At 70.3% G+C, this 56108-nt stretch carries 52 protein-coding genes, 2 tRNA genes and 1 riboswitch (2 of these 55 running past the window's edge); of the genes, 26 read left to right on the plus strand and 28 right to left on the minus strand.

Annotation, left to right across the window (positions count from 1 at the left end; translation table 11 throughout):
- On the minus strand, positions 1-1198 hold the 5' portion of the coding sequence (locus QFZ58_RS12575; protein ID WP_307125010.1) for a family 2B encapsulin nanocompartment shell protein. Its footprint begins 206 nt before the window's first position; 1198 of the gene's 1404 nt are visible here — the first part of the coding sequence; its start codon is at positions 1196-1198; its stop codon lies off the left edge, out of view.
- Positions 1199-1374: 176 nt separating this feature from the next.
- Between QFZ58_RS12575 and QFZ58_RS12580 the strand changes: the two genes are divergently transcribed.
- From QFZ58_RS12580 to QFZ58_RS12595, 4 genes are all read left to right on the plus strand, one after another.
- Positions 1375-1827, plus strand: coding sequence for an Rrf2 family transcriptional regulator (locus tag QFZ58_RS12580; RefSeq protein WP_307125011.1), 453 nt, complete (start codon positions 1375-1377; stop codon positions 1825-1827).
- A gap of 241 nt (positions 1828-2068) precedes the next feature.
- Positions 2069-3265: a globin domain-containing protein gene (locus tag QFZ58_RS12585; protein ID WP_307125012.1), complete on the plus strand. Its 1197-nt coding sequence runs from the start codon at positions 2069-2071 to the stop codon at positions 3263-3265.
- A gap of 229 nt (positions 3266-3494) precedes the next feature.
- The gene (locus QFZ58_RS12590) at positions 3495-4085 is read left to right on the plus strand and encodes an N-acetylmuramoyl-L-alanine amidase (RefSeq protein ID WP_307125013.1); all 591 of its coding nucleotides are present in this window, start codon (positions 3495-3497) and stop codon (positions 4083-4085) included.
- A gap of 46 nt (positions 4086-4131) precedes the next feature.
- Positions 4132-5025 (plus strand): 1-aminocyclopropane-1-carboxylate deaminase/D-cysteine desulfhydrase, encoded by an 894-nt coding sequence (locus QFZ58_RS12595; RefSeq protein WP_307125014.1) that lies wholly within the window; start codon positions 4132-4134, stop codon positions 5023-5025.
- Positions 5026-5044: 19 nt separating this feature from the next.
- On the opposite strand, the gene QFZ58_RS12600 is transcribed toward QFZ58_RS12595, so the two are convergent.
- On the minus strand, positions 5045-6646 hold the full coding sequence (locus QFZ58_RS12600; RefSeq protein WP_307125015.1) for a Na+/H+ antiporter: 1602 nt from the start codon (positions 6644-6646) through the stop codon (positions 5045-5047).
- Positions 6647-6681: 35 nt separating this feature from the next.
- Between QFZ58_RS12600 and QFZ58_RS12605 the strand changes: the two genes are divergently transcribed.
- From QFZ58_RS12605 to QFZ58_RS12615, 3 genes are all read left to right on the plus strand, one after another.
- Entirely contained in the window at positions 6682-6942 is a 261-nt protein-coding gene (locus tag QFZ58_RS12605) for a UBP-type zinc finger domain-containing protein (protein WP_307125016.1), read from the plus strand.
- A 231-nt stretch (positions 6943-7173) separates the two neighbouring features.
- The gene (locus QFZ58_RS12610; protein ID WP_307125017.1) at positions 7174-7587 is read left to right on the plus strand and encodes an anti-sigma regulatory factor; all 414 of its coding nucleotides are present in this window, start codon (positions 7174-7176) and stop codon (positions 7585-7587) included.
- Positions 7588-7610: 23 nt separating this feature from the next.
- Positions 7611-8537 (plus strand): RNA polymerase sigma factor SigF, encoded by a 927-nt coding sequence (locus tag QFZ58_RS12615; protein ID WP_307128840.1) that lies wholly within the window; start codon positions 7611-7613, stop codon positions 8535-8537.
- Positions 8538-8562: 25 nt separating this feature from the next.
- On the opposite strand, the gene QFZ58_RS12620 is transcribed toward QFZ58_RS12615, so the two are convergent.
- Positions 8563-8940 carry a hypothetical protein gene (locus QFZ58_RS12620; protein WP_373428657.1) on the minus strand — a complete coding sequence of 126 codons (378 nt, stop codon included), beginning with the start codon at positions 8938-8940 and terminating at the stop codon, positions 8563-8565.
- A gap of 222 nt (positions 8941-9162) precedes the next feature.
- On the opposite strand from QFZ58_RS12620, the gene QFZ58_RS12625 reads away from it, so the two are divergent.
- The gene (locus tag QFZ58_RS12625; RefSeq protein WP_307125019.1) at positions 9163-10131 is read left to right on the plus strand and encodes a diacylglycerol kinase family protein; all 969 of its coding nucleotides are present in this window, start codon (positions 9163-9165) and stop codon (positions 10129-10131) included.
- A 323-nt stretch (positions 10132-10454) separates the two neighbouring features.
- Positions 10455-10712: a WhiB family transcriptional regulator gene (locus tag QFZ58_RS12630; protein WP_003953983.1), complete on the plus strand. Its 258-nt coding sequence runs from the start codon at positions 10455-10457 to the stop codon at positions 10710-10712.
- Between the two features lie 171 nt (positions 10713-10883).
- Here QFZ58_RS12630 and QFZ58_RS12635 read toward each other — a convergent pair whose 3' ends face one another.
- On the minus strand, positions 10884-12353 hold the full coding sequence (locus QFZ58_RS12635; protein ID WP_307128841.1) for a sensor histidine kinase: 1470 nt from the start codon (positions 12351-12353) through the stop codon (positions 10884-10886).
- 656 nt (positions 12354-13009) lie between these two features.
- Here QFZ58_RS12635 and nagB point away from each other — a divergent pair.
- Positions 13010-13795, plus strand: a complete 786-nt coding sequence (gene nagB / locus QFZ58_RS12640) for a glucosamine-6-phosphate deaminase (protein ID WP_307125020.1) — start codon at positions 13010-13012, stop codon at positions 13793-13795.
- 156 nt (positions 13796-13951) lie between these two features.
- Here nagB and QFZ58_RS12645 read toward each other — a convergent pair whose 3' ends face one another.
- The 4 genes from QFZ58_RS12645 to QFZ58_RS12660 all read right to left on the minus strand — a co-directional run bounded on the left by QFZ58_RS12645 (position 13952) and on the right by QFZ58_RS12660 (position 18806).
- Positions 13952-15475: a glycoside hydrolase family 3 protein gene (locus QFZ58_RS12645; RefSeq protein ID WP_307125021.1), complete on the minus strand. Its 1524-nt coding sequence runs from the start codon at positions 15473-15475 to the stop codon at positions 13952-13954.
- Between the two features lie 8 nt (positions 15476-15483).
- Positions 15484-16356, minus strand: coding sequence for a carbohydrate ABC transporter permease (locus tag QFZ58_RS12650; RefSeq protein WP_307125022.1), 873 nt, complete (start codon positions 16354-16356; stop codon positions 15484-15486).
- Positions 16353-17381 carry a carbohydrate ABC transporter permease gene (locus tag QFZ58_RS12655; protein ID WP_307125023.1) on the minus strand — a complete coding sequence of 343 codons (1029 nt, stop codon included), beginning with the start codon at positions 17379-17381 and terminating at the stop codon, positions 16353-16355. The genes QFZ58_RS12650 and QFZ58_RS12655 overlap by 4 nt, the downstream gene beginning before the upstream one ends.
- A 126-nt stretch (positions 17382-17507) precedes the next feature.
- The gene (locus tag QFZ58_RS12660) at positions 17508-18806 is read right to left on the minus strand and encodes a sugar ABC transporter substrate-binding protein (RefSeq protein ID WP_307125024.1); all 1299 of its coding nucleotides are present in this window, start codon (positions 18804-18806) and stop codon (positions 17508-17510) included.
- A gap of 285 nt (positions 18807-19091) precedes the next feature.
- On the opposite strand from QFZ58_RS12660, the gene QFZ58_RS12665 reads away from it, so the two are divergent.
- From QFZ58_RS12665 to QFZ58_RS12685, 5 genes are all read left to right on the plus strand, one after another.
- A complete protein-coding gene (locus QFZ58_RS12665; RefSeq protein ID WP_307128842.1) occupies positions 19092-19862 on the plus strand; it encodes a GntR family transcriptional regulator in 771 nt (256 codons plus the stop codon).
- Between the two features lie 175 nt (positions 19863-20037).
- Positions 20038-20292, plus strand: coding sequence for a DUF3311 domain-containing protein (locus QFZ58_RS12670; RefSeq protein WP_307125025.1), 255 nt, complete (start codon positions 20038-20040; stop codon positions 20290-20292).
- Entirely contained in the window at positions 20289-21923 is a 1635-nt protein-coding gene (mctP, locus tag QFZ58_RS12675; RefSeq protein WP_307125026.1) for a monocarboxylate uptake permease MctP, read from the plus strand. The genes QFZ58_RS12670 and mctP overlap by 4 nt, the downstream gene beginning before the upstream one ends.
- Before the next feature lie 295 nt (positions 21924-22218).
- Positions 22219-22350, plus strand: a riboswitch (cobalamin riboswitch).
- Between the two features lie 137 nt (positions 22351-22487).
- Entirely contained in the window at positions 22488-24887 is a 2400-nt protein-coding gene (locus QFZ58_RS12680) for a ribonucleoside-diphosphate reductase subunit alpha (protein ID WP_307125027.1), read from the plus strand.
- A 74-nt stretch (positions 24888-24961) separates the two neighbouring features.
- A complete protein-coding gene (locus tag QFZ58_RS12685) occupies positions 24962-25918 on the plus strand; it encodes a ribonucleotide-diphosphate reductase subunit beta (protein ID WP_307128843.1) in 957 nt (318 codons plus the stop codon).
- Here the strand turns inward: QFZ58_RS12685 and QFZ58_RS12690 are convergent.
- Positions 25915-26127 carry a hypothetical protein gene (locus QFZ58_RS12690; protein ID WP_307125028.1) on the minus strand — a complete coding sequence of 71 codons (213 nt, stop codon included), beginning with the start codon at positions 26125-26127 and terminating at the stop codon, positions 25915-25917. The two genes, QFZ58_RS12685 and QFZ58_RS12690, sit on opposite strands and share 4 nt — an antisense overlap.
- 81 nt (positions 26128-26208) lie before the next feature.
- Here QFZ58_RS12690 and QFZ58_RS12695 point away from each other — a divergent pair, with 81 nt between their 5' ends.
- Positions 26209-27183 carry a GlxA family transcriptional regulator gene (locus QFZ58_RS12695; protein WP_307125029.1) on the plus strand — a complete coding sequence of 325 codons (975 nt, stop codon included), beginning with the start codon at positions 26209-26211 and terminating at the stop codon, positions 27181-27183.
- A 75-nt stretch (positions 27184-27258) separates the two neighbouring features.
- Here QFZ58_RS12695 and QFZ58_RS12700 read toward each other — a convergent pair whose 3' ends face one another.
- The 9 genes from QFZ58_RS12700 to QFZ58_RS12740 form a co-directional block, all read right to left on the minus strand.
- Positions 27259-27996, minus strand: a complete 738-nt coding sequence (locus QFZ58_RS12700; RefSeq protein ID WP_307125030.1) for a D-Ala-D-Ala carboxypeptidase family metallohydrolase — start codon at positions 27994-27996, stop codon at positions 27259-27261.
- Between the two features lie 163 nt (positions 27997-28159).
- The gene (gene def / locus QFZ58_RS12705; protein ID WP_307125031.1) at positions 28160-28798 is read right to left on the minus strand and encodes a peptide deformylase; all 639 of its coding nucleotides are present in this window, start codon (positions 28796-28798) and stop codon (positions 28160-28162) included.
- Between the two features lie 81 nt (positions 28799-28879).
- A complete protein-coding gene (locus QFZ58_RS12710) occupies positions 28880-29872 on the minus strand; it encodes a hypothetical protein (protein ID WP_307125032.1) in 993 nt (330 codons plus the stop codon).
- 91 nt (positions 29873-29963) lie between these two features.
- Positions 29964-31211 carry an HD-GYP domain-containing protein gene (locus tag QFZ58_RS12715; protein WP_307125033.1) on the minus strand — a complete coding sequence of 416 codons (1248 nt, stop codon included), beginning with the start codon at positions 31209-31211 and terminating at the stop codon, positions 29964-29966.
- A complete protein-coding gene (locus QFZ58_RS12720; RefSeq protein WP_307125034.1) occupies positions 31208-32611 on the minus strand; it encodes an HD-GYP domain-containing protein in 1404 nt (467 codons plus the stop codon). The genes QFZ58_RS12715 and QFZ58_RS12720 overlap by 4 nt, the downstream gene beginning before the upstream one ends.
- Positions 32612-32751: 140 nt before the next feature.
- A complete protein-coding gene (gene rsrA, locus QFZ58_RS12725) occupies positions 32752-33069 on the minus strand; it encodes a mycothiol system anti-sigma-R factor (protein ID WP_069170811.1) in 318 nt (105 codons plus the stop codon).
- Entirely contained in the window at positions 33066-33722 is a 657-nt protein-coding gene (locus tag QFZ58_RS12730; protein WP_069170812.1) for a sigma-70 family RNA polymerase sigma factor, read from the minus strand. The genes rsrA and QFZ58_RS12730 overlap by 4 nt, the downstream gene beginning before the upstream one ends.
- Positions 33723-34028: 306 nt before the next feature.
- The gene (locus tag QFZ58_RS12735; protein WP_373428544.1) at positions 34029-34679 is read right to left on the minus strand and encodes an alpha/beta family hydrolase; all 651 of its coding nucleotides are present in this window, start codon (positions 34677-34679) and stop codon (positions 34029-34031) included.
- A gap of 28 nt (positions 34680-34707) precedes the next feature.
- The gene (locus QFZ58_RS12740) at positions 34708-35523 is read right to left on the minus strand and encodes an SOS response-associated peptidase (protein WP_307125036.1); all 816 of its coding nucleotides are present in this window, start codon (positions 35521-35523) and stop codon (positions 34708-34710) included.
- A gap of 74 nt (positions 35524-35597) precedes the next feature.
- Here QFZ58_RS12740 and QFZ58_RS12745 point away from each other — a divergent pair, with 74 nt between their 5' ends.
- From QFZ58_RS12745 to QFZ58_RS12770, 6 genes are all read left to right on the plus strand, one after another.
- A complete protein-coding gene (locus QFZ58_RS12745) occupies positions 35598-36311 on the plus strand; it encodes a M50 family metallopeptidase (protein WP_307125037.1) in 714 nt (237 codons plus the stop codon).
- Positions 36312-36415: 104 nt separating this feature from the next.
- The gene (gene aroA / locus QFZ58_RS12750; RefSeq protein ID WP_307125038.1) at positions 36416-37795 is read left to right on the plus strand and encodes a 3-phosphoshikimate 1-carboxyvinyltransferase; all 1380 of its coding nucleotides are present in this window, start codon (positions 36416-36418) and stop codon (positions 37793-37795) included.
- A 4-nt stretch (positions 37796-37799) separates the two neighbouring features.
- Complete coding sequence (gene rsgA / locus QFZ58_RS12755) at positions 37800-38816, plus strand: ribosome small subunit-dependent GTPase A (protein WP_307128844.1); 1017 nt, start codon at positions 37800-37802, stop codon at positions 38814-38816.
- 143 nt (positions 38817-38959) lie between these two features.
- On the plus strand, positions 38960-39283 hold the full coding sequence (locus QFZ58_RS12760) for a multidrug efflux SMR transporter (RefSeq protein ID WP_307125039.1): 324 nt from the start codon (positions 38960-38962) through the stop codon (positions 39281-39283).
- A 416-nt stretch (positions 39284-39699) separates the two neighbouring features.
- Positions 39700-40500, plus strand: coding sequence for a histidinol-phosphatase (gene hisN / locus QFZ58_RS12765; protein ID WP_307125040.1), 801 nt, complete (start codon positions 39700-39702; stop codon positions 40498-40500).
- A gap of 167 nt (positions 40501-40667) precedes the next feature.
- Positions 40668-41069, plus strand: a complete 402-nt coding sequence (locus tag QFZ58_RS12770) for a cyclic nucleotide-binding/CBS domain-containing protein (protein ID WP_307125041.1) — start codon at positions 40668-40670, stop codon at positions 41067-41069.
- 162 nt (positions 41070-41231) lie between these two features.
- Here QFZ58_RS12770 and QFZ58_RS12775 read toward each other — a convergent pair whose 3' ends face one another.
- The gene (locus QFZ58_RS12775) at positions 41232-42701 is read right to left on the minus strand and encodes a catalase (RefSeq protein WP_307128845.1); all 1470 of its coding nucleotides are present in this window, start codon (positions 42699-42701) and stop codon (positions 41232-41234) included.
- A gap of 144 nt (positions 42702-42845) precedes the next feature.
- Between QFZ58_RS12775 and QFZ58_RS12780 the strand changes: the two genes are divergently transcribed.
- Positions 42846-43265 (plus strand): Fur family transcriptional regulator, encoded by a 420-nt coding sequence (locus tag QFZ58_RS12780; protein WP_307125042.1) that lies wholly within the window; start codon positions 42846-42848, stop codon positions 43263-43265.
- 262 nt (positions 43266-43527) lie between these two features.
- On the opposite strand, the gene QFZ58_RS12785 is transcribed toward QFZ58_RS12780, so the two are convergent.
- From QFZ58_RS12785 to QFZ58_RS12800, 4 genes are all read right to left on the minus strand, one after another.
- A tRNA-Met gene (locus QFZ58_RS12785) sits at positions 43528-43601 on the minus strand.
- An 83-nt stretch (positions 43602-43684) separates the two neighbouring features.
- A complete protein-coding gene (locus QFZ58_RS12790; protein WP_307125043.1) occupies positions 43685-45763 on the minus strand; it encodes a tetratricopeptide repeat protein in 2079 nt (692 codons plus the stop codon).
- Between the two features lie 213 nt (positions 45764-45976).
- A tRNA-Met gene (locus QFZ58_RS12795) sits at positions 45977-46050 on the minus strand.
- 42 nt (positions 46051-46092) lie between these two features.
- The gene (locus QFZ58_RS12800) at positions 46093-49044 is read right to left on the minus strand and encodes a UPF0182 family protein (RefSeq protein ID WP_307128846.1); all 2952 of its coding nucleotides are present in this window, start codon (positions 49042-49044) and stop codon (positions 46093-46095) included.
- 127 nt (positions 49045-49171) lie between these two features.
- Between QFZ58_RS12800 and QFZ58_RS12805 the strand changes: the two genes are divergently transcribed.
- Positions 49172-49741, plus strand: a complete 570-nt coding sequence (locus QFZ58_RS12805; RefSeq protein ID WP_307125044.1) for a PPA1309 family protein — start codon at positions 49172-49174, stop codon at positions 49739-49741.
- 42 nt (positions 49742-49783) lie between these two features.
- Here the strand turns inward: QFZ58_RS12805 and QFZ58_RS12810 are convergent, their stop codons facing one another.
- The 4 genes from QFZ58_RS12810 to QFZ58_RS12825 form a co-directional block, all read right to left on the minus strand.
- A complete protein-coding gene (locus tag QFZ58_RS12810) occupies positions 49784-50872 on the minus strand; it encodes a PDZ domain-containing protein (protein ID WP_307125045.1) in 1089 nt (362 codons plus the stop codon).
- Positions 50873-51078: 206 nt separating this feature from the next.
- Entirely contained in the window at positions 51079-51249 is a 171-nt protein-coding gene (locus QFZ58_RS12815; protein WP_307125046.1) for a hypothetical protein, read from the minus strand.
- 128 nt (positions 51250-51377) lie between these two features.
- Positions 51378-51839: a molybdenum cofactor biosynthesis protein MoaE gene (locus QFZ58_RS12820; protein ID WP_307125047.1), complete on the minus strand. Its 462-nt coding sequence runs from the start codon at positions 51837-51839 to the stop codon at positions 51378-51380.
- Positions 51840-51953: 114 nt separating this feature from the next.
- A complete protein-coding gene (locus tag QFZ58_RS12825) occupies positions 51954-53096 on the minus strand; it encodes an SDR family oxidoreductase (RefSeq protein WP_307125048.1) in 1143 nt (380 codons plus the stop codon).
- Between the two features lie 191 nt (positions 53097-53287).
- Between QFZ58_RS12825 and QFZ58_RS12830 the strand changes: the two genes are divergently transcribed.
- Together QFZ58_RS12830 and QFZ58_RS12835 are read left to right on the plus strand one after the other, a co-directional pair.
- On the plus strand, positions 53288-54751 hold the full coding sequence (locus QFZ58_RS12830) for a zinc-dependent metalloprotease (protein ID WP_307125049.1): 1464 nt from the start codon (positions 53288-53290) through the stop codon (positions 54749-54751).
- The gene (locus tag QFZ58_RS12835; RefSeq protein ID WP_307125050.1) at positions 54748-55308 is read left to right on the plus strand and encodes an NUDIX hydrolase; all 561 of its coding nucleotides are present in this window, start codon (positions 54748-54750) and stop codon (positions 55306-55308) included. The genes QFZ58_RS12830 and QFZ58_RS12835 overlap by 4 nt, the downstream gene beginning before the upstream one ends.
- A 59-nt stretch (positions 55309-55367) precedes the next feature.
- Here QFZ58_RS12835 and QFZ58_RS12840 read toward each other — a convergent pair whose 3' ends face one another.
- A protein-coding gene (locus QFZ58_RS12840) for an AIM24 family protein (protein WP_307125051.1) crosses the window boundary here: on the minus strand, positions 55368-56108 show its 3' portion. The gene runs 15 nt beyond the window's last position; only the last 741 of its 756 coding nucleotides appear in the window; the start codon falls outside the window, past its right edge; its stop codon occupies positions 55368-55370.

Raw genomic sequence — 56108 nt, forward strand, 5'->3', positions numbered from 1 at the left:
TCATGCAGATGATCGAGGTGGTGCGGGCATCGGTGACCGGGATCTTGTTGCTGGGGAAGATCGGGACGCCTCGCCAGGCCGGCACATGGTGCCCGCCCACCTCCACGCTCTCCGGGACCAGGCCGCGCTTGTTGCACTCGCGGCCGAACGCGGCGATGGCACGGGGATGGGCGAGGAACAGCTTCGACCCCCGCCTGCGCGAAAGGAGTTCGTCCATGTCGTCGGGTCCCGGTGCCCCGTCGTGCGGCTGCAGTCGCTGCCCGTAGTCGCAGTTGTTGAGCAGCCCGAACTCCCGGTTGTTGATGAGCTCGTACTCCTGGCGCTCGCGGAGCGCCTCGACCGTGAGCCTCAACTGCTGCTCGGTCTGGTTCATCGGCTGGTTGTAGAGGTCGGCGACCCTGCTGTGGACCTTCAGCACGGTCTGCGCGACGCTCAGTTCGTACTCGCGAGGGGCTGCCTCGTAGTCGACGAAGGTGTGCGGGACGACGGTCTCGCCCACATGCCCCGCCGAGAGATCGATCGCCGCCTCGCCGTAGTTGTTGGTCCGCTGGTGCGGAATGGCGAGCAGCGCGGCGAGATGGTCGCGGAGGGAGTCCGCACGGGCCGCGAGGTTGAGCACGTCGGAATGGCGCAGCGTCAGCAGGGTGCAGGCGGTGACGGCACGGGTCGTGTACTCCCAGGACGCGTCCCCGTCGATCAGTGCGTGGTCGCCGAAGTAGGAGCCGTCGGCGAGGACGCCGAGGACCGTCTCGTCGCCGTACGGACCTGAGCCGACCTTCTCCACCTTGCCGTGCGCCAGCAGGTGGACTCGGTCCGCCGCGTCACCCGCCGAGGCGATCACCTCGCCGGCCGCCACATCCCGCTGTTCACACCTGCGTGCCAGTTCGGCCAGGACCTCCTCGTCCTCGAAGTCGCGCAGGGCGGGCAGTTCACCGAGCTCCGCGGGGATGACCGTGACGCGGTCGCCCGTCTGGACGAACGTCACCCGGCCGTCACCGACCGAGTAGCTCAGTCGGCGGTTCACCCGGTACGTACCGCCCTGCACCTGCACCCACGGCAGCATGCGCAGCAGCCACCGCGAGGTGATCTCCTGCATCTGCGGCGCGGATTTGGTCGTCGTCGCGAGGTTCCGCGCAGCCGCCGTGCCGAGACTCTGCTGCGGCGGCTGCGTGTCACGAACCTCTTCACCAACGGACATCCGACATCCTCTCGATCATGGGCTGACCTGCGAGAAGAAGCCTTTCAGCTGATGGACACCATGCGCTATTACACAAAAGAGTGTGACTATTCAGGCTCCGACGGGGCATGTCGCCCAGCGTCGCCGTTCACAGTTCTTAAGTTGCATCACATATGCAACTTACATACTCTCGGCCCATGCGGCTGACGAGATTCACCGACGTGGCGCTCCGCGTGCTCATGCGCCTGGCCGTCGCGAGGGACGAGGACGACCCGCCGACCACCAGGGAGGTGGCGGCGACCATGCAGGTGCCGTACACCCACGCCGCCAAGGTCGTCGCCCGGCTCCAGCACCTCGGCCTCGTCGACGCCCGCCGAGGTCGCGGCGGAGGGCTCACGCTCACACCGGCCGGCCGGTGCGCGTCGATCGGCGGGCTCGTGCGGCAACTGGAGGGTCCCGGCGAGGTGGTCGACTGCGAGGGCAGCGCTCCGTGCCCCCTGCGTTCGGCCTGCCGGCTGCGCACCGCACTTCGCCGGGCCGAAGAGGCCTTCTACTCCTCCCTCGACCCGGTCACGGTCGCCGATCTCGTCTCCTCACCCACCGGACCGCTGCTGCTCGGCATCAGCGCCGCACGGCCCGTCCCCGGCTGATCCGCCGATCCGGCGCGCACGCGACCGCGCGCCGATTCCGCGTCGCCGATTCCGTGCTCCGATGCCGTGCTCCGATGCCCGTGCGCCCGATAATTGGTATTCAATATGCACATTCACGGCCGACCCGTGGGACCGGCCGCATCAGCCGGAACCGCGGCGTCAACCGCCCGCACCGGCCCCGTTCAGGTCCCTCCCGCGGGCCACCTCCACCCATCCCTCCTCCACCCCCAGGAGTCAGCCGATGCTCTCCGAGACGTCGACAGCCACTGTCCGAGCCACCCTCCCCGCCGTGGGGGCCGCCATCGCGGAGATCGCGGACCTCTTCTACCGGAAGCTGTTCGCGGCCCACCCGGAGCTGCACCGTGACCTGTTCAACCGTGGCAACCAGGCTTCCGGCGCCCAACGTCAGGCTCTCGCGGGCTCGATCGCCGCCTTCGCCACCCGGCTCGTCGACCACCCGGACACCCGGCCCGACGTGATGCTCGGCCGCATAGCCGGCAAGCACGCCTCGCTCGGCATCACCGCCCCGCAGTACGAGGTCGTGCACACCCACCTCTTCGCGGCCATCGCGGAGGTACTCGCAGACGCGGTCACCCCCGAGGTCGCCGCGGCATGGGACGAGGTCTACTGGCTGATGGCCAACTCCCTGATCACCATCGAGAACCGGCTGTACGCCCAGCAGGGTGTCGTCGCAGGCGACGTGTGGCGGGAGTGGACGGTGACCTCACGGATCGACGAGACCGCGGACGTGGTCACCTTCCAGATCGAACCCACCGACGACGCACCGGCTCCCGGCTTCCGCCCTGGCCAGTACGTCTCCGTACAGGTCGAACTCCCCGACGGGGCGCGTCAGATCCGTCAGTACAGCCTCTCCTGCGCACCGGGGTCCGCCCTCCGCTCCCTCACCGTGAAGAGGGTGCGGGGCGAGGGGACACCCGAGGGGGAGGTCTCCCGGCACCTGCACGCGCACGTCCGGGAAGGCAGCCGGCTGCGCGTCTCGGCCCCGTACGGCGATCTTGTGCTCGACGACGGCGACGCACCCCTGCTCCTCGCGTCGGCCGGTATCGGATGCACCCCGGTCCTGTCGATGCTGCACCACCTGGCAGCCGTGGAGCACCGTTCGCCCGTCACCGTCGTGCACGGCGACCGCTCGCCCGCCGACCACGCCCTGCGCGCCGACCACGCCCTGCTCACGGGCAAGCTGCACGACGCCACCGCGCACTTCTGGTACGAGAACCCCGGGCCCGGCCACCCCCCGGAGCGGACCGGCCTGGTCGACCTGGCCGGTCTTCCCGTCGCGCCGGGGACCCACGCCTACCTCTGCGGTCCCCTGCCGTTCATGCGTGCTGTCCGCTCCCAGCTGCTGGCCGGGGGAGTCGCTCCGGCCGACATCCACTACGAGGTGTTCGGACCCGACCTGTGGCTCGCCCAGGACTGAGACCCGGTGGACCGAGACCGGTGGACAGAGTTCGGTGTGTCGAGGCAGGCGGACCGAGGCCCGCGGACCGAAGCCCGTAGCCCGAGGCCCCAAGGGCCTCACAACGCTCGCGAGATGTCCGGATCGGGTCACACATGTCCCGAACATGTCCGAACCGGTAGCCCGGAGCGCCGCGTTCCGGTACAAGCGCTGTAAGGACACACTCCCCCACGCGCAGAAGGAGTCGGCCATGTCCTCTCCCATGTCCGCGAGCAACTTCCTCAAGGCCCTGAAGGACGAAGGACTCACCGTCGTCCAGGTGGGCGACTGGCGTACCCACAACCGCAACCACAAGGGCCCCTGGGGGCCGGTGCACGGCGTGATGCTCCATCACACCGTCACCAAGGGAGCCGCACGCACCGTCGACATCTGCCGTGCCGGTTACGCAGGCCTCCCCGGCCCGCTGTGCCACGGCGTGATCACCAAGGACGGCAGGGTCCACCTGGTCGGCTACGGCCGCGCCAACCACGCCGGACTCGGCGACGACGACGTCCTGCGGGCCGTCATCGGCGAGAAGCGCCTTCCGTCGGACAACGAGGCCAACACCGACGGGAACAGGCACTTCTACGGGTTCGAGTGCGAGAACCTCGGCGACGGGGACGATCCCTGGCCCGCCGTCCAGCTCGAAGCCATCGAGAAGGCCGCGGCCGCGGTCTGCCGGTTCCACCACTGGGACGCCCCCTCTGTCATCGGGCACCGGGAGTGGCAGCCCGGCAAGGTCGATCCGCGGGGCTTCTCGATGAACGGCATGCGCACCCGGATCCACGACCGCCTCAAGTAGTCCCTCGGAGGTCCACCGGCATCCCCGGCGGACCACAATGGAACACATGCACCACGAAGCGCCCGACCTCTCCCGGCTGCAGCCGGTCCTGCCGTCGCCCCTGCAGCCGGCCGAGGACGAGCGTTTCGCGCGCCACGGCGTGACCCTGCTGCTCAAGCGCGACGACCTGATCCACCAGGACCTGCCGGGAAACAAGTGGCGCAAGCTCGCCCCCAACCTGCGGGCCGCCTCCGGCCGGACCGTGCTGACCTTCGGCGGGGCCTACTCCAACCATCTGCGTGCCACGGCCGCCGCCGGACGCCTGCTCGGCTTCCCCACCGTGGGCGTCGTGCGCGGCGACGAGCTGGCCCACCGACCGCTGAACCCCTCACTCGCCCGCTGCGCGGCCGACGGCATGCGCCTGCACTTCATCGACCGCGCCACGTACCGCTCGAAGACATCTCCCGGGGTCCTGGACGGCCTGCTGCGCCTCTTCGGGGACTGTCTGGTCGTCCCGGAGGGCGGCAGCAACGCCCTCGCCGCACAGGGCTGCACAGCGCTCGGCCACGAGTTGCGCGAGCAGGGGGGCACCGTCGCCGTCGCCGTCGGCACGGGCGGCACCCTGGCGGGGCTGGCGGCCGGCCTCGCACCGGGCCAGCGCGCCCTCGGGGTTCCGGTCCTGCGTGGCGGCTTCCTGGCGGACGCGGTGCGCGACCTGCAGCGCGAGGCGTTCGGGGCGCCCGCCGGACGGTGGACCCTGGACGAACGCTTCCACTTCGGCGGCTACGCGCGTACGACACCGGAGCTGCACGCCTTCGCCGACGACTTCGAGGACCGCCACGGCCTGGCCGTCGAACGGCTCTACGTCGCGAAACTGCTGTACGCGCTGGTGAGCCTCCTCGACGAGGGGTTCTTCGCCCCGGGATCCACCGTGACCGCGGTCGTCACCGGACGGCCCTGAGCACGGCGGCGGGAGTCTTCTACTCCCCGTCCGACTCCCGGTAGGCCGCGGCCTCTTCCAGGTCCAGCCTGCGCAGCAGGGCACGCAGCATCTCGTCGTCGATGCGCCGCTCGTCCCGGAGGCGGACGAAGACCTCGCGTTCGGCGTCGATCATCTCCCGGGCCAGCCGCCGGTAGGTGTCGTCCGCCGACTCCCCCGTGAGCGGGTCGGCCGCGCCGAGCCGTTCCCAGACGGCGTTGCGCCGTCGTTCCATCACCGTGCGCAACCGGTCCGCGAGCGGTCCGGGCAGCGTGTTGCCCGGTGCGGCCAGCAGCTGGTCCAGCCGCGCCTCCGCGGCCGCGGACGCCTCGCTCTGCGCCTGCGCCTCGGCCAGCGTCTCGGCCTGCGCGTCGCGCCCCGGGAGCTTCAGGACGCGCACCAGCAGGGGGAGCGTGAGTCCTTGGACGACCAGCGTCCCGATCACCGTCGTGAAGGTCAGGAACAGCACCAGGTTGCGGGCGGGGAATCCCTCCCCGTCATGCGTGACCATGGGGATGGAGAAGGCGATGGCGAGCGAGACGACGCCCCGCATGCCGGCCCACCCCACGATCAGGGGCGAGCTCCACGGCATCGCGGGCTCGCGTTCCCTGATGCGGCGCGAGAGCCACAGAGGCAGGTAGGTCGCCGGGTAGACCCAGACGAAGCGCACCACGACGACGGCGACGAAGACGGCGACCGCGTACCCGAACGCCTGGGTGACACCGTAGGTACCGAGCCCTCTGAGCACGAAGGGCAGCTGCAGTCCGATGAGGGCGAACACCGCGGACTCCAGGATGAACGCGACCATCTTCCAGACGGCCGCCTCCTGGAGCCGGGTCGCGAAGTCGACCTGCCACGAGCGGTGTCCCAGGTAGAGCGCGACGACGACCACGGCGAGCACCCCGGAGGCATGCACCCGCTCCGCCGCCGCGTAGGCGACGAAGGGGATCAGCAGGGACAGGGTGTTCTGGAGCAGCGCTTCCCTGAGGTGCGTACGCAGCCAGTGCAGGGGCACCATCAGCACCAGGCCGACGCCGACGCCGCCGACCGCGGCCAGCAGGAACTCCCCGATTCCGGCGCCCCAGCTCATCCCCTCCCCGACGGCTGCCGCGAGCGCCACCTTGAAGGCGGTGATCGCGGTGGCGTCGTTCACGAGGGACTCGCCCTGGAGGATGGTGGTGACCCGTGCGGGCAGCCCGACCCGGCGGGCGATCGCCGCGGCCGTGACGGCGTCCGGCGGGGCGATCACCGCCCCGAGCACCAGCGCGGCGGTCAGCGGCAGGTCCGGCACGACCAGGTAGGCCAGCCAGCCGACGGCGAAGGTCGCGAACAGCACGTACCCCACCGAGAGCAGCGCGACCGGCCGCAGATTGGCCCGCAGGTCGAGGTAGGAGCTGTCGACCGCGGCGGTGTGGAGCAGCGGCGGCAGCAGCAGGGGCAGCACGATGTGCGCGTCCAGCGTGTACGTGGGCACGCCCGGCAGGTACGAGGCCAGCAGGCCGACGGCGACCAGCAGCAGCGGCGCGGGCACCGGCGTGCGCCGCGCGGCACCGGCGACCGCGGCGCTGGCCGCGACCAGGGCCACCAGCGGCAATGCGTCCATCTCACCGTCCTCGCATCCGACGTAACGTGGCCATCATGAGTGAGTGCCTGCATGTTCTCGAAATGCCGCGCCCCGAACCCGCCCCGCTCAGCGAGACCTGCCTGGAGTGCCTGGCGGCGGGCAGCCACCCGGTGCAGCTGCGGCTCTGCCTGTCCTGCGGCCACGTCGGGTGCTGCGATTCGTCGCCCCTGAAGCACGCCACGGCACACTTCAGGGAGACGGGTCATCCGCTGATGCGAAGCTTCGAACGCGGCGAGACCTGGCGCTGGTGCTTCGAGGACGGTTCGATCGTCTGACGTCTGGGTACGTCAAACCGGCGCCGGTTCTTCGCAATTGACAGCCGCAGACCTCTAGCCACTGTGCGTACATATGTGCTTACCATGAGTGACGAGCGGGGATGAGCTCTCCGCGACACGGCATCATGGGTCGCGATAGCGTCGCCGGACCACAGAACCGACGACGGACCGCATGGCCCCGGGCACTCGTCCCGGAGCCTCGAACGAGTTTGTGCCACCTTGGAGGTGAGGGTGTCCCAGATCGCAGGCGAGCCCGGGAGCCAGGACTTCGTTGAGGTCCGACTGCCCGCTGCGGGTGCCTACCTGTCGGTGCTGCGTACGGCCACGGCCGGTCTCGCAGCGCGCTTGGACTTCACTCTCGACGAGATCGAGGACCTGCGCATCGCCGTCGACGAGGCCTGCGCGATCCTGCTCCAGCAGGCCGTGCCGGGTTCCGTCCTCAGTTGCGTCTTCCGCCTCGTGGAGGATTCCCTCGAAGTGACCGTGTCGGCACCCACGACCGACGGCCGCGCCCCCGAGCGGGACACCTTCGCCTGGACGGTGCTCTCCGCACTGGCCGGCAAGGTCGAATCGACGGTCGCCGACGACCGTACGGTCAGCATCAGCCTCTACAAGCAGCGCGGCGCGGGACCCGGGCCGGCGTGAGCGACGGGAACGGGGACGGTCCTGTGCGGGACGAGACGATCCGGTCCGGGGCGGTGCGCCCAGCAGCCGTCCCGGAGCAGCAGGCCCGGCCGCATCCGGTGGACGGTGCGGACGGGACGCAAGGCCGTACGGTCGCGGTGGAGCAGTCGCAGGCGGAGCGGGCGGGCCAGATGAGCGAGCACGGGCACCACGAGCCACATGACCGCAGCGGGGCGCGGGCCCTCTTCATAGAGCTGCGGGAGCTTCCCGACGGCTCGGCGGAGAAGGCCGAGTTGCGCAACCGGCTGGTGCGGATGCATCTGCCGCTCGTGGAGCACCTGGCCCGCCGGTTCCGTAACCGCGGGGAGCCCCTGGACGACCTGACCCAGGTCGCCACGATCGGGCTCATCAAGTCGGTCGACCGGTTCGACCCGGACCGCGGGGTCGAGTTCTCCACGTACGCGACACCCACGGTCGTCGGTGAGATCAAGCGCCACTTCCGCGACAAGGGGTGGGCGGTGCGGGTTCCTCGCCGCCTCCAGGAGCTTCGGCTGTCGCTGACCACGGCCACCGCCGAGCTCTCCCAGCAGCACGGCCGCTCCCCGACGGTGCACGAACTGGCGGAGCGGCTGGGCATCTCCGAGGAAGAGGTCCTGGAGGGCCTGGAATCGGCCAATGCCTACAGCACGCTCTCGCTCGACGTCCCCGACACGGACGACGAGTCGCCCGCCGTCGCGGACACCCTGGGCTCCGAGGACGAGGCACTGGAGGGCGTCGAGTACCGCGAGTCGCTCAAACCCCTGCTGGAGGACCTCCCGCCGCGCGAGAAGCGGATCCTGCTGCTGCGCTTCTTCGGCAACATGACCCAGTCGCAGATCGCGCAGGAGGTCGGCATCTCCCAGATGCACGTCTCCCGCCTCCTGGCCCGTACGCTCGCGCAGCTGCGTGAGCGCCTCCTCGTCGAGGAGTAGGGCCGCAGGGACCCGGCGGCGGAGTTCAGGCCTCGGGGGTCGTCCACGGCCCCCGGATGCCGAGCGCCCGCGTGGTCGCCGGGTTGAACAGCAGGACGAGCGCCGTCACGGCGACGGCGGCGAGGACGATGCCCGCGGGGATCAGCGCGCCCTGTGCCCGCAGCAGCGTCCAGGCCACGGGCAGGGCCATGATCTGCGTGATCAGCGCGGGCCCCCGGCTCCAGCTGCGCCGGCGCAGGAGCCCGCGGGCCGCGAGGAGCGGGATCAGGCCGAGGGCGATCAGCGTGAGTCCGCCCATCTCGGCCTGCTGGGGGCTGTCGGGCCGGCCGAGCAGCCCCATGACCAGCATGTAGACACCACCGATGGCGAGCGCGGCGCCTTCGAGTGCGGTGAGTCCGGCCAGGGCCGTGATCCGGGCCGGCTTCTCCGGGCCGGCCGGGGGCGACGAAGCGGGCGTGTTCTGCTGAGTGCTCACACCTTTCAGACTGGCATCCCGGCCCGCCGAAAGCGAAGCCGGGTCCTCCCTCCGGCATGCCGGACAGGGTTGGTCACGCTGCGTGAGGTGCGGTGGACGTAAAGGATCAGGACTTCAGGCCGGTACCGCGCGGTAGGTACTCTGGCGGGCATGCGCGCACTCCTCGTGGTCAACCCAGCTGCCACCACCACCAGCGCGCGGACGCGTGACGTCCTCATCCACGCCCTGGCGAGCGAGATGAAGCTCGAAGCCGTGACCACGGAATACCGGGGGCACGCCCGGGACCTGGGCCGACGGGCCGCCGATGCCGACGACATCGACCTGGTGGTCGCCCTCGGCGGCGACGGCACGGTCAACGAGGTGGTCAACGGGTTGCTGCACAGAGGCCCCGACGTGGACAGCCTGCCGAGCCTCGCCGTCGTCCCCGGTGGCTCCACGAATGTCTTCGCGCGCGCCCTGGGGATCCCCAACGACGCCGTCGAGGCGACCGGCGCCATCCTGGACGCCCTCGCCGCCCGGAGCGAGCGGACGGTGGGGCTCGGTCTCGCAGCCGGCACCCCGGGCACGCCGGACGAAGCCGTCCCGCAACGCTGGTTCACCTTCTGCGCGGGGCTCGGGTTCGACGCGGGCGTGATCGGCCGGGTCGAACAGAAGCGCGAGCTGGGCAAACGCTCAACCCATGCGCTGTATGTGCGTCAGGTGGTCCGGCAGTTCCTCGGGGAGCCGCACCGGCGCAACGGCCTGATCACCCTGGAGGTCCCCGGCCAGGAGCCGGTGACCGACCTCGCCCTGTCGATAATCTGCAACACCGCCCCCTGGACCTACCTGGGGAATCGTCCTATATACGCCTCCCCGAAGGCGTCGTTCGACAGCGCCCTGGACATCCTCGGGCTGAAGCGTCTGTCCACCCCTGCGGTGACCCGGTACGCCACCCAGCTGCTCACTTCGAGCCCCGAGAAGGGCCCGCACGGCAAGCACGCGGTCTCCCTCCACGACCTCACCGACTTCACCTTGCATTCGAAGGCGCCGCTGCCCTTCCAGATGGACGGCGACCACTTGGGACTGCGTACGAGCGTGACGTTCACAGGCGTACGCCGTGCACTGCGTGTGATTGTGTGAGTGGAAGGCCCCAAAGTCCTTTAACTCGAACGTTTGGGCTGGCCCCCACCCCTTAGAAGTACGGCTGTGACCTAGTCGACACCGAGGAATCAAAAAAAACTTTCCAGAAGGGGTTGTATCCGCCGCCGAGGTTTGCGAATCTCTACATGGCGATCGAGACGGCCCGCAACATCGGCCTCCACTGAGAGCCAGAACCCCTCCTCACCACAACAGGACCACAACCAGTTCATCTGGGCGTCGGACCTTCGTCTGCGGGGGGATTCGTGAAAGCGTTCACATTCACAAGCACTGTATGTACGTAATACCAAGGAGAGGTAGCAGCCATGGACTGGCGTCACAACGCCGTTTGTCGTGAGGAAGACCCCGAGCTGTTCTTCCCCATCGGCAACACCGGTCCTGCGCTGCTGCAGATCGAGGAAGCCAAGGCCGTCTGCCGTCGCTGCCCCGTCATGGAGCAGTGCCTGCAGTGGGCGCTCGAGTCCGGCCAGGACTCCGGCGTCTGGGGTGGCCTCAGCGAGGACGAGCGCCGCGCAATGAAGCGCCGCGCCGCTCGCAACCGGGCGCGTAACGCCAGCGCCTGACCGACGCCCCCCGCACCACGAGCCTCAGCCAGGCGGCGCGTACAGAGCGTACGCACAGCCCCGCCTTCGAGTCGCAGCGCGCAGTACCCCCGAAGCGCATCGCACCGTGAGCACCACGCAGTGGGCCCGGACCGTCACCACGGTCCGGGCCCACTGCTGTACCGGCTGCCGCTACGCGGCGTTGTTGCTGACCGGGATGTCCAGCACGACCTGGGTACCGCGCTCGGGACCCGGGACCATGCCGAACGTACCGCCCAGTTCGCCCTCGACCAGGGTCCGCACGATCTGCAGGCCGAGATTGCCGGCCCGCTGCGGATCGAATCCTTCGGGCAGACCGCGCCCGTCGTCCGCGACGGTGATCAGCAGCCGGCCCTCGGCCGGCGAGCCGCCGCGGACCGCGGACACCTCCACCGTGCCGCGCTCGGCAACGGTGAAGGCGTGCTCCAGTGCGTTCTGCAGCACCTCGGTGAGCACCATGGAGAGCGGAGTGGCCACTTCCGCGTCGAGGATCCCGAAGCGGCCGGTGCGGCGGCAGGTGACCTTCCCGGGCGAGATCTCGGCGACCATCGCGATCACGCGGTCCGCGATCTCGTCGAACTCGACGCGCTCGTCCAGATTCTGGGACAGCGTCTCGTGGACGATCGCGATCGAACCGACGCGCCGTACCGCCTCGTTGAGCGCCTCGCGGCCCTGCGGCGAATCCATCCGGCGGGCCTGGAGGCGCAACAGGGCTGCCACGGTCTGCAGGTTGTTCTTCACCCGGTGGTGGATCTCGCGGATGGTCGCGTCCTTGGTGATCAACTCCCGCTCCCGGCGGCGGAGTTCCGTGACGTCGCGGAGCAGTACGAGCGAACCGATGCGGACACCCTTGGGCTTGAGGGGAATGGCCCGCAGCTGGATCACCCCGCCGGCGCCCTCCACCTCGAACTCCCGGGGCGCGTACCCGCTCGCCACCTTCACCAGGGCCTCGTCCACCGGACCGCGTGACGGCGCGAGTTCGGCGGTCGTCGCACCGAGGTGGTGGCCGACGAGATCCGAGGCCAGGCCGAGCCGGTGGTAGGCGGAGAGACCGTTGGGGCTGGCGTACTGGACGACACCGTCGGCGTCGAGCCGGATGAGCCCGTCACCCACGCGCGGCGACGCGTCCATGTCCACCTGCTGGCCGGGGAACGGGAAGGATCCGGCGGCGATCATCTGTGCCAGGTCGGAGGCGGACTGGAGGTAGGTGAGTTCGAGCCGGGAGGGCGTACGCACGGTGAGGAGGTTGGTGTTGCGGGCGATGACACCGAGGATCCGGCCCTCACGGCGTACGGGGATCGACTCGACCCGTACGGGCACCTCCTCGCGCCATTCCGGATCCCCCTCCCGCACGATGCGGCCCTCGTCCAGGGCGGCGTCCAGCAGCGGCCGGCGCCCGCGCGGCACCAGATGGCCGACCATGTCGTCCTGGTAGGAGGTGGGGCCGGTGTTGGGCCGCATCTGCGCCACGGACACGTAGCGGGTCCCGTCGCGGGTGGGCACCCACAGGACGAGGTCGGCGAAGGACAGGTCGGAGAGCAGCTGCCACTCCGAGACCAGCAGATGGAGCCACTCGAGGTCGGTGTCACTCAGGGCTGTGTGCTGGCGGACGAGGTCGTTCATGGAGGGCACAGGTGCGAGCGTACCTGTGGAAACGAACACGTTCCGAACCGATCCGCCCTCGGATGCGTGACACTGTGGGGGACGGACTCCCCAGGGAAAGACGGCCGTGTCCGTCCACGGGACGGATGGACACGGACTATTGGTCTAGTCCACAATGCAGCGTGTGTGCGGTTATCGTGCACACGACGACCTCCGCTCTCCCCGCACAGGAGAGCGGACCGAGGTGACCGGCGCTCTCTGCCCTGACTGCGCCGGTACCTCCAGTGGCCGGAGGCACCGCACACCGCCGGCCAGGCAGCTCCGGGCTGCGGTGCCGGACGGGCTGAGGGTCCCGTCCCGGCGCCGCGGCCCGCGGGTGTTCACGGGGCCGGACGCGCCCCGGACTCGGCCCGCCCCGCAGCCATCCCGCCGCGCCGGACCCCACGCCCGCCCGGCGCCTGCGAGCCTTCGCATTCCACGCCCGCCCGGCGCCTGCGAGCCCGCGGATTCCGCGTCCGCCCGGCGCCTGCGAGCCCGCGGACCCCGCGTCCGCCGACGGGGCGACAGCGAGCGGCATTCGTACGACCGGTTCGCCTCCACGCCCGCCCGTTCTGCTAGATTGGCCTCTCGATTGGTCTATACCACATGACGCCATTCTCCAGATCGGCAGGCACAGCGTGGAAGTTGTCATCGTCCCGGACGCCGCGGCAGGCGGCGAACTCATCGCGGAGGCCATCGCGGCCCTGCTGAGCCGCAAGCCCGACGCCCTGCTCGGCGTTGCCACCGGCTCGACCCCGCTGCCCATCTACCGCGCTCTCGAGGCGAAGGTCCGCTCCGGTGCGGTGGACGCCTCCCGCGCGCGCATCTGCCAGCTCGACGAGTACGTCGGACTGCCCGCCGGCCACCCCGAGTCCTACCGCTCGGTCGTCCTGAGGGAGGTCGTCGCACCGCTCGGCCTGCCGGAGACCTCCTTCATGGGCCCGGACGGCAGCGCCGAGGACGTGCAGGCGGCCTGCGAGGCCTACGACAAGGCTCTCGCCGAGGCGGGCGGTGTGGATCTGCAGCTGCTCGGCATCGGCACCGACGGGCACATCGGCTTCAACGAGCCGTGCTCCTCGCTGGCCTCCCGGACCCGGATCAAGACGCTGACCGAGCAGACCAGGGTCGACAACGCCCGCTTCTTCGACGACGACATCGACCAGGTGCCACGCCACGTCATCACCCAGGGCATCGGCACGATCCTCGAGTCACGCCACCCGGTACTGCTGGCCACGGGCGAGGGCAAGGCCGACGCGGTGGCCCAGACGGTCGAGGGGCCGGTCGCCTCCGTCGTCCCGGCATCGGCACTTCAGCTGCACCCGCACGCCACCGTGGTGGTCGACGAGGCGGCGGCGTCCAAGCTGAAGCTGGCGGACTACTTCCGCGCCACGTACGCGGCGAAGCCGCGCTGGCAGGGCATCTGACTCCTCCCGTCCGGATCACGCCGGGCTCGCGGCTCCGGGCACCGCACCCCGACCCGGCCTCACCGGCCTGATCCGGACCCAGGACCCCGCTCCGCACGCGCGAGGGCCGGGCACCCACCACGGGTGCCCGGCCCTCGCGTCGTACCGTCCGCGCTGCTACACCTTCGGCGTCCCGGTGACGACCTCGGCCGCCGCGATCCCGCAGACCCGGGCAGCGCCGTACGTGGCGACATGCAGCGCTCCCCTGGCCTGCGCCTCGGGCAGCCCCATCTCGACCACGATCGTGTCGGGGCGTGCCGCCAGCAGCCCGTCCAGCGCCTCACCCATCCACGCGTGGCGGTGCTCGTCGCGGACGACCGCGACGATCCGCCGCTCCCCCGCCGCGCGCAGCACCTCGTCCACGGCTGCGGAGCCGTACGTGTCGGTCACGGTGCCCGGCAGGATCCGCGAGAGCTCGGCCGCCACACCCCACGGGGTCTCGGCGCCCACCGCGATGTTCGCGACGGGGGTGAACGCGGCGACGTACACCGGCTCGGCCGGGGGCTCGGTCGCGCCGGTCACCCGCACGGCGCGACGGGCGGCGGCGAGTCCGATGTCCGTACTGACTCCGGTGCCGGGCGCGGTCCCCTCCTGCACTGCCGCGCCCGGCTCCGAAACAGCCCCCCTGACCCCACGCGTCCAGGACGCGAGGGCCCGTACCCGGGCGGCGGCGTCGGCCAGCCGCTCCTCGGACAGTTCACCGGCCCGTACCGCGGTGACCAGTGCGTCGCGCAGCCGCAGCACGGTGTCCTCGTCCGCGAGTCCGCCGCCGACACAGATGGCGTCGGCGCCCGCGGCGATGGCGAGGACGGAGCCGCGCTCGATCCCGTACGTACCGGCGATGGCGTCCATCTCCATGCCGTCGGTGACGATCAGTCCCTCGTACCCCAGTTCCTGACGCAGCAGGCCGGTGAGGATCTGGGGGCTCAGCGTCGCGGGCCGGGCGGGGTCGAGCGCAGGAAGCAGAATATGTGCACTCATCACGGATTTGGAACCCGCTGCGATGGCCGCTCGGAAGGGCACCAGTTCACGGGCGTGCAGGGTGTCCAGATCCACGTCGATGCTCGGCAGCGCGAGGTGCGAGTCGACGGCGGTGTCACCGTGGCCCGGGAAGTGCTTGGTGCAGGCCGCCACACCGGATGCCTGCAGGCCCTCGACGTACGCGGCGGTGTGCCGGGCGACGAGATCCGGGGCCGAGCCGAAGGAGCGCACGCCGATGACCGGGTTGCCGGGGTTGGAGTTGACGTCGGCGGACGGCGCCCAGTTGAGGTTGACCCCGCACTCGGCCAGCCGGCGGCCGAGCTCCCGGGCGACGGACCGGGTCAGGTCCACGTCGTCGACGGAGCCGAGGGCGAGGTTGCCGGGGAAGGAGGAGCCGTCCCGGACCTCGAGCCGGGTGACGTCACCGCCCTCCTCGTCGATCGCGACGAGGACGTCGTCGCGCTCGGCCCTCAGGCGCGCGGTGAGCGCGGCGAGTTGCTCGGGCGAGTGGATGTTCCGGCCGAACAGCCCGACGGAGGCCAGTCCTTCGCCGACCCGGCGCAGCAGCCAGTCCGGGGCGGTCGTCCCGGTGAAGCCGGGCTGGAGGACGGCGAGGGCGTCACGCGTGACGGTGTCCGTGGTGGATACGAGCGTGGTCATGGGGCGTGTCATCCCTTCACGGCGCCGGAGGTGAGTCCCGTGGCCATCTTCCCCTGGATGATCATGAAGAAGATGACGACCGGGATGGAGATGAGCGTGGAGGCCGCCATCAGGGCGCCGTAGTCCGTACCGCGTTCCGTCGTGAAGGTCATCAGCCATACGTTGAGCGTGTACTTGGAGTTGTCGTTGATCAGGATGTAGGCGAAGAGGTACTCGTTCCACGCGTTGACCAGCGCGAAGATGGAGGCGGCCGCGAGCCCGGGCGCCAGCAGCGGGAAGATGACCCGGCGGAAGGCCCCCATGCGGGTGCAGCCGTCCACCATCGCGGACTCCTCGAGCTCCACCGGAATGTTGATCACGAAGCCGCGGATCATGATGGTCGCGAAGGGCAGCGTGGACACCAGGTAGACGACGATGAGCCCCCAGTACTCGTCGATGCCCCCCAGTGCGTTGAGCTGGAGGTAGATCGGGATCAGCATCGCGGTCGGGGGCAGCATCTGGACCAGGATCATGACCATCATCAGTGCCTTCCGCCCGAAGAAGCGGAAGCGCCCGATGGCGAGGGCGGCGAGGGTCGCGATGATCATCCCGCCGACGACGGCCGTGACGGAGACGATGAGGCTCGACTCGATCGCCGTGGCGAAGTTCTCCTGTTTCACCGCGCGCGCGAAGTTGTCGAAGGTGAGGGAGGACGGCCACAAGGTCTGGTCGTACGACCGGATCTCGTGGTTGGGACGCAGTGAGCTGACGATCAGCCAGTAGACCGGGAAGGCCATGATCGCGGCCGTGACCAGCGCCAGGATGTTGTATCCGAGGCGGTTCTTCCTGCGGTCGGGCCGCAGGACCTGGGCCGGGGTGTTCGTGGGCGTGGAGGCGCTCATTCGACCTCTCCCGTCTTGATCAGCTGGCGCAGGTAGTAGACGGCGACACCGGAGAGCATCAGCACGGTGATCAGGGCGATCGCGCTGCCCTGGCTGAAGGAGGTGGACTCGAACGCCTTGGAGAAGGAGTAGAGGCCGAGGGTCTCGTAGTCGGGCTCGGGCTTGTTGCCGCGCAGCAGCCAGATCTGGCCGAAGACGTTGAAGTCCCAGATGACCGAGAGCGTGGCGACCATGGTGAAGACCGGCTTGATGACCGGCCAGGTCACGTAGCGGTAGACGCCGAGGGCGGAGGCTCCGTCGAGGGCCGCCGCCTCCTCCAGCTCCTTGGGGACCTGGGTGAGGGCCGCGTACATCGTGATCACGACGAAGGGGATGGCGCCCCAGACGACCAGGAGCGTGATGATGCCGAAGCCCTGCCAGGGGTTCAGGAACCAGTTGTGCCCGAGCCACCGGTCCTCGTTGCCGGTGATGTCGGCGAGCAGTGTGTTGATCAGGCCGTAGTCGGAGTCGGCGAGCCAGCGGAAGACCGACGCGGCGACCATGAGCGGCATGGACCAGGCGGCGATGAGCGCCACCGTGAGGGTGAGCCGCACCCAGGTGGACAGCCGCAGCATCATGAGGGCGATCAGCAGGCCGAGGCCCATGGTCAGCACCACGCAGATGGTCATGAAGACGACCGTGCGCCCGGTGACCGACCAGAACTCCGGGTCGCCGAGGATGTTGGTGAACTGCTCGAAGCCGACCCACGGGGTTTCGCCGTTGCCCCAGAGTGCTGCCCGCCCCAGGTCCTGGAAGGACATGATCACGGTCTTGACCAGCGGGTAGACGTAGACGGCGGCGATCGCCAGGATCGCCGGCAGGATCAGGAAGTAGGGGAGGAGCTCCCCCTTCTTCCGCCGCTTCTTGAGGCGTGGCCCGGCGGCGTCCTGCTCGGAGGGCGAGGAGGGCGAGGTCCCGGTCTTCTCCGGGGCACGCGGTACGGGGGGTACCGGTGGCCCGGCGGCCTGGGTGTCGGCAGCAGCCACGTGACTGACCTTCCATCGGGATTCCGGGGGTCTGCACCCGGGAATCACGGCGTTCTCAACCTAAGAAAAGGGGGCGGGGGCCCGGGTGTTCGCCGGTCCCCCGCCTGGAGAGCCGAAGGCTCAGGGCTACTTGTTGATCAGCTCGTCGATCTTCTGGTCGGCCTTCTTGGCGGCGTCGGCCACCGAGGCACCCTTGAGGATCTCCAGGAGCATGTTCTCCAGGACCTCCTCCTTCTCGATCGAGGTCCAGCCCGGCGCGATCGGCGTGAACCACGCGTCCGGCACCGCGTTGGCGACGGCCGCCGTCTCGGGCTTCGACTTCAGCGGCTCGAGCTGCTTCTCGTTGTTCGGGAGGATGTTCTTGGCGGTGAGGACGTCCTGCGACTTCTCACTGGTGAAGAGGGAGACCCACTCCTCACCCAGGTCGGTGACCTCCGACTTCGCGGTCACCGCGAGGTCCGAACCGCCGATGAAGGACGGCAGGGCCTTGCCGTTGGGGCCGGGCATGCCGGCCGTGCCGATCTTGCCCTCGAGCTTCGGGTTGCCGTTGTTGGCACCGTCGACGACGGAGCCGGCCTCCCAGCCGTTGCCGTAGATCAGGGCCGCCTTCTCGTTGGCCATGACGTTGGCGTGGTCCTGCTCGTCCTTGGTCTGGTCGGCCTTGTTGTACTTCTTGACCAGGTTGACGAAGTGCTCGATGCCCTTCTGGGACTCGGGGGCGGAGAGGTTGCCCTTCCACTCCTTCGCACCCTCGTCGTACTCGGCGATGGAGCCGCCGTAGCCCGCGACGTAGGACATGGCCGCGTACCAGTAACGACCCGGCAGGTAGAGCGACGAGAAGCGCTTGTCCTTCTTGCCGTACTCGGCCGAGACCTTGTCGAGAGCCGCGAGCATCTCGTCCTCGGTCTGCGGCAGGGCGTCGCTGCCGGTGCCCTTCTTGAGCATGTCCTTGTTGTAGATCGCGACACGGGCACCCGCGTAGTAAGGCACGCAGAACTGCTTGCCCTCGAACGTGCAGGTGTCCTTCAGACCCTTGATCCAGGTGTCCGAGTTGTCATACTTCTTGGGATCGATCTCAGCGAGGGCGCCGTTGAGGATGTACTGCATCGTTTCGGTGTTGCCGAGTTCGACGACATCCGGGAACTTGTCGCCGCCGAGGGCCGTGTCGAGCTTCTTGGCCTTGTCCGCCCACTGCTGGTACTGGACGTTGACCTTGACCTTCGGGTACTTCTTGTTGAACTGCGCGTTGACGTCCTTGACCAGTTCCGGCCACGTGCTCTGCGCGTCGACCATGAGCCAGACCGTCAGGCTCTCGGTGCGGTCCTTCGGGTCCTTCGAAGCGTTGTCATTGCTGTCCCCACCACACGCCGCGATACCGGACATCATCGCCGCGACGCCTACCGCCGCTATGAGCTTGCGCTTCATGCCACACCCTCCTCAGGGAACCAGCAACCCCCCGCCCACCGCGAAGACGTACGCCTGGTACTGCCTGTGGGGCTGGGACCTGGTCTTTAATGGTTTAGACCAGTACCGGGAGCTTGGCCTAGACCTTTAGGGGTGTCAAGGGTGTATAAGAAGTGCACTCGCGTCCGTTATAGGACCGACACCTAAGGGAGGGCGACGACCCGTGACCGGACCGTGCCACCATGTGAGCCGCTACAGACGGAGGAGCCGGTGACGGCAGCAACGCAGCAGTCGGGAAGGCGGGCCATGGGTGCCGACGGGGGCAGCAGTACGAGCGAGACCGGTGCGGGCGCGGGTGCGCGTACGGCACGCGTCCCCAAGTACTACCGGCTCAAGCGCCACCTCCTGGACATGACGGGAACCATGCCGCCCGGCACTCCGGTGCCGCCCGAACGCACCCTGGCCGCCGAGTTCGACACCTCGCGCACCACCGTGCGCCAGGCCCTCCAGGAACTGGTGGTCGAGGGCCGGCTGGAACGCATCCAGGGCAAGGGCACCTTCGTCGCCAAGCCGAAGGTCTCCCAGGCCCTGCAACTCACCTCGTACACCGAGGACATGCGCGCCCAGGGACTGGAACCCACATCTCAGTTGCTGGACATCGGATACGTCACCGCGGACGACACGCTCGCCGGCCTGCTGGACATCACGGCGGGCGGCAGAGTACTGCGGATCGAGCGGCTGCGCCTCGCCAGCGGTGAGCCCATGGCCATCGAGACCACCCATCTTTCGGCCAAACGCTTCCCCGCGCTGCGCCGATCGCTGGTGAAGTACACCTCGCTCTACACCGCTCTGGCCGAGGTGTACGACGTCCGGCTCGCCGAGGCCGAGGAGACCATCGAGACCTCGCTGGCCACCCCGCGCGAGGCGGGGCTGCTCGGCACGGACGTGGGCCTGCCGATGCTCATGTTGTCCCGTCACTCCATCGACGGACACGGCGAACCGGTCGAATGGGTGCGCTCGGTGTACCGGGGCGACCGCTACAAGTTCGTGGCACGCCTGAAGCGGCCCACCGACTGAGCGTTCGGCCCGCGAAGTGACTGATCCCCCCGCGAGCGCGGGGGGATCAGTCATTTCGGGCGACATCGGACCGTTGCAGGACCGCAATGCGGACAGGGGGTGACGATGGCCGGAACCCTCGCCTAGATTTCCTGCGCATTACAACAGGTGATCAGCGAGGGGACGGAGTCGCCATATGTCAGAAGATACCGATACGAAGCCACCGACCGTGACACCCGCGAGGGTGGTCATCGCGCTCTGCCTGATCGCGCCGTTCGTGGCGATGCTCTGGGTGAGTTCGTACGCGAAGGTCGAACCGACCTTCATCGGCATTCCGTTCTTCTACTGGTACCAGATGCTCTGGGTGCTCATCTCGACCGCACTCACCATGATCGCGTACAAGCTGTGGCAGCGTGACCAGCGCTCCCGCAAGGGGGGTGCGTCAGCATGAAGGACGGCGTGAACGGCGTCGCTCTCGCCGTGTTCATCTTCTTCTTCCTGGCCGTCACGGTCGTCGGCTTCATGGCCGCGCGCTGGCGCAAGGCCGAGACCGAGGCCACCCTCGACGAGTGGGGCCTGGGCGGACGGTCGTTCGGCACCTGGGTCACCTGGTTCCTGCTCGGCGGCGACCTCTACACCGCGTACACGTTCGTCGCCGTGCCCGCGGCTATCTACGCGGCCGGAGCGGCGGGCTTCTTCGCCGTCCCGTACACCATCCTCATCTACCCGCTGATCTTCACCTTCCTGCCGCGGCTCTGGTCCGTCTCGCACAAGCACGGCTACGTGACCACCTCGGACTTCGTCCGCGGCCGGTTCGGCTCGAAGGGGCTGTCGCTGGCGATCGCCCTCACCGGCATCCTCGCCACGATGCCGTACATCGCGCTGCAACTGGTCGGCATCCAGGCCGTGCTCGACGTCATGGGCGTCGGCGGCGGTGAGAACACGCACTGGTTCGTCAAGGACCTGCCGCTCCTCATCGCGTTCGCCGTCCTCGCCGCTTACACCTACTCGTCGGGGCTGCGCGCACCCGCGCTCATCGCCTTCGTCAAGGACGGCCTGATCTATCTGGTCATCGCGGTGGCGATCATCTACATCCCGATCAAGCTCGGCGGCTTCGACGACATATTCGCCAAGGCGGGAGAGGCGTTCTCGCAGACGAGTGAGGCCACGGGCAAGCCACGCGGCGCCATCGTCCCGGGCGAGATGGGGCAGTGGGGTTACGCCACACTCGCCCTGGGCTCCGCACTCGCGCTCTTCATGTACCCCCACTCGATCACGGCGACGCTCTCCAGCCGCAGCCGCGAGGTCATCCGGCGCAACACCACGATCCTGCCGCTGTACTCGCTGATGCTGGGTCTGCTGGCGCTGCTCGGATTCATGGCGATCGCGGCCGGGATCAAGGTGGACAACGGCCAGCTCGCCATCCCGCAGCTGTTCGAGGACATGTTCCCCGACTGGTTCGCGGGGGTGGCCTTCGCCGCCATCGGCATCGGAGCCCTGGTGCCTGCCGCGATCATGTCGATCGCCGCGGCGAACCTGTTCACCCGCAACATCTACAAGGACTTCATCAAGCCGGACGCGACACCCGCGCAGGAGACCAAGGTCTCCAAGCTGGTGTCGCTCCTGGTCAAGGTGGGTGCGCTCGCCTTCGTCCTCACCATGGACAAGACGGTCGCCATCAACTTCCAGCTGCTGGGCGGTATCTGGATCCTCCAGACGATGCCGGCCCTGGTCGGCGGCCTGTTCACCCGCTGGTTCCACCGCTGGGCCCTGATCGCGGGCTGGGCGGTCGGCATGATCTACGGCACGGTGGCCGCGTACGGGGTGGCCAGCCCGACGCAGAAGCACTTCGGCGGATCCTCGAAGGAGATCCCGGGTATCGGCGAGATCGGTTACATCGGCCTCACCGCGTTCGTGCTCAACGTGATCGTGGTCGTCGTCCTCACGTTCGTGCTGAACGCCGTGAAGGCACCGGCCGGTGTGGACGAGACCTCCCCGTCCGACTACACCGCGGATGTGGGCGACCCGGGCGTGCAGGCGGAGCTCCCGCCGGCCACGGTGGGCTCCCCCGCGGGTCACTGACACCCCGCCTGCCCGAGCCGCCACGCCCCACCGCACCGGGGCGTGGCGGCTCAGGCGTTTCCGGGCCCTTCGCCACCCCGGGCCACGGCCGCCGGGCGCGCCCCACCCGGGCCAGGACGCCCGGAAAAGCAGGTACGCCGCACACGCCGGTTGCGGCGGACTGCCGCGCCTCGGCTTCGCACGGGCTCCGGAACGGAACCGGGAGCCACTGCCGGGTCCTTCGCTGCTGACGTTCCGTCTGGAGCTCTGACCCGTCACGACACAACATGTGGGGGCTGCCTCAGCAGGCGGCCCCCACATGTATGCTCGTGCTCGCTGTCGCCGCAGGGGAATCCGGTGCGAATCCGGAACTGTCCCGCAACGGTGTGACCGGCGTGCCCCCGCGCACCCGGAAGTCCGAAGACCTGCCGACGGTGCGTCCGGTTCGACCGATCCGGACGCCGAGACGTCCGGGCCCCGCGGAGGGCCGGTGGACGCCGTGCGGAGTGCTGTCCGTTCCCCGGGCACCGCCCTGTCGGCTGCCCCGCTCCCGCCGGCCCCGAGCCGAGCGAGGGATAGCCCCACGTGACCATCGCGCCAGCCGATCCGGTTTCAGCCACCGCGTCAGCCGAGTCCACGCACGCCACGACCGACGGGCCGGGGACCGCACTGCTGCGGACGCTGACCGATCTCACCGTCGATCTGCCCGACACCGACCCCGGTCGGGTCGCCGCCGCCGCGCTGCGTGGCCGCAGCGCCCGGTCGGACGAGGCCGAGCTGTGCGCACTGGCGACCGAGGCCGCGGCGGGTCTGATCTCCGAGGACCCGGCCTACTCCCGGCTCGCCGCCCGGCTCCTCACCCGTTCCGTCGCGGACGAGGCCGCGGGCCAGGGCGCGGTCTCCTTCTCCGCCTCGATCGCCGTGGGGCACCGTGAGGGTCTGATCGCGGACCGCACAGCCTCGTTCGTGGCCCTGCACGCGGCGCGGCTCGACGCCCTGGTCGAACAGTCCCTCGCGGACGGTGCCGACGACCGGTTCGGCTACTTCGGGCTGCGGACGCTGCACAGCCGCTACCTGCTGCGCCACCCGCTCACCCGGCAGGTCATCGAGACCCCGCAGCACTTCATGCTCCGCGTCGCGGCCGGTCTCGCCGAGGACGAGTCGCCGCGGGCGCTGGACGAGGTCGCCGCGCTGTACGGGCTGATGAGCCGGCTGGACTACCTGCCCTCCTCCCCCACGCTCTTCAACTCCGGCACCCGGCACCCGCAGATGTCCTCCTGCTACCTGCTCGACTCGCCGAAGGACGAGCTGGACTCGATCTACGACCGCTACCACCAGGTGGCCCGGCTCTCCAAGCACGCGGGCGGCATCGGCCTCTCCTACTCCCGTATCCGTGCCCGCGGCTCGCTCATCCGCGGCACCAACGGGCACTCCAACGGCATCGTGCCGTTCCTGAAGACGCTCGACGCCTCGGTGGCCGCGGTGAACCAGGGCGGCCGCCGCAAGGGCGCGGCCGCCGTCTACCTGGAGACCTGGCACGCGGACGTCGAGGAGTTCCTGGAGCTGCGCGACAACACGGGCGAGGACCAGCGGCGTACGCACAACCTGAACCTTGCGCACTGGATCCCGGACGAGTTCATGCGCCGCGTCGACGCGGACACCGAATGGTCGCTGTTCTCCCCGGCCGACGTGCCCGAACTGGTGGACCTGTGGGGCGACGAGTTCGACGCCGCCTACCGTGCGGCGGAGGCGAAGGCCCTCGCCCGCAGGACGATGCCGGCGCGGGAGCTCTACGGCCGGATGATGCGGACGCTCGCGCAGACGGGCCAGGGCTGGATGACGTTCAAGGACGCCGCCAACCGCACCGCGAACCAGACCGCCGAGCCGGGCCGGGTGGTGCACTCGTCGAACCTGTGCACCGAGATCCTGGAGGTCACCGACGACGGTGAGACGGCGGTCTGCAACCTGGGCTCCGTCAACCTCGGCGCGTTCGTCGACGGGGGGACGATGGACTGGGAGCGGCTGGACGCCACCGTCCGTACCGCCGTGACGTTCCTCGACCGGGTCGTGGACATCAACTTCTACCCCACCGAGCAGGCCGGCCGGTCCAACGCCCGGTGGCGCCCGGTGGGCCTGGGCGCGATGGGTCTGCAGGACGTCTTCTTCCAGCTCCGGCTGCCGTTCGACTCCCCCGAGGCCCGTGCGCTGTCCACCCGGATCTCCGAGCGGATCATGCTCGCCGCCTACGAGGCGTCGTGCGACCTCGCCGAGCGGTCGGGCCCCCTCCCGGCCTGGTCGCAGACCCGCGCCGCCCGCGGTGTGCTGCACCCGGACCACTACGGCACCGAGCTGAACTGGCCGGAGCGCTGGGACGCCCTGCGGGCCCGCGTCGCGAAGAGCGGGATGCGCAACTCCCTGCTGCTGGCCATTGCCCCGACCGCGACGATCGCCTCGATCGCCGGCGTCTACGAGTGCATCGAGCCGCAGGTCTCCAACCTCTTCAAGCGCGAGACGCTCAGTGGTGAGTTCCTCCAGGTCAACGGCTACCTCGTCGCGGAGCTCAAGAAGCTCGGCGTGTGGGACGCTCGGACCCGCGAGGCGCTGCGCGAGGCGAGCGGCTCCGTGCAGGGCTTCGGCTGGATCCCCGAGGACGTCCGGGCCCTGTACCGCACCGCGTGGGAGATCCCGCAGCGCGGCCTGATCGACATGGCGGCGGCCCGTACGCCGTTCCTGGACCAGAGCCAGTCGCTGAACCTGTTCATGGAGACGCCGACGATCGGCAAGCTCTCCTCGATGTACGCGTACGCGTGGAAGCAGGGGCTGAAGACGACGTACTACCTGCGCTCGCGCCCGGCCACCCGGATCGCCCGCGCGGCCTCCGGCACCGCGTCCACCGCCCTTCCCGCCCAGCAGGCCCAGGTCTCCGACCCGGACGCCGTCGCCTGCTCCCTCGAAAACCCCGAATCCTGCGAGGCCTGCCAGTGAGCTCCACCGAACAGTCCGCCGGGACGACCGGGAAGAACCTGCTCGACCCCGGCTTCGAACTGACCCTGCGTCCCATGCGCTACCCGGACTTCTACGAACGCTACCGGGACGCGATCAAGAACACCTGGCACGTGGAGGAGGTCGACCTCCACTCCGACGTCGCCGACCTCGCCAAGCTCTCCCCCGGCGAGCAGCACATGATCGGACGGCTCGTCGCGTTCTTCGCGACGGGTGACTCGATCGTCTCCAACAACCTCGTGCTGACGCTCTACAAGCACATCAACTCCCCGGAGGCGCGTCTGTACCTGTCGCGCCAGCTGTTCGAGGAGGCCGTGCACGTCCAGTTCTACCTGACGCTGCTCGACACCTATCTGCCCGATCCGGAAGACCGCGCGGCGGCCTTCGACGCGGTCGAGGAGATCCCCTCGATCCGGGAGAAGGCACAGTTCTGCTTCAGGTGGATGGACTCGGTCGAGAAGATCGACCGGCTGGACACCCGGGCCGACCGGCGCCGCTTTCTGCTGAACCTGATCTGCTTCGCGGCGTGCATCGAGGGGCTGTTCTTCTACGGCGCCTTCGCCTATGTCTACTGGTTCCGCTCGCGCGGTCTGCTGCACGGTCTCGCCACGGGTACCAACTGGGTGTTCCGCGACGAGACGATGCACATGAACTTCGCGTTCGAGGTGGTCGACACCGTGCGCAAGGAGGAGCCCGAGCTCTTCGACGACGCCCTCCGCCGGCAGGTCACGGACATGCTGGCGGAGGCCGTCGAGGCGGAGCTGCAGTTCGGTCGTGACCTGTGCGGTGAGGGCCTGCCCGGGATGAACACCGAGTCGATGCGCCAGTACCTGGAGTGCGTCGCCGACCAGCGGCTCACCCGGCTCGGCTTCCCGCCGCTCTACGGCTCCGAGAACCCGTTCTCCTTCATGGAGCTGCAGGGCGTCCAGGAGCTGACGAACTTCTTCGAGCGCCGGCCGTCCGCCTACCAGGTCGCCGTGGAGGGTTCCGTGGGCTTCGACGACGACTTCTAGGTCCGCGCCCAGGACCTGGCGTACGGACGCCGCGTGGCCGTGACCGGCCGCGCGGCGTCCGCCGTTCCCGGCGGCTTCGCCGCACGCCCCCGTTCCGCCTCGCGCAGCTGGCGGTCGATCCGGCGCTCGCGTGCGGCCCCGACGAGCGCGGGCAGCAGGACCAGGGTGAAAAGTGCGGCTATGGACAGGAAGCTCAGGAATGTGTTCATGGCTCCACTCTCGCGTCCCCGGCCGGATGCGGGCAGTGGCAGGACTGTCACACAGCATCGAATTACTGCCACACTGCGGTCATGCTGAAGAACGTCGCCGTCCTGCTGCTCGACGAAGTCCACCCATTCGAACTCGGCGTGCTCTGCGAGGTGTTCGGGCTCGACCGGTCCGACGAAGGGCTGCCGGTGCAGGACTTCGCGGTCGTCTCCGCGGAGGGTCCGCGGTTGCGGACGCACGCCGGTTTCACCATCACCACACCCCACGGGCCCGAACGCCTGGAGGAGGCCGACCTCATCGCCGTGCCGGCGGGAAGCCACTTCGCCGACCGGGAGTACCCCGAGGAGGTCCTGGACCCGCTGCGCCGGGCCGTGGCACGCGGCGCCCGCGTGATGAGCATCTGCTCCGGGGCGTACGTCCTCGGCGCGGCCGGGCTGCTCGACGGCCGCCGCTGCACCACCCACTGGCGCCACGCCGACGATCTGGCCCGCCGCTTCCCCGAGGCGGTGGTGGTACCGGACGTGCTCTACGTGGACGAGGGGCCGGTCATCACCTCGGCGGGCACCGCGGCGGGGATCGACGCCGCCCTGCACCTGGTGCGCCAGGAGTACGGCCCCGCGGTCGCCAACGCCATCGCCCGGCGGATGGTGGTACCTCCGCACCGGGACGGCGGCCAGGCGCAGTACGTCGCCCGCCCACTGCCCCGCGACCGGTGCGACACGGTCGGGGGGACGCTCGCCTGGATGGAACACCACCTCGACCAGGAGATGACCGTCGAGCAACTGGCCGCGCAGGCACACATGTCGCCCCGCACCTTCGCGCGCCGCTTCCAGCAGGAGACGGGCACCACCCCGTACCGCTGGCTGCTGCGCCAGCGCGTGCTGCTGGCGCAGCACCTGCTGGAGACGTCGGACGAGACCATGGACACGATCGCCGGACGCACCGGTTTCGGTACCGCGGCGGCCCTGCGCCACCAGTTCGTCCGGTCTCTCGGCACGACCCCGAACCGCTACCGCCAGACCTTCCGCGGCCCGGCGGCGGTGCCCGAGGTGGCGTGAGCGGCGAGCAGGGCACCTGCGCCGCCCGGTGACCCCGTCCGGATCCGCGTCCCGGGCGGGGTCACCCGGTCCGCGTCAGATGCCGCAGCCGGAGGCCGACCAGTAGTGGCTCGGCCCCTGGTTCACGTGGATGTGGTCGCCGTGCCCCGGGTATCCCGGGCCCAGGATGCCGTTGAAGCCGTGGTTGCGGGCCTGCTCGGCGATGGTGCACAGGGAGTGTGGTCCGGCCCCGAGGTCGACGGCGTCGCCGTACATGTGGCGGCTGTCGGAGGCTCCGCCGGCCGCGGAGTTGCAGGAGGCCGACCGGAAGCCGCTGGTGACGCGGAGCGGCTGGTCACCGAGCGCATGGCGCAGCGCCTCCAGTTTCCACATGGAGCTCAGCGCGTTGGCCTTCGCGGTGCCGGCCGCGACCTTGCCGCCCGCCCAGGTGCTGTTGCACGTGTTGAGCTCCGGGTAGGTGAAGTGGAGCGGGGTGCAGTCGTCGTCCTGGAGCGCGTGGAGCTTGGCCTGCGTGGCAGGGCCCGCGACACCGTCGGCGGCGAGGCCGTAGGCGGCCTGGAAGCGCTTCACCGCGGCCGTGGTGGCCGGACCGTACGACCCGTCGACGGCCAGGACCGAGTTGTACCCCGGGTAGCCGGCGACCCGGATCTGGAGCTGGGTGACGTCGTTGCCGGTGGCACCGGAGGACAGCGTGCGCGTCCAGGTGTAGCAGCCGTCGGCCTGGGCGGTGCCCGCGGTGATCAGGGCACCACCGACAGCGAAAGCCATGGTCATGACAAGAGCGAGCAGCGCGTGTGCGGTACGTCCGAGCATGGGGGTCTCCCTACCACGGTGAGGTCAGGGGTGAGCCTGTCGGACCGGTCGACGCCCGTCAACCACCCCCGGGGAATTGCTCGTCACCGCTTCGGGAGCGACCGCGACGGGGCCCCGCGACGGAGGTGCGGCGGGGCCCCGTACGGGGCGGGAGGGTCAGACCTCAGTCGTTCGGGACGACCGGGTAGCGCGGCGTGCCCTCCTCCATCTGCCGCAGCGCGTCCTTGCGGTCCCGCTTCGAGAGCCGGTCGATGTACAGGTAGCCGTACAGGTGGTCCGTCTCGTGCTGGAGGCAGCGCGCGAAGTAGCCGTTGCCCCGGACCTTCACCGCGTTGCCCTTGGCGTCCTGGCCGCGCACCACCGCGTAGTCGGGACGGGGCAGCGCGGCGTAGGCCGTCGGGACGGAGAGGCAGCCCTCGTTGGAGTCGTCGAGGTTGCGCTGCTCGGGCGCCAGCTCCTCGAGCACCGGGTTGCAGATCGCGCCCACGTGGCGCACCCCGTCGTCGTCCATGCAGTCGTAGACGAAGACCTTGAGGTCCACCCCGATCTGGTTGGCGGCGAGGCCCACGCCCTCGGCCGTCCGCTGGCTGGCGAACATGTCGTCGATCAGCCGCGCGAGCTCGTCGCCGAACTCCGTGACGTCCTTGCACTCCTTGTGCAGGACCGGGTTGCCGACCACCGTGATCGGGCGGGAGGTGCCGCGCTCGCGGTACGCCGCCTCACGCGCCTCGCAGTCCTCGGTGTCCACGAGGAAACCCTCGTCGTCCACGCCGACCTGCTCGTCCGTCTCCTGCTGCGACATGTCCGCCGTACGCCTTCCTGCAAACCTGAAACCCGTGAGAAACGCACCTGAATCGGTGCCCGTACAGCCTACGGGCACCGCTCAGCAGACTTCTTCCAGATCCCGCCACTCACGGCTGTCCGGGCTGTCGGCTACCCAGCCGTCCAGCAGCCCTCGCACCAGCGCGGCAGGGGCCGCTATGCCGCATTCGCGCTCCGGAACCCACAGGTCACCGGCGGTGCGGTGGCCCAGCGGCCCGGGGTGCCCCGGCTCACTGTGGTCGTGCGGGTCAAGGTGCTCGCCGTCGCCCTCGTCACTCTCCATCCGGCTCTCCGAACAGGCCCGGCAGAGCAGCCGCACGGAGGACGACCAGTCCTCTGCGGCGAATCCCGCGTCGGAGGCCAGCTGCTCGAGCGCGTCCCGGTCGGTCTCGGTGGCGGCTTCCAGCAGCACCACCCAGGTGGGCACGGGAGAGGGCGCCCACAGCTCGATCTCGTCGAAGACCGGGTAGGACGGCCCGGCCGCGGTGATCCGCTCGCCGTTCGGCACGCCGTCGTGCAGGACGACCTCGCCCCAGCGCCGCCCGGACGAGGGCAGCGGGATCGAGAGCACTTCCAGGCGCGCCGGATCCAGCCTGCGGCCCCAGACGACCTCGGCCTCACCCTCCGGCGAGAGCCGCACCGCGGCGCTGCCCAGCTCCATGCCCGTCGGCTCGCTGTTGGACGCGGCGCCGTGCTGGCCGCTGCCCGGCACCTTGAGCCCGTACGCCTGCCAGGCCCGGCGCGCCAGCGGCCAGTCCTGCAGGGCGGTGGCCGCGATCCCGACGTTCCACCAGTCCGGCGCCCCGGACTCGCGGTCGAGCAGGGCGACGGCTCGCAGGCCCGCGGCCCTCGCCTGCTCCCAGTCGTGGCGGAACTTGTGCAGCAGCGCAAGGTTGAACCAGGACTCGGAGAGCCAGGGTTCCAGATCCGCCGCGCGTGTCAGCAGCGCCCCCGCGTCCTCGTACCGGCCGTCGCCGATCAGCGTGAACGCGCGGTCCGTGGCCTGCCGCCATGAGGCGGACGGCCGATGCCGTACCTTCCCGAAGATCCTCACGATTCCCGCCTGTCCCGACTGGACACCCTCTGTTTTCCGCTCTCTTCGCATCCAACCATGCCGGGCCGGACGCTCGCTCATTACCCATGGGTTACCCGGTCCTGAGCGGGGTCGGACCGCCGCGCGCGAGGACTCCGGCCAGTGCTTCCACCACCTGCGGCTGGTAGTCGCGGCCGGTGCCGAGTCTGAGCTGCTCGAGCGCGTGCAGGGCCTTCCCGGCACTTTCCCCGCACAGGTCGTCGTACGCGTTGACCACCCGGATGATTCTGGCGGCGGTCGGCTGCTCCCGGTACGGGTCGGCCTGCTGTTCCACCACCACGGCCACCGCGGCGTCCACCCCGGTCCGGCGGACCACGGCGCCGCCGAGCAGGGCGATCCTGCGCTGTTCGGCGACCGGGAGGGTGGCGGTGGCACCGCAGGGCACCGGATCGACGAGGGACAGCTGGCCGATGTCGTGCATCAGCGCCGCGTACTCGAGCACGGTCAGCTCGGGGCCCGGAAGCCCCAGCTCCTTCCCCACCGCGAGGGAGAGCCCGGCGACCCTGCGGGCATGGCCGTGCGGGGTGTAGCCGGCGATCTCTGTGGACCGGGCCAGCGAGGCGATGGTCTGCCGGTAGGTGGTGCGGACCCCGGCGTACCGGCGGAAGGACACCTGGGTGAGCAGCAGCGGGACGCACAGGACGGGCAGCGCCCACAGTCCCGCGACGGCGACCCCGAGCGCCATCACCGCACCGGTCGCGCAGACGGCCGTCCCGACGCCGCTGAGCGCACGGAGTTCGTCCCGGAGCAGCGGCCCGTAGGGGCGGGGGGTCACCGCCGTCAGCGCGGCGAGGACCACGTCGCACAGGGCGGTGAGGACGAGCAGCACCAGCAGGAAGAGGGCGAAGCACGGCCCCTCGCCGAACCAGCGCGCCGAGAGTCCCGAGTTGTACAGCGGCTGGAAGCAGGCCGCGGCGAAGGCGACGGCCAGGATGCGGCGTGCCACCCGGTCCGGTCCCGGGCCGCTGCCGCGCGCCAGATGGGGCACGGCGGCGAGGAGCTGGGCCGCGGCGACGACGGTGACCACCTGCGGCACGCCGTGTGTGGTGGGCTCCCCACCGCTCCGTCCGAGCAGGGCGTACGCGAGCGCGCCGGCCGACCCGAGGGGCGCGGGCTCGCGCTCCCCGGGCAGGGAGCCCCACCGGGCGAGTTCCCCGACCGTGACGAGGGCCCCGAAGGCGAGCGCGTGGCCCGGCTCGGCGACGCCGTTCCACAGGGTGTGCGCGAGCGCGGCCACCGTCAGGGCCAGCGCGGTCCCGCGGACCGCGAGGGCGGCCAAAGGCGGGCGGACCGGGGTCACCGGGCCCGCCGGGGCCGGTCCGGGGCCGATCCGGCCGCGGTCGGCCCGGTCCCGGCTCCCTGCCTCGGCAGCCCCGCCGGTTCCTCGTCCGAGGTGACGGTGTTGGCGGCGGCGGACCAGCCGTGGCGGTCCAGGGCCCGGACCAGGGCCCGCACCATCCGCGGGTCGAACTGGCTGCCCGCGCAGCGTTCCAGCTCCAGGACCGCCGTGGGCACGGGCCGTGCGCGCCGGTAGGAACGGTTAGAGGTCATGGCGTCGAAGGCGTCGGCGACGGCGACGACCCGCGCGAACTCGGGGATCTCGTCCCCCACCAGGCCGTAGGGATAACCGCTGCCGTCGAGCCGTTCGTGGTGGTGCAGGATCGCGGCGCGCGCCTCGTCGAGGAAGCCGATGCCGCGGACGATCTCGTGCCCGTACTCCGGGTGCAGTTCGATCACCCGGCGCTCCTGCGGAGTGAGTGGTCCGTCCTTGCGCAGGACCCGCGTGGGGACGCCGAGCTTGCCGACGTCGTGCAGGATGCCCGCGAACCGGAGCGCCTCCGTACGCCCCTCCTCCATGCCGAGCTCGCGGGCGATCAGCTCCGAGGCGCGCCCCACGCGCTCGCTGTGTCCCCGGGTGTACCCGTCCTTGATGTCGACGGCCTGGACCAGCGCCCTGATGGTGGCGCGGTGTGCGGCATGCTGGCGGTGGTACTGGGCGAACACCCAGCCGGAGATGTACATGGGCAGCAGGACGACCAGGGCCGACACCGGCCCGTACGAGCTGCGCCACAGGACCGCCATCATCAGTCCCGCCAGGGCGTGGATCACGTGGGGCCCGGCTGAGCGCACCGGCAGTCCGCGCCAGGCGTGCCGGGCGGCGACCCGCTCGGCCGTGGCCAGGATGCCCCCGTCCAGCGCGGCCAGCAGGAGGCCGAACGCGAGCGCCGACGCGCAGGCGGGGAGGAGGGCGTAGGGCAGGTCGGGCGCGGGGCCCCCGCCCGGACCGCCGCCGCTTCCGCCGAGCGCGGCCGGGCCGCCGAGCACCGTGTGGACCCACGAGGCCGCCCCCACGGCGAGGGCGAGCTGCGCGGCCCGCCAGACACGGCGGGCCGCGACGGGCGGCCGGTCGACGACGCCGGCCGACGCACCCGCGACGGGCACGAGGACGGCCGCGGCGGGTGGCAGGAGAAAGGCGGCGGCGAGGAGCAGCGGGAAGAACGCTCCCGCACCCGCCGGCGCGGCGCCGCCAAGGAGGGCGTTGCGGGCAGCGAGCTCACTGGCCAGGCACAGGGCCGCCAGGAGCGCCACGGTGCTCCAGGGTGTGGCCGCTCCCGGGAAGAACGCCGGGAGCGCGCACGATCCGGCGCCGACCGCGGTGCACAGGATGTAGAGGCGCGCCGCCCCCGGTGTGCTCCTCACCCGTACCGCCCGCTCCCCGCCTGGTCAATGGAGGCGCCAGGCTAGCGAGTTGGGGGCGGCTGAGGGTTCCGATGCGCGGGATTAGCACATTCGGGTGAAACGACCGGCATTCCGGCGGGACAGCAGCAGAGCTGCTGCTGTCACTCGGCGGCGGCCGGGCGGTCGGCACCGCCCACGGCCACGTCCTGCTCGGGGACGGCCTGCCCCGAACGGATCAGGTCGATCCGGCCCATCACCTTGGACCGCAGGTCGGTCGGCACGTCGTCGTGCCCGCAGCACCGCTTCACCAGCTTCTTCACGGCCTGCTCGAGGCCGTACTTCTCCAGGCACGGGGAGCACTCCTCGAAATGCACCTCGAACTTGCTGCATTCGCCCTCGGGCATCTCACGGTCGAGAAACTCGTAGAGATGGTCGAGAACCTCTGAGCAATCCGTCTCGTGCGGCTCTCCGCAGCTCATGAGGCCGAGCCTTTCGTGTCGTCCGACTCACCGGCTCCGGCCGGGACGAGCCCGCGCTCACGCGCGTAGTCCTCCAGCATGCCGCGCAGCTGGCGGCGGCCCCGGTGCAGCCGGGACATCACCGTACCGATGGGTGTCCCCATGATGTCCGCGATCTCCTTGTACGCAAAGCCCTCCACGTCGGCGAGATACACGGCGATGCGGAACTCTTCGGGGATCGACTGCAGTGCGGACTTCACATCGGAGTCCGGGAGATGGTCGAGCGCCTGGGACTCCGCCGACCGCAGGCCCGTCGACATGTGCGACTCGGCCCGCGCGAGCTGCCAGTCCTCGATCTCCTCGGCGGCGCTCCGCTGGGGTTCGCGCTGCTTCTTGCGGTACGAGTTGATGAAGGTGTTCGTGAGGATGCGGTACATCCACGCCTTGAGGTTCGTACCCTCACGGAACTGATGGAACGACCCGTACGCCTTGGCGTACGTCTCCTGCACCAGGTCCTCCGCATCGGCGGGGTTGCGCGTCATGCGCAGCGCCGCCGAGTACATCTGGTCGAGAAATCCTAGGGCGTCCCGCTCGAAGCGCGCGTTGCGCTCGGCGGTCGTCTCCTGCGCACGGCCGTCGTCGGTCCCTGTGTCGGTCCCAGTGACCGGACCCACCTCCTCCAACGATGTCGCGGAGCCGAAACCGGACCCGCTCGCATCGGAGAATAGTCGACCTTGCTTGTGCGCGGGCTGTCGATCCGGTCCGCTCAGGGCACGCCCACGCGTGCTCCCGTCCGCGTGCAGGACCGTCCACTCCAGGTCAGCGGCGTTCGAGCGGCGCGGGCAGATGGTCGAACCCATGCGACGGACTCCCTCTCCACGTACAGCGTTGTTGTACAGACGTCCCGAACAACAGCGCTTCCGTACACCGCATTCCCGGTCACGCGCGCCCCGCCGGGCGATGTGAGGGGAACGACGCGCCTACCCGACTTCGTCCAGCCAGTCGGCCACCGCCGCGGTGAGGACGTCCATCGCCTCGCGCTCGGTCGGCGGAGCCTTCTTCGGTACGGCGAACCCGTGGTCCGCGTACGGCACCTCGACGATCCGGTGTCCTCCGGCGGGGAACTCCTCCGGCCGTCCGAACGGGTCACGGCCGCCCTGCACCACGAGGGTGGGCACCCCGGCGCCCAGCAGTTCGTCCGCGCGGGATTTCTCCGGCCTGCCCGGCGGGTGCAGCGGAAAACTGAGCGCGAGCACCGCGCGCGCCCCCAGCTCGGTCGCCGTACGGCAGGCCACCCGGGCCCCGGCACTGCGGCCACCCGCGACCACGGGCAGCCCCGCACCCGTCAGCGCGGGCCACAGTCCGCGCCAGCCGGCGTCCAGGGTCCGCGGTGCCGGCGCCACCTTCTTCCCCGCCACCCGCCAGGGCTGCTCCACCAGGGCGACGGTCACTCCGCGAGCGGGCAGCACAGCCGCCAGCGCCTGCAGGTCGCGGGCCTCGACGCCGCCTCCCGCGCCGTGGCTCACGGCGAGCACCAGACGGGCGTCCTTCGCGGGGAGCCAGGTGATCCTGGCGGTTCCCGCGTCCGTCTCGACCGTCCGGCTCTTCTGCGTCGTCCCAGTGCGGCTCACAGAGCTCATCCTGCCGGATCCCGCCGGTTCAGAAGAGTGTGCCCAGCTCCGGCGCGGCCAGCTCCTCCAGCAGCTCCGGGCCGTTGTTGCGGACGTTGCTGACCGCGGTGCTCACCGGGTACGCCCGCATCAGCCCGCCGGGCGGCGGCTCCAGCAGTGCCTTCAGCTCCCCGGTGCCGGTGCGCGACGGATCGAGCCAGTCGTCCCACCGGTCGGGGGTGAGCATGAGGGGCATCCGGGGGTGGATGTCGGCGAGCGCCGCCGGCCCCTCGGCCGGGGCCACGGCGAGCGGGGACGTCTCCGCCTCGGTGGTGATCACGGAGCAGGTCACCCACCAGGCCTGCGGATGGTCGTCGGGCAGGGTCCGGTCGCGCCAGAACTCGTAGAGGCCCGCCATGGCGAAGACGGAGCCGTCGGCGGGCGTCACGAAGTAGGGCTGCTTACGGGGCCGCTTCCGCTTCCCCTTCTCCTCCAGCTGCCGCTCGTCGGCACCGGTGACCCACTCGTAGTAGCCGTCGGCGGGCAGGATGCAGCGCCTCGACTCGAAGGGGCGGCGGAAGGACGGCTTCTCGTGGACGGTCTCGGCACGGGCGTTGATCATGCGGGCGCCGCCCTCGGGGGACTTCGACCAGGACGGGACGAGCCCCCACTTCAGCGCGCGCATCTGGCGAACCGGACGCTGGTCGTCCGCGTCCTTCACAGGACGTTCCAAAATCGCGTAGACCTCTTTGGTCGGCGCCACGTTCCAATCGGGCTCCAGGGTCTCCGTGGGTTCCCACTTCTCGACACCGAAGAGCCCGGTCAGATCCTCCGGCCGCCGACTCGCCGCATACCGTCCGCACATAAGTGCCAGACTGCCACGACTCGCACGTCGAGCGGACGCCACTGCCGCACCTACCTCGAGGAGCCGCCCGCACCATGGACAGCACCGCACTGGGCGATCTGTGGGATCGCGTCTTCGGTACCCAGCCCGCGCCCGAGCAGTGGCTGGTGGTCGTGACGGCCACCGCGGCGCTCGTCGCCGTCGTGCCGAACCTCATATGGCGGCTCTCCCGCAACGCGATCACGATCGCCCACGAGGGCGGCCACGGGCTGATCGCCCTGCTCACCGGGCGACAGCTCTCCGGCATCCGGCTGCACTCGGACACCAGCGGCCTCACCGTCAGCCGCGGCAGGCCGACCGGCATCGGCATGATCCTCACCGCGGCGGCCGGCTACACGGCGCCCCCGCTGCTCGGCCTGGGGGGCGCCTGGCTCCTGGCGGCCGGCCGGATCACGCTGCTGCTGTGGCTGTCGACGGCGCTGCTCGCGGTGATGCTGGTGATGATCCGCAATCTCTACGGCGCCCTGACGGTCATTCTCACGGGGACGACGTTCCTGCTGGTGTCCTGGCTGACCTCGGCCGACGTGCAGTCGGCGTTCGCGTACACGGTGGTCTGGTTCCTGCTGCTGGGCGGGGTGCGCCCGGCCTTCGAGCTGCAGTCCAAGCGCCGGCACGGCGGTGCGCCCGACTCCGACCCCGACCAGCTGGCACGGCTGACGCACGCACCGGCGGCGGTCTGGCTCTTCCTCTTCCACGCCGTGTCGCTCTGCTCGCTGATCGGCGGCGGGCGCTGGCTGCTCGGGTTGTGAGGGCTGCTGCCGCGCCGGGCCCCTCTACCACCTCCTTATTACGCCCTGATTTCGTCCCTTTTGTTCAGGATCTGGGTTTGCGCAGAGCCACTAAAGTGAGGGGCATGACCGAAAGCGCCGTGCACCCCGCCCTCTGGCCCGCCCCCCGTGCGACCGGGGCCGTCGACGCGACCGTCACCGTGCCCGGATCCAAATCGGTCACCAACCGGGCGCTCGTCCTTGCCTCCCTGTCGTCCGAGCCCGGCTGGCTGCGCCGCCCGCTGCGCTCCCGCGACACCCTGCTGATGGCCCAGGCGCTGCGTGCGATGGGCGTAGGCATCGAGGAGGGCGTGGGCCCGGACGGCTCGGGCGAGGCCTGGCGCGTCATTCCGGCCGGCCTGCACGGCCCGGCCTCGGTCGACGTCGGCAACGCGGGCACGGTCATGCGCTTCCTGCCGCCGGTGGCCTGCCTCGCGGACGGACCGGTCCGCTTCGACGGGGACCCCCGCTCCTACGAGCGTCCCCTGCACGGGGTGATCGACGCACTGAAGGCCCTGGGCGCCAGGATCGACGACGACGGGCGCGGGGCGCTGCCCCTGACCGTGCACGGCGCGGGAGCGCTGGACGGCGGTCCTGTGGCGATCGACGCCTCCTCGTCCTCCCAGTTCGTCTCCGCGCTGCTGCTGTCCGCGCCCCGCTTCAACCAGGGGGTGGAGGTCCGCCACACCGGATCGGCCCTCCCGTCCATGCCCCACATCCGGATGACCGTCGACATGCTGCGCGCGGTCGGGGCCCAGGTCGACGAGCCGGAGACCGGCGGGGAGCCCGACGTCTGGCGTGTGGCGCCGTCCGCGCTGCTCGGCCGCGACCTGACCGTGGAGCCCGACCTCTCCAACGCCCAGCCCTTCCTGGCGGCCGCGCTCGTCACCGGCGGCCGTGTCACCGTCCCCGACTGGCCGCTGCGCACCACCCAGCCGGGTGACGCGCTGCGCGAGATCTTCACCGCAATGGGTGGCAGCTGCGAGCTGACCGAACGGGGCCTCACCTTCACGGGCACGGGCCGCATCCACGGCATCGACGTCGACCTGAGCGAGGTAGGTGAGCTGACCCCGGGGATCGCGGCCCTCGCGGCCCTGGCCGACTCCCCCTCCACGCTGAGTGGTGTCGCGCATCTGCGGCTGCACGAGACGGACCGCCTGGCGGCCCTCACCAAGGAGATCAACGGCCTCGGCGGGGATGTCGTGGAGAGCGCCGACGGACTGCGCATCCGGCCGCGCCCGCTGCACGGCGGCACGTTCCACACGTACGACGACCACCGCATGGCGACGGCGGGCGCGATCATCGGCCTCGCGGTGGCCGGGGTGGAGATCGAGAACGTCGGGACGACGGCCAAGACGCTGCCGGACTTCCCGGAGATGTGGGCCGGCATGCTCGGGGCCTCCCCCGGGACGGTCGGCGTCTCGCCCGGGGCCCTCGGCACCTCCCCCGCCAGGCGCGGTGTCTGAGCGCATGCGCCGCTACGGGAAGAACCCTGACGAGGACGACATCCGCGTCCGCCCCAACCCCAAGGGCAACCGGCCTCGCACCCACACACGTCCCAAGCACGAGGACGCCCAGGACGGCATGGTGCTCACCGTCGACCGGGGCAGGCTCACCTGCCTGGTCGACGACCGCACCGTGACGGCGATGAAGGCCCGTGAACTGGGCCGCAAGGCCGCCGTCGTGGGCGACATGGTCTCCATCGTGGGCGACCTCTCCGGCGACAAGGACACGCTGGCGCGCATCGTCCGCATCGGGAAGCGACGGTCGGTGCTGCGCCGCACGGCGGACGACGACGATCCGTACGAGCGCGTGGTCGTGGCCAACGCCGACCAGCTGGCCATCGTCACCGCGCTCGCCGATCCCGAACCGCGTCCGCGCATGATCGACCGCTGCCTGGTGGCCGCGTACGACGGCGGCCTCTCCCCGCTCCTCGTGCTGACCAAGTCCGACCTCGCCTCCGCGGACAAGCTCCTGGAGGCGTACACCCCGCTGGGGGTCCCCTACGTCGTCACCAGCCGGGAGGAACTGGAGAACGGCGACGCGGCGGACCGGGTGCGCGAACTGCTCAACGACCGGATGACCGCCTTCGTCGGCCACTCCGGGGTCGGCAAGACGACCCTCGTCAACGCCTTGGTGCCGAAGGACAGACGCCGGACGACCGGCGTGGTCAACGCAGTGACCGGGCGTGGCAGGCACACCACGACATCGGCGCTCGCGCTGCCGCTGCCGGACGACCGCGGCTGGATGATCGACACCCCGGGTGTCCGGTCCTTCGGGCTGCACCACGTCGACCCCTCCAGGGTCATCAACGCCTTCCCCGACCTCCAGCCGGGTACGGAGAACTGCCCGCGCGGCTGCACCCATGACGGTCAGGAGCCGGAGTGCGCCCTGGACGTCTGGGTGACGGAGGGGCATGCCGATCCGGCACGCCTCGACTCACTGCGGCGACTGCTGTCGACGCGGGAGCGGCGAGAGGGCGACTGACGGTCCGGCGGCACGGCTGACGGGTGTACGCGCCCGGGGACAGGACCGCCCGACTCGCGCACGTGCGCGAGCCGTCACGACAGGTAAGGGCATAATCGCGTCGAGCGGGACGAAGCCGTCACCTATGCGGGAGGCACCTGACGATGGCGTGGTTGCTGGTCGTGGTCGCCGGACTGCTCGAAACCGGCTTCGCCGTGTGCCTGAAGCTCTCCCACGGGTTCACCCGGCTCTGGCCGACCATCGCGTTCTGCGCGTTCGCCCTCGGCAGCTTCGGCCTGCTGACCATGTCCCTCAAGAAGCTCGACGTCGGCCCCGCGTACGCGGTCTGGACCGGCATCGGCGCGGCGGGTACCGCGGTCTACGGCATGGTCTTCCTCGACGACGTGGTGTCCACGCTCAAGCTGGTGTCGATCTCGCTGGTGATCCTCGGTGTGATCGGTCTGCAGCTGTCCGGTTCCTCGCACTGACCCCCGTGCGTGTGCCGCACCGGGGCCCTCGGCGGGAGGTACGCCGCGCCAGGCCCTGGTGGACGTGCGGGACCGCGGCGTCCCCCCTCCGCGTCGGCGGGTCCAGCGCGCGGACCGGGCCGTCCTTGCTGCCGGACTCGTGGTGGAGCGCTGCCGGGAGACCCCGCCGAGGCGGCGACGTCAACCATGCGCACGGCCGCCCGCGGGAGCGTGGACAGCGCGGAGAACGCGGAGGCCGGCAGGGCTTCTCGCGCCGTGGGCATCACCTCGTCCCGCACCACGGGTCCTGGGCTCCGGAGTTGACGCACCGCCAGGTGTCGCCAAGGGTCGGCGCGCCACCCCGCCGACCGCCCCGCCGTCCCGCCCCGGCGCGGGGCCGTGTAGCCCGGGTGGGTGCCGGTGGATACTGTGACGGCATGCCCGATTACCACGATGACCTGCGCCTGGCCCATGTACTGGCGGACGCCGCCGACGCGGCGACGACGGACCGTTTCAAGGCTCTGGACCTCAAGGTCGAGACCAAGCCGGACATGACCCCGGTGAGCGAGGCCGACAAGCACGCCGAGGAGCTGATCCGCGGGCATCTGCACCGGGCGCGCCCGCGCGACGCCATCCTGGGCGAGGAGTTCGGGCTCGAGGGCACGGGGCCGCGGCGCTGGGTCGTCGACCCGATCGACGGCACCAAGAACTACGTGCGGGGCGTTCCCGTCTGGGCGACGCTGATCTCGCTCATGGAAGCGGGCGAGGACGGCTTCCAGCCGGTGGTCGGCGTCGTCTCGGCACCCGCGCTGAACCGCCGCTGGTGGGCCGCGAAGGGCGCCGGCGCGTTCTCCGGTCGCAGCCTCACCTCCGCGACGCGGCTGCAGGTCTCCAAGGTCGAGCGGATCGGGGACTCCTCGTTCGCCTACGCCTCGATGACCGGCTGGGAGGAGCAGGGGCGGCTCGACGGGTTCATGGACCTGACGCGGGCCTGCTGGCGGACACGGGGGTACGGGGACTTCTGGCCGTACATGATGGTCGCCGAGGGCGCGGTCGACATCTGCGCGGAACCCGAACTCTCCCTGTGGGACATGGCTGCGAACGCGATCATCGTCCAGGAGGCGGGCGGCCGGTTCACCAGCCTGGACGGCGTGTCCGGCCCGAACGGGGGCAACGCGGCGGCCTCCAACGGGCTGCTGCACGACGAACTGCTCGGCTACCTCAACCAGCGTTACTGAGGGTTGTCCGCGTTACGGCGGGTTGTCCGCTTACGGAGGGTCGCCCGCGCGCCCTCTTGTCGAGTCACCTCCGGGGTGCCACTCTGGGAGCCCCCCACTTGTGAACTTGTGAATCGGCTCACGAGAGCCGCTCCGCTCGTCACTCCTCGAAGGAGGTGGCTCCCTTCATGCTCGTACGTGACGCCATGAGCACGCTGGTCCTCACCATCGGCCCGGCCCACACACTCCGTCAGGCGGCCCAGCTGATGTCGGTTCGCCGCATCGGAGCAGCCGTCGTCCACGACCCGGACACCTGCGGCCTCGGGATCCTCACCGAGCGCGACATCCTCAACGCGGTCGGCTCCGGGCAGGACCCGGACATCGAGACCGCGTCCACCCACACCACGACCGATGTGGTCTTCGCCTCCCCCACCTGGACCCTGGAGGAGGCCGCCGAAGCGATGACGCACGGCGGCTTCCGGCATCTGATCGTGCTGGACGGCGACGGCCCCGTGGGCATCGTCTCGGTCCGCGACATCATCCGGTGCTGGTCGCCGGTCCGGCGGGCCCGCGCCGAGATGGCCCTCTGAACCGAATCCGCGGATCACGGACTCCCGGACACACGAGGCCGCCCACGGTGGTGCCACGAGCCCGGGTGCCCACCCGGCCCCGACCCGCGAACGGCAGCGGGCCGGACCCCCGGGAGAACCTCCCGGTGAAATCCGGCCCACCACCTACGGCAAGCGCCCGTGCTAGCCGCGCAGGGCCTGGACCGCGGCGTCCAGCCGCTTGCCGAAGTCTCCGTCCGCCTGACGGAAGTTGTTGATCGCGCGCTCGGCGATGTCGTCGCGCGAGACCTTCGCGATGAATCCGGAGAGGTTGTCGATCAGCCGGCTCTTCTCGTCCTCCGACATCAACCGGTAGAGGTTGCCCGCCTGGACGAAGTCGTTGTCCTCGGAATGGATCGGAGCCTGGTGGTTGCCGGTGCCACCGGTGAGCGGAACCGACTGCCACAGCGGCCGGTCCGTCTGGAACGGGCCGCCGAAGCTGTTCGGCTCGTAGTTCTTCGCACCCTTGTGACGGCCGTCGTACAGGTAGCCGTCGCGGCTGTTGGTGCGCGCCTCGGTGGCGTGCGGGCGGTTCACCGGCAGGTGGTCGGCGTTGATGCCGACACGGTAGCGGTGGGCGTCGCCGTACGCGAAGAGACGGCCCTGGAGCATCTTGTCCGGGGACGGACCGATGCCGGGCACGAAGTGGGCCGGGCTGAAGATCGACTGCTCGACCTCGGCGAAGATGTTCTCCGGGTTGCGGTTGAGCTCCAGCTTGCCGATCTCGATCGGCGGGTAGTCCGCGTGCGGCCACACCTTGGTGAGGTCGAACGGGTTGAAGCGGTACGTGGCCGCCTCGGCCGCCGGCATGATCTGGACCTGCACGCTCCAGCTCGGGAAGTCACCGCGCTCGATGGACTCGCGCAGGTCGCGCTGGTGGCTGTCCGGGTCGACACCGGAGAGGCGGACGGCCTCCTCCGTGGTGAGGGTCTTGATGCCCTGGTCGGTCTTGAAGTGGTACTTGACCCAGAAGACCTCGCCGGCCTCGTTGTTCCACTGGAAGGTGTGCGAGCCGAAGCCGTCCATGTGGCGGTAGGAGGCGGGGATACCGCGGTCACCGAACAGCCAGGTCACCTGGTGCGTGGACTCCGGGGACAGGCCCCAGAAGTCCCATACGTTGTCCGCCTCCTGCGAGCCGGTGTACGGGTCGCGCTTCTGGGTGTGGATGAAGTCCGGGAACTTGATGGCGTCCTTGATGAAGAACACCGGGGTGTTGTTGCCGACGAGGTCGTAGTTGCCCTCTTCGGTGTAGAACTTCAGCGCCCAGCCGCGGGGGTCACGCACCGCGTCCGCCGCGCCGAGGTTGCCCGCGACGGTGGAGAAGCGCAGGAACGTCTCGGTCTCCTTGCCGACCTCGGAGAGGAACTTCGCCCGGGTCCACTGCGAGACGTCACGGGTGAGCGTGAACGTGCCGTACGCACCGGCACCCCGGGCGTGCACGACCCGCTCCGGGATGCGCTCCCGGTTGAAGTGGGCGAGCTTCTCCAGAAGCGCCTGGTCCTGGACGAGAACCGGTCCACCCGGGCCAGCGGTCTCGCTGTTCTGGTTGTCGGCTACCGGCGCGCCGGCCTCCGTGGTGAGCGGTCCCTGCGTCACGTGCGCCTCCTGCGTCATGTTCTGCACAGATGTCGTTTTCTGCACAGCCTGTCCCTTGGCCTACGCCGGTCTCGATCCTACAATGGACTTTGTCCAAGTCAAGCGAACATCCAAAGTCACACCCATTCGGGACTCGGTCCCTCCACTGTTAGGCTGGATCCCATGAGTGACCTCCTGGAACGACTTCGTGGACGCGGCTGGCGCATGACGGCACAGCGGCGCGTCGTGGCCGAGGTTCTTGACGGCGAGCATGTGCACCTGACGGCGGACGAGGTCCACGCCAGGGCGGTCGATCGGCTCCCGGAGATCTCCCGCGCCACCGTCTACAACACGCTGGGCGAGATGGTCTCCCTGGGCGAGGTCATCGAGGTGTCCACCGACCGGCGCGCGAAGCGGTACGACCCGAACGCCCACCGCCCCCACCACCACCTGGTGTGCGCGCGCTGCGGCGCCATCCGTGACGTGCACCCCTCCGGCAATCCGCTGGCCGACCTGCCGGCCGACGAGCGGTTCGGCTTCACCGTCTCGGACGTCGAAGTGACCTACCGCGGCATCTGCCCGAACTGCGCGTCCACGGCCTGAGACCCGCTCGGTGCCCGGTCCTGCGCGTCCACGGCCCGAGGCCCGCTCGGTGCCCGGTCCTGCGCGTCCACGGCCCCAGACCCCCTCGGGGCCCGCTCGGGGCCCGGTTCGGCCTCGCCGCCTCCCGGCGACCGGCCCTCTCACGCGCTCCCCGGAGCCGCGGCTGCTCGCGCAGGGAGCGACCCGGTCACCGACGACGCCGCCTGTTCGGGCTCATGACTGAGGCCCGGATCCTTGGAAGGATCCGGGCCTCAGTCTTCAGTAGCGGGGACAGGATTTGAACCTGCGACCTCTGGGTTATGAGCCCAGCGAGCTACCGAGCTGCTCCACCCCGCGTCGTTGTGAATGCAACCTTACGGGACCCCGCCGACCAGCGCAAACTCGTTCGGGGAACACCATCCGGAGCCGCCCGGTCGTCGTCACGCGGTGAGCTCCTGGTGCAGCGCCTCCGACAGCCGTGCGGCCCGCTCCGTCACCTCCGCCGGCCCGAGCTCGACCGCCCGGGCACACCAGCGCTGACCCTCGGTGAGCTCGCCCCGGCGGGCGGCGAGCAGCGCGAGGCGCAGCGCCGCCCGGCCGTGCCCGTCGTTGGCGGCGCGGCTCCACCACATGGCCGCCTCCCGCTCGCTGCCCTCACGGGCGAGCAGGAGGCCCAGGTTGAAAGCCCCGTTGCGGCTGCCGGACTCCGCGGCCGCGCGGTACCAGCGCGCCGCACTCTTCATGTCGCCGCGCGCGGCCGCGAGCATCCCCGCCCTGACCTGCGCCCGGCGGTGTCCCTGTTCGGCGGCCCGCTCGTACCACTCCTCGCACTCGGTCTTCTCCGGCGTCGGTTCCCCCAGCCCCGGCGGCCCGGGGGGCGGCTGGCGCAGGTCGAGAACGCCTGCGAGCCGGAAGGCCGCTTCGGCGCTGCCGCCACCGGCGGCGCAGCGCAGATGACGCTCGGCCTCCTGCTCCTCGCCGTCGCGCAGCAGCGCCATGCCGACCTGCAGCGCCGCGTCGGTGTGGCCCGCCGCCGCCGCCCGCTGGTACCAGCCAAGAGCCGTACGGTCCTCGTCACGTCCGGCGTGCAGGATGCCGAGGTTGAAGGCGGCGTCCACGCTGCCCGCCTCGGCCGCCTTGGAGAACCAGGGTTCGGCGCCGGTCGCGTCCCCGGCCTGGAGCAGCAGCACGGCAAGGGCGTTCGCCGCCTCGCGGTGTCCGGCATAGGCGGCCCGGCGGTACCACTGCTCGGCCTGGGCGACGCGGTCCTGGGCCGCGCAGAGAAGGCCGAGGTTGTACGCGCCGTTGACGTCGCCCGCGTCCATCGCGGCTCGGTACCAGCGCTCGGCCGTCTGCTGCTCGCCCCTCGCCGCGTGGAGCGCCCCCAGGGCGTTGGCGGCGTTGCCGTCGCCGTCCTGGGCCGCACGCAGCCACCACACGGCGGCGCTCTCCTCGTCGCCCGCGTCACGCAGCAGGAAGCCGAGGGCACAGGCCGCGCGGGCCTCGCCGTCCTTGGCCGCGGTGAGATACCAGCGGCCGGCCTCCTTCAGCTCGCCGCGCTGTTCGAGGATGGCCCCGAGGTGCAGGGCGGCGCGGCGGTGCCCCCGCGCTGCGGCCTGCCTGTACCACTGCTCCGCCTCGCCGGCACGGCCCGCCTCGGGGCCTTCGGCGGGGCTGTCGTGCCTGCCCGTCGCGTTCCCGTCCCGGAGGAACCGGGAGATCGCCCCGGCGTCGCGTCCGAGGCCGAAGGCGTCGTGCGCATCGCCGGCAGCCGTGCGCTCGAGGGCGCGCGCCAGGCGATAGGCGGCCTCGCGGTGTCCCTGCTCCGCGGCTGCGCGCAGCCAGCGCTCGGCACCGACGTCGCCGCGGTGTTCCAGCAGGTCGGCCAGTGCGTACGCGCCGAGCGCGTGCCCCTGCTCGGCGGACTGGCGCAGCCAGTACTCGGCACCGGGTTCGTCGCCGCGCTCACGGAAGTGGCGCCCGAGGGCGTGTGCCGCGGCGGCGGAGCCGGCGACGGCGGCGATGCGCCACCATCCCGCCGCCTCGTCCGGGTACCCCCGCTGGTGCAGCAGGACGCCCAGGTTGTTGGCCGCGGCCCGGTCGCCCTCGGCGGTGGCGGCGCGCAGGTAGGTCTCGGCGGCGTCCAGGTCGCCGCGGCGCAGCAGGAGGGCGCCGAGGACGCTCATCGACGCGACGTCGCCGGCCTCCGCGGCGCGCCGGTGCCGCGCCTCGGTCTCGTCTGCGGGGTCCGCCGTGTCCGCGGTGTCCGTGGTGCCGGCGTCGCCGGTGTCCACCGCATCCCTGGCCTTTCCGGCGGTGGTGACGCCGGTGGTGCCCGTCGCCAGAGCCGTGCCCGTGGCGTACGACGTGAGGTCGGCGCGGGCGTCGTCAGCGACGTCGGCGTTCTCGGCGACGGCAGCGGCGAACACCGCATCTGCCACGTTTTCCGTCGCTCGGCCGCGTCGCTGCACAAACCGCCCTGTCTCCAACAGAGTTGCCCTGTCCCCCATAAATACCATCGTCGCACCGCCCCCAACCCGCGTACACCTGGAATACCGCGGCCAGTGAGGTCACTTCAGCGTTTTGTCGACTTGCCCACAGGGAGACAAGTCAAACACGTCCAGTTGCAACACATGCCCTCCGAACCGCACTTCATCCGGACAACTTGAGAAAGCCCGGCCCGGCATGACGAAGGCCCGGATCCTTGGAAGGATCCGGGCCTCAGTCTTCAGTAGCGGGGACAGGATTTGAACCTGCGACCTCTGGGTTATGAGCCCAGCGAGCTACCGAGCTGCTCCACCCCGCGTCGTTGTGTTCAAACAGTACCACGACGCGGGGTGGACCTTTCTCAGCTGCCCTGGTCCTCGCCCTTCTCACCGGACGCACCGGCGGTCTCCGCCTTGTCCGGCTCATCCGAAGCGCTGCCACCGCTGCCGGGCTTCGGCTGGGCCGCGGCCGCCCGCTCGAGAGCGTTCTGCAAGGCTTCCTGCGCCTTGCCGTAGCCCGCCCAGTCGTCCTCCTTCAGGGCCGCCTGGCCGTCGGTATAGGCCTTCTGGGCGTCGGCGATCGCCTTCTTCAGTGCGGCGTCCCCGGTGGCAGGAGGCTCCGTGGTGTCACCCGGGGGCTCGGTCGGCTCCGTGGGCGGGGTGGTCGTGTCGGAGCCCTCGACCCCGAAGACCGCGTTCAGCGCCTCCCCGAGACTGTTCTCGAAGACGATCTTCGACCCGTAGGACGCGGCGACCTTGCGCAGCAGTGGGTAGTTCTGCGTGCCACCACGCGTGTACACCGGTTCGATGTAGAGGAAGCCTCCGTCGAGCGGCACCGTCAGCAGGTTGCCGTACTCGATGTCCGAGTCGGTGCCCTTGAGGTTTCTCACGAACTCGGCGACGTCGTCGTTGCCGTTGAGCTCGCTCTGGACCTGCCCTGGGCCCTTGACGGTCGTGGTGACCCGCAACAGCCTTATCGTGCCGTAGTCCTTGCCGGCCGCGTCCGCGTCCACCGCCATGAACGCCCCGAGGTCGGGCCGTCCCTTCGGTGTGAACGTCGTGGTCAGAGAGAACTTCTGTTCGTCCTGGCCCGGCATCTTCATGCTCAGGTAGTACGGCGGGACGGCCCCGGGCTCCTTGTTGGTGGGGTCGTCCGGCACCTGCCAGGCGTCACTGCCGCTGTAGAACTGCGCCGGGTCCTCGACGTGATAGCGCGTGAGCAGCTCCCGCTGGACCTTGAAGAGGTCCTGCGGGTAACGCAGGTGGTCCAGCAGGTCCTGGGGAATGTCCGACCGTGCCTTCACCGTCCCGGGGAACGCCTTGCGCCAGGTCTTGAGGACCGGGTCCTCGGTGTCCCACTCGTAGAGCTTGACCTTGCCGTCGTACGCGTCGACGGTGGCCTTGACCGAGTTACGGATGTAGTTGACCTGGTTCTGCTGGGCGACGACCGCACGCTGATTGGTGGTCAGCGAGTCGGCCGTGGTGTCACCGAGCGTCGTCCGCGAGGCGTACGGGTAACCGTTCGTCGTGGTGTAGGCGTCGACGACCCACTGGATCCGGCCGCCCACGACCGCCGGATAGGCGTCGCCGTCGATCGTGAGCCAGGGCGCCACCGCCTCGACCCGTTCCTTCGGGGTGCGGTTGTACAGGATCCGCGACCCGTCGCCGATGGCTCCCGAATAGAGTATCTGCGGCTCGCTGAACGACACGGCGTAGGCCGCGCGGTTGAACGCGTTGGACAGACTGACCCCGCTGTCGCCCTTGTAACTGGTGGTCTTCTCGCCGTCCTCCTCGTAGTCGAGCTCCTTCTGGGGCCCACCGACGATGGAGTACTGCTGGGTCTTCTCGCCGTAGTAGATGCGCTGCTCGTACTTCGGCAGTTCACCCGTGGTCGGCAGGCCCGACTCCGTGAAGTCCGGGGAGCCCGCCGGGTTGGTGCCCGTCGTCGTGCCCCGCGCCGCGATGGCGCCGTAGCCGTGGGTGTACGTGAAGTGGTCGTTGATCCAGTTCCGCTTGGGGAGGCCGTTGAGGTTGAGCTCACGCAGGCCGATGACGGTGTCCTGCTCCTTGCCGTCCTTGCCCGTGTAGCGGTCGACGTCCAGCGTCTCGGGGAACTGGTAGTAGTTCCTCTTCTGCTGGAGCTGCTGGAAGGCCGGGGAGACGACGTTCGGGTCCATCACGCGGTAGCTGGCCGCCGCGTCGGCGTCGGCCCGGAGTTTCGCCTCGTCCGAGGTCGTGCTCTTGCCGGAGTAGTCGTCGACCTGGGCGTCGTCGATGTCGTAGGCATCACGCGTCGCGTCGATGTTCTTCCGGATGAACGGCGCTTCCTTGGCCTGCTCGTTGGGCTGGACCTGGAACTTCTGCACGATCGCCGGGTAGAGCCCGCCGATAAGGATCGCCGAGAGCACCATCAGGCCGAAGCCGATGACCGGCAACTGCCAGGTACGACGCCAGAGCGTCGCGAAGAACAGCACGGCGCAGATCGCGGCGATGCAGAACAGGATCGTCTTCGCCGGAAGATAGGCATTGGCGTCGACGTACCGCAGACCGGTCCAGTTGTCCGTGGCCTTGAAGTCGCTGGACTTCACGGCCAGCCCGTAGCGGTCGAGCCAGTACGCCACCGCCTTCAGCGAGACGAAGATGCCGAGCAGCACGGACAGGTGGCCCGTTGCCGCACCGGTGGCCCGCGCGCCGGGACTGGTGATCCGCAGCCCGCCGTACAGGTAGTGGGTGAGCGCCGCGGCGATCAGCGACAGCACCGCCGCGGCGAAGCCGAAGCCCAGCAGGAAGCGGTACCACGGCAGGTCGAAGGCGTAGAAGGACACGTCCAGCTTGAACTGTGGGTCCTTCTGCCCGAACGACACGCCGTTGACGTACATCAGCCACGTACGCCACTGGCCCGAGGCGGACGCCCCGGCGATCAGCCCGACGAGGGCGGTGACGGCGAGCAGCACCCACTTCTTGTACGGGGCGACGCTCATCCGGTAGCGGTCAAGGCTCTGCTGCTCCAGCGACATCGCGCTCAGCGGCGGCCGGAGCCGGTGCGCGAGCCAGATGTTCACACCGATGGCGAGAGCCATCAGCAGTCCGAAGACGAGGAACAGCCCGATCTTGGTCCACAGAGTGGTCGTGAAGACGGACGAATACGCGACGGACCTGTACCAGAGCCAGTCCGTCCAGAACCCGGCGAACATGACGAAGGCCATGGCGAGAACCGCCAGGACCCCCAGTGTCATGAGCAGGGTACGGACGCGCCGGGACGGGCGGCCGACTCTGATCCGTGGCCCGGTCGGGCCTCCGCCGCGGTCCGGCATCTGGAAAGCCAACGTGCGCACCTCGAAGTTCGCGGTCGTGTGAAGCAGGCCCAGCGATCGTAGAGCCCACCTATGCAACTTACTGAGGCTTTACCTAGTTCCCGTTCCCGGGGCGGAAGGAGGCAGGATGTCGAACATGCCCAACGTTTCCCCCTCAGGCCCTCCGATGGCCGCGAGTCCACTCACCGTCGCCGTCCTCGAAATCGACGCCTATGCCGCAGGTCTCGGCTGGGACCAGCCCGCCCGGTTGTTCGCCCTTGTCGACACCGCGCGGCTGCGCGCCCAGGAACCGGGCCTGGCCGCCCAGCTGGGTCTCGACGGCACCTCGTCGACGACCGCCACCCTCACCCCCATCGAGCAGGAGGAGCTACCCGCCGGCACCGCGCTGGACGAGTTCCTCGCCACGATCGCCTGGCCCGACGCCGTGGTCGGCTGCGCCATGACCGTCGAACGGCTGATGCTGCCGCCGTCGGCGGAGGCCTCCGTACCGGAAGGCCTGAGTGACACCCAGCTCACCGCGTGGGTCGCCGAGCACCCGGACCGCCAGGAGGTCCGGATGACGGTGGCGGTGCTGCGGGACGGGTCCCGGGACTCGGCGGTGCGGCTGCGGGAGAAGGACTCCCCGACCGAGGTCCTGACCGGAGCGGGCCTGGTGCCCGGCCTGGCCGAAGCGCTCGCGGCCACCTTCGAGTCCTGATCCCCCGGCCCTGACTCCGCGGGTCCCGCGGGGGGCCCGGCCTCAGCCCGCCGAACAGCTCGGCAGGCCGGCCGTGTCCCCCGCGCGGATCCTGTCCAGCGACTTCTTCGCGTCGTCGATCGTCTTCACCCGCACCAGGGTGAGCCCGCTCGGAGTGTCCGAGGCGGCGGCCGCGCAGTTGTCGTCGGGGGTCAGGAAGTACCGGGCCCCCGCGTCCCGCGCGCCGACCAGCTTCATGTTGATGCCGCCGATCGGTCCGACCGCGCCGGCGTCGTCGATGGTGCCGGTGCCGGCGACGAACGCGCCGCCCGTCAGCTTGCCGGGCGTCAGCTTGTCGATGATGCCCAGGGAGAACATCAGGCCGGCGCTCGGACCGCCGACGTCGGCGAGCTTGATGTCGATCTCGAACGGGAACGTGTGGTCGGTGCCGGCCTGGATGCCCACGATCGCCCTGTCCTCCGCGGGTGCCTTCCGCGTGGTGAGGGTGACGTCCTCGGAACCCTGGGGCTCCTTGCCCGCCTTCTCCGCGGCGGCCGCCGCCTTGGCCGGGACGATCGTGAAGACGACGTCCTGCCCGGGCTTGTGCTCGGTGACGAGCTTCGCGACGTCCTCGGGCTTCCCGACCGCCGTGCCGTCGACGGCCTTGATCACGTCCCCGGCGTGCAGCTCGCCCTGGGCGGCGCTGTCCTTGAGGACCGTGGAGACCACGACGCGGGACGTCACGGGGATCTTCAGCTCCTTCAGGGCGGCGACCTTGGCGCTCTCCTGGGACTGGCTGAACTCCTCGGCGTTCTCCTGCGTCGACTGCTCCTCCGTCTTGCCGTCCGGATAGAGGGTGTCGTGCGGCACGATGACGCTGTCGTGGGCCAGCCAGCCGTAGACGGCCTCCACGATGTTCATGTCGTAATCCGCGCCGGTGACCCGGACCGTCGTCATGTTGAGGTGTCCGGACGTCGGATAGGTCTTGTGGCCGGTGATCTGCAGCACCGGCTCGCCACGGGCATCGCCCAGCGTGTTCACCGTCGGGCCGGGAGACATCTCCGCATACGGCACGGGGATCAGCACGCCTGCGCAGAGCAGCGCGATCAGGATGAGGGTCGAGGCGAGCATCGTCGCGGTGCGGCGTGGCATGGAACGACAGTACGGGAAGGGCCTGTCAGTGCACCGTCGGGGCCGGTCCGTACGGGCAGGAGGTCCGCGGCCGTGGGACGACCGGTTCGGCACCGCCGGTCCGCCGGTCCGCCGGCTGCGCGACAGGACGCGACGCGCGACGGGGAGGCCGGCACTGTGCGGGTCGGCACTGTGCGGGTTGGCGACTGCGTACGGCCAACGCTCTCTCAGACGGTCTCGGAACCGGAGTGCGACTTCTCCATCGCTTCACGGAACCGGGCATAACCGGCGAGTTCGGAGACGTCACCGGCCGTGCGGTTACGGGCCGCCCACCCGCCCCATATCGCCGCGCCAAGAGCAGCGAAAAGCGGAATCAGAAGCCAAGCGAGTGCTGCCATCACGACCTCCCTAACCCCATGAGCGACCGCAACTGACGATCTGAAGATTAACCAGGTGCGGAACCCACGCTCGTGGCAGGGGTGCGGTTACGCAAATCGGGGCTGATGACCCCCGGGACGGTTTGCGCTCAGCAGGCGCCGACCCATTCCTCCGTGCCGTCCGAGAAACGCTGGTGCTTCCAGATCGGAACCTCGTGCTTGAGGTCGTCGATCAGCTTGCGGCAGGCCTCGAAGGCCTCACCCCGATGGGCGCACGAGACGGCCACGACCACCGCCAGATCGCCCACAGCCAGGTCACCCACCCGGTGGACGGCGGCCAGCGCCCTGACGGGGAACTGCGCGACCACCTTCTCCGCCACTCTGCGCAGCTCTTCGGGGGCCGTCGGATGGCAGGAGTACCCGAGGGCACCGACGTCCTGTCCCTCGTCGTGATTGCGCACCGTGCCGACGAACAGCGCGATGCCGCCGGCGGCGTCGTCCCCGACCGCGCGGAAGACCTCGTCGACGGAGAGGGGCGTCTCCCGGATCTCCAGCAGCCGGATGGGGTCCTGTGCCGCCTGCTCACCGGGGTGGTCCTGGGTGCGTGCCATGGGACCATCGTGCCGCACGGCAGCGACATCGCGGAACTGCGTATTCGACCGGCGGATGGCCGGCGGTCTTGGAGCCTCCTACAGGCGTGACGGCACCTGGGACACGAGGTCCGGTCAGAAGCGGCGGCGTGCCTTGCGGGCGCGCCTGACCAGCGCTGCCGTGCCGAGCAGGGCGACCGTCGCACCCGCGGCACCCGCGGCGGTGGCGTCCTTGCGTCCCAGACGGCGTCCGGCGAGCGTGTGGCGCCCCTCGACCTCTTCCAGGAGCGCCGCCAGGACGTCCTCGTTGGACCACCGGGGGCGCCATCCCACGTCGTGCAGCCGGCTCACGCTGACCACCCAGGGGTGCATCGTGTAGGCGAGATCGCCCGCCGGGGACGGCGTGAGGCCGATCCTGTGCAGCCGGGCCGCGGCACCGAGAGCGACGGCGGACGGCAGTTCCATCCGGCGCACACCGGAGAGCGTCTCGACCTCCTCCTGCTCGAGCCAGCCGTCGCAGCCGACGGCGAACTCCCCGTCGATCTTCTCGAGCGCGGCGTACTCCAGAGCCGTCACCAGGTCGTCGACGTGACAGAACTGCCAGGCCGGGCGTGATCCGGCGACCACCAGGAGCCGCGGTGACTCGAAGTACCGGGTCAGCGCCGTGTCGGTGCCGCCGACGAGGACCGCGGGGCGGACCACCGTGACGTTGAGGCCGGGGTGCGCCCGGGGGGCGCGGCGGCCCAGCCGTTCGATCTCCAGCAGGTCCCCGACGCCGGTGGCCTCCGCCGTGGCGCGCAGTTCGGCGTCCTCGGAGAGCGGCAGGTCGTTGTCCGGCAGCGCGCCGTAGACCATCGCCGAGGTGCACAGCACGACCCTGTGCACGCCCACGGCCGCGGCCGCGGTCAGCACCGTCTGCGTACCTCGCACGTTGTACGCGGTACGGGCGGCCGGGTCCGTCTCCAGGTCCAGGTCGAGCGCCAGGTGCACGACGACGTCCGCCCCGCGCAGCTTCTCCGCGATGGCGGGGTCCCGTACGTCCAGGACGTGCCACGTCGCCTCGGAAACCTCCCCCCGGCGCTCGTCGATGGCGATGACCTGCTTGATCTCGTCGGATGCGGCGAGGTGCGCGGTGAGGAGCTCACCCACGCCGGTGGCGGCGCCGGTGACCGCGACGACGGGGCCCCGGCTTCTCGAGAGATTTTTCGTGGGCTTGCTTTCGGGCGAGGGGTCGGCCAGGTTTCGCGCTGCGCGAACCTGCGGATCTGGGGAACTCACCGGGCGTCTCCAGCGGTTGTCTTCAGTACGTACCCGAATGACGCGTACGTACCAGGTGGCGTCCATCCTGCCGCAGGCCGGGAGCCGGCGGAGCACTGAGGGCCGTAGCGGGCTTTGGTGTCTACGCTGGATGGTGATGTCGGGCAGTCGCCGTCGGTTCGAGCCGGCGGCCCTACGAGCCGAGGAAACCCGTGAGTGACACCCCATTCGGATTCGGCCTTCCGCCGGAGGAGCCGGAAGACGGCGACGAAGGCAAGAAGAAGGACCCCACCGGAGGTGGGCAGGGCTCGGGCGGGCCGTCGAACCCGTTCGGCTTCGGGCCCGGCGCGGGCGGGGACAACCCGTTCGCGGCGATGTTCGGCTCGATGAACCCGAACGACCTGGGGGCGGCCTTCCAGCAGCTCGGCCAGATGCTGAGTTACGAGGGCGGCCCGGTCAACTGGGACATGGCCAAGCAGATCGCCCGCCAGACGGTTTCGCAGGGCACCCCGGACGGCAGCAAGGACACGAGCGTCGGCCCCTCGGAGCGGTCCCCGGTCGACGAGGCTCTGCGTCTGGCCGACCTCTGGCTGGACGGCGTGACCTCGCTGCCCTCCGGCTCGGTCTCCTCGGTGGCGTGGAGCCGTGCCGAATGGGTCGAGGCGACCCTTCCCGCCTGGCAGCAGCTGGTGGACCCGGTCGCCGAGCGGGTCGGTCTCGCCATGGGTGACGTCCTGCCCGAGGAGATGCAGGCCATGGCCGGCCCTCTGATCGGCATGATGCGGTCGATGGGTGGTGCCATGTTCGGCCAGCAGATCGGGCAGGCCGTGGGCACGCTCGCCGGCGAGGTCGTCGGCTCGACCGACATCGGCCTGCCGCTGGGCCCGGCCGGCAAGGCCGCGCTGCTGCCGCAGAACATCGAGCGGTTCGGCAAGGACCTGAGCGTGCCGCAGGACGAGGTGCGGCTCTATCTCGCGCTGCGTGAGGCCGCCCACCAGCGGCTCTTCGCCCACGTCCCGTGGCTGCGCTCCCATCTGTTCGGTGCCGTCGAGGCCTATGCGCGCGGCATCAAGGTCGACACCAGCAAGCTGGAGGACGTCGTCGGCCAGTTCGACCCCACCCAGCCCGAGCAGCTGCAGGACGCACTGCAGCAGGGCATGTTCCAGCCGGAGGACACCCCGGAGCAGAAGGCGTCGCTGGCCCGGCTGGAGACGGCTCTCGCCCTCGTCGAGGGATGGGTGGACGCCGTGGTGCACGAGGCGGCGGCGTCCCGGCTCACCTCGGCGGACGCCCTGCGCGAGACGATGCGCAGGCGCCGGGCGTCCGGCGGACCCGCCGAGCAGACCTTCGCCACTCTCATCGGCCTCCAGCTGCGACCGCGCCGGCTGCGTGACGCGTCGCGGCTGTGGGCCTCGCTCACGGACGCCCGTGGCGTCGACGGCCGCGACGGCCTGTGGGAGCACCCGGACATGCTGCCGACGGCCCAGGATCTGGACGACCCGGACGGCTTCGTCCACCACGAGCAGCTCGACTTCTCCGAGCTGGACAAGATGCTCGGCGAGGCGGCCCAGGGGAAGAGTCCGCAGCGGTCGGCCGACGGCGAGCAGGGCGAGAGCGAGGACGGGCCCGAGGACGGCACCGGCCGCGGTGACGGCAAGGACGACGGCGACCGGTGAGCCTGCACGACGACGCCGTCCTCGTACTCGAGGAGTACGGCGGGCACCGCGGCCGGGAGCCGCACGGGGAACAGGACGAGTTGCGGCAGACGTATCTGGACCACCTTGCCGCACACCCGGACGGCATGTGGAAGGCGTGCGGGGCGGGGCACCTGACGGCCAGCGCCCTGGTGGTCGACCCGGAGCGGGGCAGGGTCCTGCTGACGTTGCACAGGAAGCTGCGGATGTGGCTGCAGATGGGCGGTCACTGCGAGCCCCAGGACGCGACCCTGGTGGCCGCGGCCCTGCGTGAGGCCACGGAGGAGTCCGGCATCACCGGGCTCACCCTGCTTCCCGGCGGCCCGGTCCGGCTCGATCGGCACCCCATCCCGGCCCCCTGTCACTGGCATCTCGACGTCCAGTACGCGGTCACCGCCCCGGCCGGGGCGGCGGAGCGGATCAGCGACGAGTCACTCGACCTGCGCTGGTTCCCGTACGACGAGGTCGCAGAGGTCGCCGACGCCTCCGTCGTGCGGCTGGTGGAGCGGACCCGCGCGCGGCTGGAGCAGGGAAGCTAGACCGGCCTGGGCACACGGAAGGGGCGGCCTCCGAAGAGGCCGCCCCTCCTGCGCGCGGGTCAGTTCCAGGCGTTGTCCTGGTTCTGCGCGCGCGCACCCTGCTGGCCCACGCCGAACTGCGCCGCCGCGCCCTGGCCGATCTGGGCGTTCTGCGGAGGCAGCACCTCGCTGGGCTGGACGAGGGCGAAGCCCTGGCCCAGGAAGCTCAGCTCCCAGCCCTCGCCGGTGCTGCCGCGGCGCCGGGTGACACCCGTGGAGTGCGTCTGCGCCTGCATCTGCACCCGCAGTCCGCTCGACCAGGCGACGATCGCGTCGGCGTCGGCGTTGACGTACTTCTCCGGGGTGACCTGCATCATCAGCGGCTGGCCGGACGTCATCAGCGCCACCTTGCCGGTCCCCGAGATGTTGAGCTGGTACTTACCGGTCCCGGAGATCCCGTACTGGCTGTCCACCGCGATGACCTCGGTGTGCAGCGACGAGTCGAGCGCCAGGACATAGGCGCTGTCGACCGTCATGCCCTCGTGGGCGACGTCCACCACGTGGATGTGTTGGGCGAGGTTGGCCAGGTAGACCGTGCCCTGACCCGAGCAGCGCATCAGGTCGAGGCCCTCGCCCGTGTTCCTGCGGGCACGCCGCTGTCCCTGCGACTGGTACTCGCCGTCGAACTCCATGAGCCCCTGGTAGGCGACCATGGCGCCCTTGCGGGCGAGGACGTCGTCGTGGCCGGTCAGCGAGACGCGCAGGAGCTGCGGGTTCTGGATGGTGTACCGGTCCTGCGACTGCTGTTCTGTATGGCTGAA

Origin of the sequence: Streptomyces sp. B1I3, from assembly GCF_030816615.1 — a bacterium.
Classification (GTDB): Bacteria; Actinomycetota; Actinomycetes; order Streptomycetales; family Streptomycetaceae; genus Streptomyces.

Bases quoted from the DNA above. Each gene is read 5' to 3' on its own strand.
- QFZ58_RS12580 (WP_307125011.1), top strand. From the start codon at position 1,375: ATGCGGCTGACGAGATTCACCGACGTGGCGCTCCGCGTGCTCATGCGC.
- QFZ58_RS12585 (WP_307125012.1), top strand. From the start codon at position 2,069: ATGCTCTCCGAGACGTCGACAGCCACTGTCCGAGCCACCCTCCCCGCC.
- QFZ58_RS12590 (WP_307125013.1), top strand. From the start codon at position 3,495: ATGTCCTCTCCCATGTCCGCGAGCAACTTCCTCAAGGCCCTGAAGGAC.
- QFZ58_RS12595 (WP_307125014.1), top strand. From the start codon at position 4,132: ATGCACCACGAAGCGCCCGACCTCTCCCGGCTGCAGCCGGTCCTGCCG.
- QFZ58_RS12600 (WP_307125015.1), bottom strand. From the start codon at position 6,646: ATGGACGCATTGCCGCTGGTGGCCCTGGTCGCGGCCAGCGCCGCGGTC.
- QFZ58_RS12605 (WP_307125016.1), top strand. From the start codon at position 6,682: ATGAGTGAGTGCCTGCATGTTCTCGAAATGCCGCGCCCCGAACCCGCC.
- QFZ58_RS12625 (WP_307125019.1), top strand. From the start codon at position 9,163: ATGCGCGCACTCCTCGTGGTCAACCCAGCTGCCACCACCACCAGCGCG.
- QFZ58_RS12630 (WP_003953983.1), top strand. From the start codon at position 10,455: ATGGACTGGCGTCACAACGCCGTTTGTCGTGAGGAAGACCCCGAGCTG.
- QFZ58_RS12635 (WP_307128841.1), bottom strand. From the start codon at position 12,353: ATGAACGACCTCGTCCGCCAGCACACAGCCCTGAGTGACACCGACCTC.
- QFZ58_RS12645 (WP_307125021.1), bottom strand. From the start codon at position 15,475: ATGACCACGCTCGTATCCACCACGGACACCGTCACGCGTGACGCCCTC.
- QFZ58_RS12650 (WP_307125022.1), bottom strand. From the start codon at position 16,356: ATGAGCGCCTCCACGCCCACGAACACCCCGGCCCAGGTCCTGCGGCCC.
- QFZ58_RS12660 (WP_307125024.1), bottom strand. From the start codon at position 18,806: ATGAAGCGCAAGCTCATAGCGGCGGTAGGCGTCGCGGCGATGATGTCC.
- QFZ58_RS12665 (WP_307128842.1), top strand. From the start codon at position 19,092: ATGGGTGCCGACGGGGGCAGCAGTACGAGCGAGACCGGTGCGGGCGCG.
- QFZ58_RS12670 (WP_307125025.1), top strand. From the start codon at position 20,038: ATGTCAGAAGATACCGATACGAAGCCACCGACCGTGACACCCGCGAGG.
- mctP (WP_307125026.1), top strand. From the start codon at position 20,289: ATGAAGGACGGCGTGAACGGCGTCGCTCTCGCCGTGTTCATCTTCTTC.
- QFZ58_RS12685 (WP_307128843.1), top strand. From the start codon at position 24,962: ATGCGCTACCCGGACTTCTACGAACGCTACCGGGACGCGATCAAGAAC.
- QFZ58_RS12690 (WP_307125028.1), bottom strand. From the start codon at position 26,127: ATGAACACATTCCTGAGCTTCCTGTCCATAGCCGCACTTTTCACCCTG.
- QFZ58_RS12695 (WP_307125029.1), top strand. From the start codon at position 26,209: ATGCTGAAGAACGTCGCCGTCCTGCTGCTCGACGAAGTCCACCCATTC.
- QFZ58_RS12700 (WP_307125030.1), bottom strand. From the start codon at position 27,996: ATGCTCGGACGTACCGCACACGCGCTGCTCGCTCTTGTCATGACCATG.
- def (WP_307125031.1), bottom strand. From the start codon at position 28,798: ATGTCGCAGCAGGAGACGGACGAGCAGGTCGGCGTGGACGACGAGGGT.
- rsrA (WP_069170811.1), bottom strand. From the start codon at position 33,069: ATGAGCTGCGGAGAGCCGCACGAGACGGATTGCTCAGAGGTTCTCGAC.
- QFZ58_RS12740 (WP_307125036.1), bottom strand. From the start codon at position 35,523: ATGTGCGGACGGTATGCGGCGAGTCGGCGGCCGGAGGATCTGACCGGG.
- QFZ58_RS12745 (WP_307125037.1), top strand. From the start codon at position 35,598: ATGGACAGCACCGCACTGGGCGATCTGTGGGATCGCGTCTTCGGTACC.
- aroA (WP_307125038.1), top strand. From the start codon at position 36,416: ATGACCGAAAGCGCCGTGCACCCCGCCCTCTGGCCCGCCCCCCGTGCG.
- rsgA (WP_307128844.1), top strand. From the start codon at position 37,800: ATGCGCCGCTACGGGAAGAACCCTGACGAGGACGACATCCGCGTCCGC.
- QFZ58_RS12760 (WP_307125039.1), top strand. From the start codon at position 38,960: ATGGCGTGGTTGCTGGTCGTGGTCGCCGGACTGCTCGAAACCGGCTTC.
- hisN (WP_307125040.1), top strand. From the start codon at position 39,700: ATGCCCGATTACCACGATGACCTGCGCCTGGCCCATGTACTGGCGGAC.
- QFZ58_RS12770 (WP_307125041.1), top strand. From the start codon at position 40,668: ATGCTCGTACGTGACGCCATGAGCACGCTGGTCCTCACCATCGGCCCG.
- QFZ58_RS12775 (WP_307128845.1), bottom strand. From the start codon at position 42,701: ATGACGCAGGAGGCGCACGTGACGCAGGGACCGCTCACCACGGAGGCC.
- QFZ58_RS12780 (WP_307125042.1), top strand. From the start codon at position 42,846: ATGAGTGACCTCCTGGAACGACTTCGTGGACGCGGCTGGCGCATGACG.
- QFZ58_RS12790 (WP_307125043.1), bottom strand. From the start codon at position 45,763: ATGGTATTTATGGGGGACAGGGCAACTCTGTTGGAGACAGGGCGGTTT.
- QFZ58_RS12800 (WP_307128846.1), bottom strand. From the start codon at position 49,044: ATGCCGGACCGCGGCGGAGGCCCGACCGGGCCACGGATCAGAGTCGGC.
- QFZ58_RS12805 (WP_307125044.1), top strand. From the start codon at position 49,172: ATGTCGAACATGCCCAACGTTTCCCCCTCAGGCCCTCCGATGGCCGCG.
- QFZ58_RS12810 (WP_307125045.1), bottom strand. From the start codon at position 50,872: ATGCCACGCCGCACCGCGACGATGCTCGCCTCGACCCTCATCCTGATC.
- QFZ58_RS12815 (WP_307125046.1), bottom strand. From the start codon at position 51,249: ATGGCAGCACTCGCTTGGCTTCTGATTCCGCTTTTCGCTGCTCTTGGC.
- QFZ58_RS12820 (WP_307125047.1), bottom strand. From the start codon at position 51,839: ATGGCACGCACCCAGGACCACCCCGGTGAGCAGGCGGCACAGGACCCC.